The sequence below is a fragment of the Clostridium sp. D5 genome (assembly GCF_000190355.1).
GTDB lineage: Bacteria > Bacillota > Clostridia > Lachnospirales > Lachnospiraceae > Faecalicatena > Faecalicatena fissicatena_A.
Map to the genome: position 1 here is coordinate 1 of NZ_GL870809.1, position 47,205 is coordinate 47,205.

Annotated in this window: 45 protein-coding genes and 1 pseudogene; 41 read left to right on the top strand and 5 right to left on the bottom strand. The window is 45.3% G+C overall.

Annotated features, from left to right (window positions below):
- The 15 genes and pseudogenes from HMPREF0240_RS00005 to HMPREF0240_RS00075 all read left to right on the top strand — a co-directional run.
- A pseudogene (locus HMPREF0240_RS00005) lies at nucleotides 1-292 on the top strand (sodium:proton antiporter); the annotation flags it as partial.
- A gap of 524 nt (nucleotides 293-816) precedes the next feature.
- The gene (locus HMPREF0240_RS00010) at nucleotides 817-1,635 is read left to right on the top strand and encodes an arylamine N-acetyltransferase (RefSeq protein WP_009001403.1); all 819 of its coding nucleotides are present in this window, start codon (nucleotides 817-819) and stop codon (nucleotides 1,633-1,635) included.
- A 550-nt stretch (nucleotides 1,636-2,185) separates the two neighbouring features.
- The gene (locus HMPREF0240_RS00015; protein WP_009001405.1) at nucleotides 2,186-2,578 is read left to right on the top strand and encodes a hypothetical protein; all 393 of its coding nucleotides are present in this window, start codon (nucleotides 2,186-2,188) and stop codon (nucleotides 2,576-2,578) included.
- Nucleotides 2,579-2,584: 6 nt separating this feature from the next.
- Nucleotides 2,585-3,097 (top strand): hypothetical protein, encoded by a 513-nt coding sequence (locus HMPREF0240_RS00020; RefSeq protein WP_035312141.1) that lies wholly within the window; start codon nucleotides 2,585-2,587, stop codon nucleotides 3,095-3,097.
- Nucleotides 3,098-3,112: 15 nt separating this feature from the next.
- Nucleotides 3,113-5,527 (top strand): ATP-dependent Clp protease ATP-binding subunit, encoded by a 2,415-nt coding sequence (locus tag HMPREF0240_RS00025; protein ID WP_035312143.1) that lies wholly within the window; start codon nucleotides 3,113-3,115, stop codon nucleotides 5,525-5,527.
- A gap of 296 nt (nucleotides 5,528-5,823) precedes the next feature.
- The gene (hpdB, locus tag HMPREF0240_RS00030; protein ID WP_009001408.1) at nucleotides 5,824-8,520 is read left to right on the top strand and encodes a 4-hydroxyphenylacetate decarboxylase large subunit; all 2,697 of its coding nucleotides are present in this window, start codon (nucleotides 5,824-5,826) and stop codon (nucleotides 8,518-8,520) included.
- Between the two features lie 27 nt (nucleotides 8,521-8,547).
- Nucleotides 8,548-8,805, top strand: coding sequence for a 4-hydroxyphenylacetate decarboxylase small subunit (gene hpdC, locus HMPREF0240_RS00035; protein WP_009001409.1), 258 nt, complete (start codon nucleotides 8,548-8,550; stop codon nucleotides 8,803-8,805).
- 24 nt (nucleotides 8,806-8,829) lie between these two features.
- Nucleotides 8,830-9,768 (top strand): 4-hydroxyphenylacetate decarboxylase activase, encoded by a 939-nt coding sequence (hpdA, locus tag HMPREF0240_RS00040; protein ID WP_009001410.1) that lies wholly within the window; start codon nucleotides 8,830-8,832, stop codon nucleotides 9,766-9,768.
- A gap of 38 nt (nucleotides 9,769-9,806) precedes the next feature.
- Nucleotides 9,807-10,535 (top strand): DUF6198 family protein, encoded by a 729-nt coding sequence (locus HMPREF0240_RS00045; RefSeq protein ID WP_009001411.1) that lies wholly within the window; start codon nucleotides 9,807-9,809, stop codon nucleotides 10,533-10,535.
- Between the two features lie 50 nt (nucleotides 10,536-10,585).
- Nucleotides 10,586-11,008 carry a hemerythrin family protein gene (locus tag HMPREF0240_RS00050; protein WP_009001412.1) on the top strand — a complete coding sequence of 141 codons (423 nt, stop codon included), beginning with the start codon at nucleotides 10,586-10,588 and terminating at the stop codon, nucleotides 11,006-11,008.
- A gap of 87 nt (nucleotides 11,009-11,095) precedes the next feature.
- Nucleotides 11,096-11,908, top strand: a complete 813-nt coding sequence (locus HMPREF0240_RS00055) for a tetratricopeptide repeat protein (protein ID WP_035312148.1) — start codon at nucleotides 11,096-11,098, stop codon at nucleotides 11,906-11,908.
- Nucleotides 11,895-12,905, top strand: a complete 1,011-nt coding sequence (locus HMPREF0240_RS00060; protein ID WP_035312149.1) for a DUF4037 domain-containing protein — start codon at nucleotides 11,895-11,897, stop codon at nucleotides 12,903-12,905. The genes HMPREF0240_RS00055 and HMPREF0240_RS00060 overlap by 14 nt, the downstream gene beginning before the upstream one ends.
- Before the next feature lie 14 nt (nucleotides 12,906-12,919).
- Nucleotides 12,920-13,537, top strand: coding sequence for a DUF4125 family protein (locus HMPREF0240_RS00065; protein ID WP_009001413.1), 618 nt, complete (start codon nucleotides 12,920-12,922; stop codon nucleotides 13,535-13,537).
- Nucleotides 13,538-13,660: 123 nt separating this feature from the next.
- Nucleotides 13,661-14,311 carry a Crp/Fnr family transcriptional regulator gene (locus HMPREF0240_RS00070; protein WP_009001414.1) on the top strand — a complete coding sequence of 217 codons (651 nt, stop codon included), beginning with the start codon at nucleotides 13,661-13,663 and terminating at the stop codon, nucleotides 14,309-14,311.
- Nucleotides 14,312-14,326: 15 nt separating this feature from the next.
- Complete coding sequence (locus HMPREF0240_RS00075) at nucleotides 14,327-15,001, top strand: Crp/Fnr family transcriptional regulator (protein WP_035312150.1); 675 nt, start codon at nucleotides 14,327-14,329, stop codon at nucleotides 14,999-15,001.
- Between the two features lie 89 nt (nucleotides 15,002-15,090).
- Here the strand turns inward: HMPREF0240_RS00075 and HMPREF0240_RS00080 are convergent, their stop codons facing one another.
- Together HMPREF0240_RS00080 and HMPREF0240_RS00085 are read right to left on the bottom strand one after the other, a co-directional pair.
- Complete coding sequence (locus HMPREF0240_RS00080; RefSeq protein WP_009001416.1) at nucleotides 15,091-15,447, bottom strand: hypothetical protein; 357 nt, start codon at nucleotides 15,445-15,447, stop codon at nucleotides 15,091-15,093.
- A 37-nt stretch (nucleotides 15,448-15,484) separates the two neighbouring features.
- The gene (locus tag HMPREF0240_RS00085) at nucleotides 15,485-16,183 is read right to left on the bottom strand and encodes an FCD domain-containing protein (protein ID WP_009001417.1); all 699 of its coding nucleotides are present in this window, start codon (nucleotides 16,181-16,183) and stop codon (nucleotides 15,485-15,487) included.
- Between the two features lie 458 nt (nucleotides 16,184-16,641).
- On the opposite strand from HMPREF0240_RS00085, the gene HMPREF0240_RS00090 reads away from it, so the two are divergent.
- The 9 genes from HMPREF0240_RS00090 (at nucleotide 16,642) to HMPREF0240_RS00130 (ending at nucleotide 25,998) form a co-directional block, all read left to right on the top strand.
- On the top strand, nucleotides 16,642-17,721 hold the full coding sequence (locus HMPREF0240_RS00090) for a substrate-binding domain-containing protein (RefSeq protein ID WP_009001418.1): 1,080 nt from the start codon (nucleotides 16,642-16,644) through the stop codon (nucleotides 17,719-17,721).
- 73 nt (nucleotides 17,722-17,794) lie between these two features.
- Nucleotides 17,795-19,336, top strand: a complete 1,542-nt coding sequence (locus tag HMPREF0240_RS00095; RefSeq protein WP_009001419.1) for a xylose ABC transporter ATP-binding protein — start codon at nucleotides 17,795-17,797, stop codon at nucleotides 19,334-19,336.
- Nucleotides 19,326-20,525, top strand: coding sequence for a sugar ABC transporter permease (locus HMPREF0240_RS00100; RefSeq protein ID WP_009001420.1), 1,200 nt, complete (start codon nucleotides 19,326-19,328; stop codon nucleotides 20,523-20,525). The genes HMPREF0240_RS00095 and HMPREF0240_RS00100 overlap by 11 nt, the downstream gene beginning before the upstream one ends.
- 37 nt (nucleotides 20,526-20,562) lie before the next feature.
- On the top strand, nucleotides 20,563-21,429 hold the full coding sequence (locus HMPREF0240_RS00105) for a sugar phosphate isomerase/epimerase family protein (protein ID WP_009001421.1): 867 nt from the start codon (nucleotides 20,563-20,565) through the stop codon (nucleotides 21,427-21,429).
- Between the two features lie 22 nt (nucleotides 21,430-21,451).
- Nucleotides 21,452-22,660, top strand: a complete 1,209-nt coding sequence (locus HMPREF0240_RS00110) for a Tm-1-like ATP-binding domain-containing protein (protein ID WP_009001422.1) — start codon at nucleotides 21,452-21,454, stop codon at nucleotides 22,658-22,660.
- Nucleotides 22,657-23,505, top strand: a complete 849-nt coding sequence (locus tag HMPREF0240_RS00115) for a phosphoenolpyruvate hydrolase family protein (RefSeq protein ID WP_009001423.1) — start codon at nucleotides 22,657-22,659, stop codon at nucleotides 23,503-23,505. The genes HMPREF0240_RS00110 and HMPREF0240_RS00115 overlap by 4 nt, the downstream gene beginning before the upstream one ends.
- Before the next feature lie 30 nt (nucleotides 23,506-23,535).
- Nucleotides 23,536-24,054, top strand: a complete 519-nt coding sequence (locus tag HMPREF0240_RS00120; RefSeq protein ID WP_009001424.1) for a VOC family protein — start codon at nucleotides 23,536-23,538, stop codon at nucleotides 24,052-24,054.
- Between the two features lie 15 nt (nucleotides 24,055-24,069).
- Nucleotides 24,070-24,882, top strand: coding sequence for an SDR family oxidoreductase (locus tag HMPREF0240_RS00125; RefSeq protein WP_009001425.1), 813 nt, complete (start codon nucleotides 24,070-24,072; stop codon nucleotides 24,880-24,882).
- Between the two features lie 96 nt (nucleotides 24,883-24,978).
- Nucleotides 24,979-25,998: an aldo/keto reductase gene (locus HMPREF0240_RS00130; protein ID WP_009001426.1), complete on the top strand. Its 1,020-nt coding sequence runs from the start codon at nucleotides 24,979-24,981 to the stop codon at nucleotides 25,996-25,998.
- Between the two features lie 58 nt (nucleotides 25,999-26,056).
- Here the strand turns inward: HMPREF0240_RS00130 and HMPREF0240_RS00135 are convergent, their stop codons facing one another.
- A complete protein-coding gene (locus tag HMPREF0240_RS00135; RefSeq protein ID WP_009001427.1) occupies nucleotides 26,057-26,992 on the bottom strand; it encodes an aldo/keto reductase in 936 nt (311 codons plus the stop codon).
- 20 nt (nucleotides 26,993-27,012) lie between these two features.
- Nucleotides 27,013-28,023, bottom strand: coding sequence for a zinc-binding alcohol dehydrogenase (locus HMPREF0240_RS00140; RefSeq protein ID WP_009001428.1), 1,011 nt, complete (start codon nucleotides 28,021-28,023; stop codon nucleotides 27,013-27,015).
- Nucleotides 28,024-28,253: 230 nt separating this feature from the next.
- On the opposite strand from HMPREF0240_RS00140, the gene HMPREF0240_RS00145 reads away from it, so the two are divergent.
- The 11 genes from HMPREF0240_RS00145 to HMPREF0240_RS00195 all read left to right on the top strand — a co-directional run bounded on the left by HMPREF0240_RS00145 (nucleotide 28,254) and on the right by HMPREF0240_RS00195 (nucleotide 39,496).
- A complete protein-coding gene (locus HMPREF0240_RS00145; RefSeq protein WP_009001429.1) occupies nucleotides 28,254-29,528 on the top strand; it encodes a class II aldolase/adducin family protein in 1,275 nt (424 codons plus the stop codon).
- Between the two features lie 14 nt (nucleotides 29,529-29,542).
- Nucleotides 29,543-29,998, top strand: a complete 456-nt coding sequence (locus HMPREF0240_RS00150) for an RpiB/LacA/LacB family sugar-phosphate isomerase (protein WP_009001430.1) — start codon at nucleotides 29,543-29,545, stop codon at nucleotides 29,996-29,998.
- A 9-nt stretch (nucleotides 29,999-30,007) separates the two neighbouring features.
- Nucleotides 30,008-30,469 (top strand): RpiB/LacA/LacB family sugar-phosphate isomerase, encoded by a 462-nt coding sequence (locus HMPREF0240_RS00155; RefSeq protein ID WP_083806085.1) that lies wholly within the window; start codon nucleotides 30,008-30,010, stop codon nucleotides 30,467-30,469.
- A 15-nt stretch (nucleotides 30,470-30,484) separates the two neighbouring features.
- A complete protein-coding gene (locus HMPREF0240_RS00160; RefSeq protein ID WP_009001432.1) occupies nucleotides 30,485-31,966 on the top strand; it encodes a rhamnulokinase family protein in 1,482 nt (493 codons plus the stop codon).
- An 86-nt stretch (nucleotides 31,967-32,052) separates the two neighbouring features.
- On the top strand, nucleotides 32,053-33,264 hold the full coding sequence (locus HMPREF0240_RS00165; RefSeq protein ID WP_035312151.1) for an MFS transporter: 1,212 nt from the start codon (nucleotides 32,053-32,055) through the stop codon (nucleotides 33,262-33,264).
- Nucleotides 33,254-34,351, top strand: coding sequence for a mandelate racemase/muconate lactonizing enzyme family protein (locus tag HMPREF0240_RS00170; protein WP_009001434.1), 1,098 nt, complete (start codon nucleotides 33,254-33,256; stop codon nucleotides 34,349-34,351). The genes HMPREF0240_RS00165 and HMPREF0240_RS00170 overlap by 11 nt, the downstream gene beginning before the upstream one ends.
- A 22-nt stretch (nucleotides 34,352-34,373) precedes the next feature.
- Nucleotides 34,374-35,816: an aldehyde dehydrogenase family protein gene (locus HMPREF0240_RS00175; RefSeq protein WP_009001435.1), complete on the top strand. Its 1,443-nt coding sequence runs from the start codon at nucleotides 34,374-34,376 to the stop codon at nucleotides 35,814-35,816.
- A gap of 121 nt (nucleotides 35,817-35,937) precedes the next feature.
- A complete protein-coding gene (locus HMPREF0240_RS00180) occupies nucleotides 35,938-37,392 on the top strand; it encodes an aldehyde dehydrogenase family protein (RefSeq protein ID WP_009001436.1) in 1,455 nt (484 codons plus the stop codon).
- 25 nt (nucleotides 37,393-37,417) lie between these two features.
- The gene (locus HMPREF0240_RS00185; protein ID WP_009001437.1) at nucleotides 37,418-38,296 is read left to right on the top strand and encodes an N-acetylneuraminate lyase; all 879 of its coding nucleotides are present in this window, start codon (nucleotides 37,418-37,420) and stop codon (nucleotides 38,294-38,296) included.
- 28 nt (nucleotides 38,297-38,324) lie between these two features.
- A complete protein-coding gene (locus HMPREF0240_RS00190; protein ID WP_009001438.1) occupies nucleotides 38,325-38,969 on the top strand; it encodes a transaldolase family protein in 645 nt (214 codons plus the stop codon).
- A 17-nt stretch (nucleotides 38,970-38,986) separates the two neighbouring features.
- Entirely contained in the window at nucleotides 38,987-39,496 is a 510-nt protein-coding gene (locus tag HMPREF0240_RS00195) for a VOC family protein (protein ID WP_035312152.1), read from the top strand.
- Nucleotides 39,497-39,558: 62 nt separating this feature from the next.
- Here the strand turns inward: HMPREF0240_RS00195 and HMPREF0240_RS00200 are convergent, their stop codons facing one another.
- A complete protein-coding gene (locus HMPREF0240_RS00200; RefSeq protein ID WP_009001440.1) occupies nucleotides 39,559-40,365 on the bottom strand; it encodes a helix-turn-helix transcriptional regulator in 807 nt (268 codons plus the stop codon).
- A gap of 344 nt (nucleotides 40,366-40,709) precedes the next feature.
- Here HMPREF0240_RS00200 and HMPREF0240_RS00205 point away from each other — a divergent pair, with 344 nt between their 5' ends.
- The 6 genes from HMPREF0240_RS00205 (at nucleotide 40,710) to HMPREF0240_RS24770 (ending at nucleotide 47,192) form a co-directional block, all read left to right on the top strand.
- Nucleotides 40,710-42,725, top strand: a complete 2,016-nt coding sequence (locus HMPREF0240_RS00205) for a beta-galactosidase (RefSeq protein WP_035312153.1) — start codon at nucleotides 40,710-40,712, stop codon at nucleotides 42,723-42,725.
- Nucleotides 42,726-42,988: 263 nt separating this feature from the next.
- The gene (locus HMPREF0240_RS00215) at nucleotides 42,989-45,133 is read left to right on the top strand and encodes an NlpC/P60 family protein (RefSeq protein WP_009001442.1); all 2,145 of its coding nucleotides are present in this window, start codon (nucleotides 42,989-42,991) and stop codon (nucleotides 45,131-45,133) included.
- A 203-nt stretch (nucleotides 45,134-45,336) separates the two neighbouring features.
- Nucleotides 45,337-45,486 carry a hypothetical protein gene (locus tag HMPREF0240_RS24210; RefSeq protein ID WP_009001443.1) on the top strand — a complete coding sequence of 50 codons (150 nt, stop codon included), beginning with the start codon at nucleotides 45,337-45,339 and terminating at the stop codon, nucleotides 45,484-45,486.
- 139 nt (nucleotides 45,487-45,625) lie between these two features.
- Complete coding sequence (locus HMPREF0240_RS00220) at nucleotides 45,626-46,234, top strand: ECF transporter S component (RefSeq protein ID WP_009001444.1); 609 nt, start codon at nucleotides 45,626-45,628, stop codon at nucleotides 46,232-46,234.
- A 272-nt stretch (nucleotides 46,235-46,506) separates the two neighbouring features.
- The gene (locus HMPREF0240_RS00225; protein ID WP_009001445.1) at nucleotides 46,507-46,896 is read left to right on the top strand and encodes a hypothetical protein; all 390 of its coding nucleotides are present in this window, start codon (nucleotides 46,507-46,509) and stop codon (nucleotides 46,894-46,896) included.
- Between the two features lie 155 nt (nucleotides 46,897-47,051).
- Nucleotides 47,052-47,192: an HTH domain-containing protein gene (locus HMPREF0240_RS24770; protein ID WP_207636754.1), complete on the top strand. Its 141-nt coding sequence runs from the start codon at nucleotides 47,052-47,054 to the stop codon at nucleotides 47,190-47,192.
- Nucleotides 47,193-47,205 lie beyond the last annotated feature (13 nt).

Sequence of the window (47,205 nt, forward strand, 5' to 3'; positions counted from 1 at the left end):
TTCCCTGGTGGACGGTATCATTGTCCTGCTGAGAAAGACCCTGTATAAGGACCGGAAGATTCCGTACCGAACCGGTTCACTGCCAAAGCTGGATGCCATTCTAGGGAAGGTGCTGGATAAAGGGGCAGGGTACCTCAAAAGGCAGGAGGAATCCGTATCCTATCGGTGGAAGCTGGGGACGCGGGCGCTGGAGAGAAGGGAAAGCCGGGATATGATCCGGTTCAGCCTGTCTTATGGGCTGCAGCTGGCGGGGATCGGGATGATCTTTATATTGGTGTACCTGCTGCTGTAGTAACAGTGTGAACATATCAGCAAATATCATTAGGCATTCGAGAAATTGAGTGCCTTTTTTATGGAAGAATACGAAAAATGCCTTCCATATGACACAGGAGTATTGTTTTACGTATTGACAAATATAAAACGGAGACATATTTTTTCGTACATCTCCCGCTCTGCAGCGCTCCTCATTTTTACCCGTTCCCTCTCAAATGTGCAATGTTCACTAGGTATTTTGGGCATATATGCTTACACTAAAACCAGGTAATATCCTGGTGTGGAAAGAGAGTCTGGATGATTCGTAACAACCTGTTCCAGGGGCGGCAGCTAACGGGTATTGCGCTGGTATTTATAGGGGTGTACCTGATGCTCAAAAGCAGGGGGAAGAAATAAATGGGAACGGCCATTTATTATAAAGAGGATCAATAAAATAAGATTAGAGCGTGCTTGATAATTCATAGCACCCGCTTGACCGTCCTGTTCATTTGGGCACATGAATTATCAAACATACTCTGGCAGAGAAAGGGATGGTAGCAGAAGATGAGAGAAGTAAAAGAAGATGTTAAGAAGTTTACCCCGGAAGAAATCAAAGAATATCTGGATCGCATAGGTATGTCTCCGGTGGAACAACCTGCCAAAGAAGCGTTGGATGAGATAATCTATCGTCAACAATGTTCACTTCCATTTGAGAATTTAGACAGTTTTGATTTACATAAGGAAGTGTGCCTTGACCCTGATTATGTATTTCAAAAAATTATTCGGGGAAAAAGAGGCGGATACTGCCTGGAATTGAATGGGTTATTACATCGTCTGCTCATCAGTCTAGGATATGATGCAAGACTATGCTTTGTAAGGGTTTTATTGGGATCAGATGACTTTACGACATGGGCGGATCACAGAGCAATAATTGTAACTCTTGATGGTGAAGAATATTTCTGCGACGGCGGCCTCGGAGGTCCAATGCCTGCAGGTGCTTTAAAGATTCACACCGACGAGTGGCAGACCTATAAAAAAGAGTCATTCCGAGTTCTGCCCAGTATAAAGGGGTGGTATGAAGTTCATCGAAAAACCCGCATCAGCCAGCAAGTGGGAAAGGAAGATGCAACGCACAGAATAGAAATACTGTTTTCCGATGTAGCATGTTTTAGTTCTGATTTTGTCTTTTTGAACTATTTTCAGTCGACCTGTAAAGATGCGCGTTTCTGTACACTAAGAGTTATAAACATACGTACCGAGGATGGGTACCGCACACTTATCAATGATGAGTATAAAGAAGTGTCAGAAGATAACGTAGTAATAGAGCCGGTTGGCGGACGCTTGAAAGAACTCCTAAAAGAAAAATTCAATATAGAGATTTAGGAGTGAGGCGCTTTTGCGGCGAATGAGGGACGACCTGGAAAACGGACATAGGGGTGTACGGATACGGGTTTTGACTGTAAGGCAGAGTAAAGGAAAAAAGGAAGGAAAAACGCGGCAACCATGGACACATCACGCAAAGCCCTGATGGCTTTGCGCGCTGGGTCCAGGAAAATCGGTGATTTGAAATCACCGATTTTGCCGCGTTTTTCCTTCCTTTTTCCTTAACTCTGCCTAACAGCCAAAAGACGCATCCGTACACCCCTATGTCCGTTTTCCAGGTCTGGCGCATCAAGGCGGTAGGATGGCATCACTTGAGGGGAATCTGGGCGGGTGCAGCGGATGGTTATTCTATAGAAGGAACAGCTCAACTACAAGGACGAACCAGACAACCTGCCGGAGCAATAACAGCACCTCGCAGCCATTCCCATCTGCCCCCGTCTCCCTCTCTGGCAGGCGACCCATCTCCCCTTTCAAGTGTGCAATATTCACTAGGCTTTTTTTCATCTTATGGTTACACTAATCGTAATTATAGAAAGGAGCGGAGAATACCATGTTATTAAATCAAAAGAAGTTTTATCAGGACATTGCTAACTATTATGAACTTGACAACTACGACGGTTTACGGGTATATTTAGAAAATAAGGAGAAGGAAGTGAAGCAGTCAGTTATGCCGGATCCGGGATGTGTTATGTGCGGCGGCGCGGATGTGGATCAGGATGGGATTGCGGCGGTTACAAAAAGTTGGATTCAGGAGCGGAACAATGCAATCGCAGTCATCATTTACGAGCAGGCGAGACTTTTCGAACAGTGGGAAAAATGGGAGGAAAGTGAGAGTAAATACAGAGAAGCCATTCAGCTGATGGAGCGGAGCGGGATGACGAACCTGAGTATTTACGAAGCATCTATTGACAGTATCAAGTCGATTGAGGAAGAGAAGGAGTAGTTGCATATGAAAGATATAGTTCTTGGTCAGTATAAGGGAGTGGAGACTCCTGCTCAGATGGATAAGAAAGAGAAGGAAGATTACCTTATCAATACATTGGTTGACAGCTCGAAGGTAAAGGTATCTGAAACAAGCGTGAATGACAGAGCGAAAAGAATGGCCGAGGAGTATGCGCTTCGTCTGAACCAGCAGGGCCTGTCTATTGAACAGTATTATCAGGCTTCCAATACAGATGAGAAAGCACTGGTAAAGAAGATGCAGGAAATAGCCGAGAGACAGCTGAAAGGCAGAAAGATCCTGGAGGCGATAGCAGAAGCGGAGAGCATTACCGTGACGGAGCAGGAGGTGGACCAAGAGATTAAAAAGCTGACCATAAGATATCCTGTTGATGAAAAGAAGATCAAAGAAATCATGCGGGGAGCAGAAGAACAGCGTCTGAGAAATGACATTTTAGTAAGAAAAGCAATGGACTATGTTTCAGAACATGCCGTGGAGGCTGCACCTGTTTGTGAAAAGTAAAGCGAGGTGATAGAGATGCGTCCCTATTATGATAATACTGCCAGAGAGGTACTTGCAACAGCGGCAGAAGCAGCAAAAAATATGGGTCAGGTCACCGTGGGGACAGAACATATTTTGCTGGCATTAACAAAGGTAAAAACTGGGATCACTCAGTTTGTATTAAAGAGAAGCGGATTAGATGAGCAGCTGGTGACAGCAATGATTGAGGAATGGGTACCCTCGACCGGGCTTACGATCCTTCAGACGGCATGGAGCTATTCTCCAGAGTGCACAAAGATTCTGGACAGGAGCCATAAGCAGGCAGCGTGGTTCCAGGCGGAACTGACCGGGGCAGAGCATATATTACTGGCAATGCTGCAGGACGAGACACTTTCTGTTATGCGGTTTTTTAAAGCCGCACAGGTGAACCCTTCTTCCATATATGTGGATACGATCGTAGAGATGAAGAGGAAGAAAATAGGACTGGCAAAAACAGAGGAGGCCAAGACAAACGGCATCCATAAACGCACAGAGCTTCTGGATCAATTCGGCCGCGATCTGACCGAGATGGCAAGAGAAGGAAAGTTAAGCCCTCTGATTGGCAGGGAAAATGAGAGCCGGAGGCTTCTACAGTCGCTCTGTCGCTGGGGAAAGAACAACCCCTGTCTAATTGGTGCTCCGGGAGTCGGGAAAACAGCAATCGTAGAGGGATTTGCCCTTGCAATCGCAGAGGGAAAAGTTCCGGGAATCATGAAGGACAAAAGAGTTGTTGCTGTTGATCTGGCAAGCGTTGTTGCCGGAAGCAAGTACAGAGGCGATTTTGAAGAGCGGTTAAAACATATTATTCAGGAAATCACAGATGCCGGGAACGTGATTCTGTTCATTGATGAGATCCATACCATTGTAGGTGCCGGAGGAACAGAGGGCGGAATTGATGCAGCCAATATTCTGAAGCCTTGTCTGGCACGCGGGGAGATACAGGTTATCGGTGCAACGACCACAGAAGAATACCGCAGATATATCGAGAAGGATGCAGCTCTTGAACGGCGCTTCCAGCCGATTCAGGTAGAAGAACCGACCGAGGAAGAAAGTCTGGAAATACTGAACGGCGTAATCGACAGATACGAGAAGCATCATTCGGTTAAATTTATGCCGGAGGCGATGGAAGCCGCTGTAGAATTATCCAAACGATATATTAATGACCGTTATCTTCCAGATAAGGCACTTGATTTAATTGACGAAACAGCCGCGGCCGTCTGCCTGGACAGATCCGACAGTACGGAACTGGCAGCCCCGGAGGACGATTCATCACAAGTACAATTTATTGAAATTGGAAGTAATGAAATTGCACGAACAGTTGCACAGTGGACCGGAATTCCCATTATGCAGGTGAATGCCGATGAAGGCACACGTCTGCTGAAGCTGGAAGAGATGATCGGAGAGCGGATTGTAGGACAGCAGCAGGCTGTAAAGGCAATTGCGAAAGCAATGCGCAGAGGGCGCGCCGGAATTCAGAATCCCAACAGACCAATTGGTTCTTTCCTGTTCTTAGGTCCCACAGGTGTGGGCAAGACAGAGCTGAGCAAGGTACTGGCAGAGTTCATGTTTGATAAGCCGGATGCATTTATCCGTCTTGACATGTCCGAGTATATGGAACCACACTCTGTAGCCAAGATGATTGGTTCCCCACCGGGATATGTAGGCTTTGAAGACGGCGGGCAGCTGAGCGAGAAGGTGCGGAGAAATCCGTATTCAGTCGTATTATTTGATGAGATTGAAAAGGCTCATCCGGATGTGTTCAATATGCTCCTTCAGGTGTTGGAAGACGGTCATATGACGGATGCCAAAGGCAGAAGAGTAAGCTTTAAGAATACGGTTTTAATTATGACCTCCAATGCGGGAGTCCAGAATCATGACATACACCGTAAACTTGGTTTTTCTGCGGGGAAAGAAAGTGACCAGGGCAGCAATGAAGAGATTAAGAATGAGATTCTGTCCGAGATCAAACATGTATTCCGGCCTGAGTTCCTGAACCGTATTGATGACATTATCGTATTCAGAAAGCTGAACCATGAGGACATGAGCGCGATTATCGGCCTGCTGATCCAGGATCTGTCTGTGCGGTGTGAAGGAATGGGAATTACGGTTCATGTTGGCGAGGATGTAAATGAATATCTGATAGAGAAGTATGTAAATCTGCAGTATGGTGCAAGGCCTTTGAAGAGAGCAGTGCAGTCAGAGCTGGAAGATGTGGTGGCTGAAAAAATGCTTTCGGGAGATATCCTTCCTGGGGATGATGTGTATATTTGTATGGAAGAAGGAAAAGTCAAGCTGAACGTGAACCCTAATATTGAAGAAGGAACACAGGACACAAATCAGAATCCAAAAGAGGAAGTTGTTAAATCAAACATGGATTCTGCAGCAGAGTCGGAAATGGCAAAAGAAAAATAGTATTATTATTAAGTAGTTCAAGGTACGCCGAGGGTTAAAACTTAAAGAAATTCAGGTCCCCGTTTCGGCATCGAATAAAAGGATTAAGAAGGAATTTCGCTTAAAATGCGGGATTCCTTTTTGTTTTGAGTATATTGTATGAAGCTTTGAGGTATGGATTTGGTTATATATTAAGTATCACTATAAAATTAAAATTAGAATTTTTCAAAGGTGTGCAATGTGCACTAACGATAAAACCTTAAAGAGGGTTAAGATGGCTATAACAACGAATTCAAGAATGAAAAGGAGGAAAAAAAATGAATTCAAACGAAAGTAAAGTACAGGAAATTTTGAAACAGCGGGGTATTGATACGGCGGTAGTTGATGATGTTACAGAAGCTGATATTCCGGAAGCTTGTGACCGTTTTAAGAAGTTAATGGATGTCTATTACACCTTGAAAGTTTCAGCTGATATGGAGACTCCATACTGGTACAACAGAATCTGGTGGGAGAATGATGGTGATCTGATCGAAGTTAGAAGAGCAAGAGCTGTTGCCGGCGGATATGCTCATACAACCCCTACTATCCTTCCTTGGGAAAAACTTGTTATGAACAAAACGAAAAATGTTCGTGGCGCATTCCCATTCCCATGGGTTACTGCAAGCTTCTTCAATGCTCAGGCAGAAGCTCTTATGAATGAAGTTGATGCTCCGGCTGAGAGCTCAGCTGATGCTGTTTCACAGGTTGGTGCCGGCGGTGGTAACGTAACAGAAAGTTACGGAGAAATCGTTTCTCTCGCTAAGAAGTTTGGTATGAGAAAAGAAGATATTCCTGTACTTGTAAAAGTATCCAAATACTGGGATGGAATCTCAGTAGAAGATGTCAGCACAAAATATGGCAAGATGCTTCCTGGATATGACCAGTTCGAAAAAGTTATGGACTCTGTAGTTGTTATGTTTGATTCCTTTGCGATTCCTCAGGGACGTGAAGTAATGAACTATTACCTGCCGTTACAGTACGGTTTTGATGGAATTTGTGATCTGTGTGATGAGAAGATCGCAGAGTTCATGGGTGAAGCAGGCGATGATGGTATTCTTGGAATGAGCCGCGGATACTATTATGCAGCAATGAAAGAAGTATGTAAAGGTTTAGGCCAGTGGTGCCAGAACTACGCTGACAGAGCAAAAGACCTTGCAGCACGTGAGTCGGATCCGGAATTTAAAAAGAATTACGAAGAAATCGCAGAGGTTATGGGAAATATCGCTCATAAGGCTCCTGCTACATTCCGTGAAGCACTGCAGCTTACACTTTGCTTACACTATGGCGTTGTAAACGAAGATCCTCAGTCAGGACAGTCTATTGGACGTCTCGGACAGGTTCTGCAGCCATTCTATGAGAAAGACATTCAGGATGGTGTTACAACAGACGAAGAAGTTATCGAACTTCTTGAATTATACAGAATTAAGATCACATGTATCGAATGTTTCGCATCAGCTGGTGTATCCGGTGGTGTTCTTTCCGGAAATACATTCAACAACCTGTCAATGGGCGGTCTGGGATATGATGGTCTGACAGCAGTTACTCCGTTAGAGTACCTGATCGTTGAAGCTGGTATGAGAGCTCAGACTCCGCAGCCTACATTAAGTGTACTGTATGATGAGAAAACACCAGAGGACTTCCTGATGAAGTGTGCTCGTTGTACAAAACTTGGAATGGGCTATCCTGCATGGATGAACAATCAGACTGGTATGAACTTCATGCTGAGACAGTATGGAGAAGAGGGAATGGACGTTATCGATGCTAGAGCATGGTGCCTTGGCGGATGTCTTGAGTCTTCACCTGGACAGTTCTCACCGCTGAACTACAACGGTAAGATTACAATGGTTCCTGGAGGAGCTTCACCGACATGTGGTACAGGTATCCACTTTACAGCACTTCCTAAGATTCTTGAGCTCGTGCTGACAAACGGTGTTGATGCAAGAACAGGCAAAGAGGTATTCCCGCCTCACAACGAAAAGATTGATACCTATGAGAAGATGGTTGAACTCTGGTACAAATATCTGGATCTCAGCAATCAGATCGTTAACAAGGTAAACAACCTGCAGATGGATATCTGGAGAAAATACAATATGCCGGCAGTAGCTTCTCTGCTTAAGGGCGGCTTCTTCACAAACGGACAGCATATTGGAAACTGCGGAGCAAAATACAACGCAACAATTAACTTTGAGTCATGTGGTACAGTTACATACATCAACGCTCTTGCTTCTATTAAGAAAAATGTATTTGATGACAAGACATTTACACTGGAAGAGATGACAGATGCAATGATCAACAACTTCGGATTCAAAACTGCTTATGAAACAGGCGTATTCTCACCTGACTTCAGAGAAAGCACAGATGCATCTGAGAAATATGAGAAGATCTTTGCAGCATGTATCAACGCACCGAAGTACGGCAATGCAGACAGATATGTAGATGATCTCCTTGTTGAGTATGAAGTTGGTATGAAGAAATATATCCCAACTATCAGATCTTACTATGGAAAACCGTTGTATATGTGCCAGATCTCTGTATCTACACACGGCCCACAGGGATTCGTAACACTGGCATCAGCAGACGGAAGACTTGCAGGAACTACATATGCAGATGGTTCTGCATCCGCAGCAGCTGGTACAGACAAGAACGGTATCTACGCAATCTTCGAATCAGCTACAGTATATGATCACTCTATGTGCCAGAATGCTCAGATGAACTTAAAGATTCATCCGACAGCTGTTAAGGGACTGACAGGAACCAGAAAACTTCTGGATGTTGTTCGTGCTTACATGCGTAAGGGAGGATTCCACGTACAGTTTAACGTAGTAGGTTCCGATACACTGAGAGATGCTCAGAAGAAACCAGAAGCATACCGTGACCTGATGGTTCGTGTTGCCGGATTTACACAGTACTGGTGTGAAATCGGTAAGCCGATCCAGGATGAGGTTATCTACAGAACAGAATATGACGAAGCATAAAAAGAAGAGAGAGACGGAGGTAGAATCATGAAACATAATGAATGTGTAAATTATATTAATCTTGACTGTGAAAAAGGTATGTGTGCGCTTTCAAAAGTAATCGTTCCTATTGATGGTGAAGGAAGCGATGCCTGCCCACAATATGAAGCAGCTCCTCTTTGCGGAAACTGCAAGAATTTTGAGAAACCGGACAAATACGGAATCGGAACATGTACAGGATTCTGCAAAGAAAACTGGGCTTATTCAACATGCGGAGCTTTCAGTTGCGAAAACTACAAAAAATAAAATAATTAATTAAGGAAGTCATATATGGAAAAGAAAGGATTATTATTCGATATTCAAAGCTATTCCGTGCATGATGGACCGGGCTGCAGGACAAATGTATTTTTCATAGGCTGTCCGCTTGAGTGCAGGTGGTGCGCCAATCCGGAGAGCTGGAAAAGAAAGAAACACATAATGTTTGCAGAAAAAGTATGTAAGTATGATAAGGGCTGCAGGGCATGTAGAGATACATGCCCCAAGGGCTCTATCAAATTTGACGAGAATGGGAAACCATCTCTCACCTGGTCAATCTGCGAAGACTGCGAGAGTTTTGAATGCATTAGCCTGTGTCCGAACAATGCCTTAAAGCAATGTGTGAAAGAGTACACAGTGGACGGCCTGATGAAAATACTAAAGAGGGACTTTAATAACTGGGGTTCCGAAGGCGGCGTTACCTTTTCAGGCGGGGATCCGCTTATGCATCACGATTTCCTATACGATGTGCTGATGGAATGTAAGAAGGCACATATACATACGGCTATCGAGACAAGTGGTTTTGCAACTGAAGAAAACTTTTTAAAGATTTTAACAAATATTAATTTCGCATTTATCGATGTGAAAAATATGGATACAGAGGCTCATAAGTGGGGTACGGGCGTCGGAAATGAATTAATTCTTTCTAATATAGAGGCTTTGGTAAAATCCCCATGGAGAGGGCGACTGGTTCTTCGCCAGCCAACGATCCATGATTATAACGACAGTGATGAAAATGCAATGAAATTGATCGAGTTTATGAAGAGACTGGATCTTTTTGAAATCAATCTTCTGAAATTCCATCGTATGGGAACTTCAAAGTGGGAACAGCTGGGTAAACAGTATGAATACACAGACCACGGCGATATGACAGATGAACGAATGATAGAGCTGCAGAATTTATATCTGGAGAATGGAATTGCATGTTATATCGGTGACGACACACCTTTCTAAAGGACACGAATTCACATAAGGGAAATGGAGGGGCAGGAATGTCTAATTCTAAACCAGGAAATATCGTAAAACAAATTATATGTTATATAGGTGGATTATTTATCATTACGATCGGTATCAATATATCCAAGATGTCTAATCTGGGTATCTCTCCGGTAAGTTCTATTCCAAGGGCAACGGAGCAGATCTGGGGCTTCACTCTGGGCGTAACAACATTTATTATTTACATCTTTTTAGTAGTAGCACAGCTTGTTATTCTAAGGAAGAATTTCAAACTTAGAAATGCTCTGGGAATACTGCTGACGTTTGTATTCAGCTGGATGATCGACTTAACTGGTACAGATCCAAAGGCGCTGGGACATCTTATGCTTAACTTCCCAAGACCGCAGAATTATATTATGCAGTTTATCTATATGGTTGTCAGCGTAGTAATTATAGGTATTGGTGTATTCCTCTATCTGCGTCCGAACTGGGTTCCGATGCCGGCAGAAGGCCTGGCAGGTGCCATTGCGCAGGTTACAGGAAAGACATTTGGAGATTGTAAAACAATTGTTGATACAAGTATGATCGTTATTGCATTAATTCTTCAGTTAATATTCCTTGGAGGACTGCAGTCTTTCGTGGGGGAAGGTGTTGTAGTACGAGAAGGAACAATCATTGCAGCAATTTGTGTAGGGCAGGTAGTAAAATTCCTGTCAAAACGTTTTGCGAAGTCTATTGAGGGATGGCTTCATGCAGGAGAAGAAAGGGCAGCAGCAAAGGCGTAAAATTATATACTCATATTGCAGTAAGGAATAATATTTAGGAGGAAATGCGAATGAAAGCATTATTTACCCCGAGTCTTTTGACCGGAGATGAGATGATAGACACTCATCATAAAGAATTATTTAAACGTGCCAATGATTTGTTTGAAAGTATTGAAAATAAAGAAAGTGCAGAGAAAGTCCAGGAGACTCTGGGATTTTTGGCGGATTATACAACCTACCATTTCAGCGAAGAAGAAAAACTGATGGAAGAAGTACAGTATCCAAAGACTGAAGATCACAAAAAAATGCATGCAGCGCTGGTTGAAGATGTAAAAAATCTTGCACTGAAGCTGGCGGCAGAAGGCCCTACAAAGGATTTTGAGGACCAGGTGAATCAGAAGGTTGTCGAATGGTTATATACTCATATTAAAGTAAATGACCAGGAACTGGCTGAATATAAAAATGTAAGAAGCCAGATGGATAATCTGCAGTAATTTCTAAATATTCTGTTTAAAGACAGCTGAAGCGGTGAGATTGGGGGGAACCCGAATTTCATCGCTTTTTGGGAAGGAAGGGAAAATATGGAGATAAGAGAAATACTTGAAAAATCAGATGCTCTTTTTGCAAAGGGTGAAGCCAAAGAGGCGTGCGCTTATCTGGAAAACTGTCTGCAGGGTGCCTGTGCGGAGAGTGACTGGCAATCGCAGCTTACAATAGAAAATGAGCTGATGGGATACTATAGAAGCATCAGCCATCTGGATCGGGCATGGGAATATGCTCATAAGGCAATTGAGATTGTAGGACAGCATAATCTGGATGAAACACTGGCCGGAATGACGACTTATCTGAATATAGCAAATATCTACCGTGCGTCAGGACAGGTGGATAAAGCCATGGAACTTTATCTCCAGGTGGAGAAAGTTTATAAACGGGAAAATTTAGAAGTTGACTATCGTCTGGGTGGACTTTATAATAATATGTCTGTCGCATCACTGGAAGCAGGTAAACTTTCTGATGCTGTGGAGTACGGTGAAAAAGCTGTCAAAGTGCTGGAGCAGGTCCCTGATTCGGCGGATGAACGGGCTACGGTGTATGGAAACCTGGCAGGAGCGTTCCTCCATTCCGAACAGCCGGATTTTGAGCGTGTACAGTCCTATCTGGACAGGGCAGCCGGCATTTTTGAGAAAGAATGCAGGAACAGCCCCCATTACTGCGGTGTGCTGGCTATGAAGGCATATACGGCTTATTTAAGCAAAGATCTGGAAGGCTCTCTTGCATTGTATGAGAAAGCAATGGAAGAGACGAAAAGGCACTATGGGGAAAACGCGGATTACAAACGTCTTGTGGAAAATTACAACGCAATCAGGAGGAAAATGGCTAATGGTACAAAGTAATGGTCTGCAGCTGGAGCATAAGGGACTTGAGCTCTCACAGGAATATTATGAAAGGATCGGAAGACCCGTACTGGAAGAATTATTTCCGGCTTATTTGGACAGGATCGCTGTGGGCCTGGTGGGGGAAGGCTCCGAGTGCTTTGGATATGACGACATGATCTCCATGGATCATGACTATGGACCGGGCTTCTGTATATGGCTTACAAAAGAAGATTATGAAGAAATTGGGGAAGAGATGAGCGGGATATATGATGCTCTTCCCAAGGAATATAGAGGGATCTCTGCAAAGACTCACAGGACCGAATCGGAAGGCCGCAGGGGAGTCCTGGAAATTGATAAATTCTACCAGAAATTTCTGGGAGCAGGAGGGGTTCCCAGGAAACTGTCAGATTGGATGATGATACCGGAGCATTATCTGTCAGTGGCCACGAATGGAAGGGTGTTTGAGGACAATCTGGGGGTATTTACGGGGATACGGGAGCAATTGCTGGAATATTACCCGGAGGATATCCGATTGAAAAAAATAGCCGCACGTGCTATTACAATGGCCCATTCGGGGCAGTGCAACTACAGCCGGATGATGAGAAGGCATGATACCGTAGCAGGAGTTCTGGCTCTTTCTGAATTTATCCGTGCATCCATTTCCATGGTATATATACTGAACAAAAAATATACTCCCTATTATAAATGGATGTGGGCAGGAATGAAAGAGCTGGAACGGCTTTCGGAGGTAGGCACAATCCTGAAAAATCTTGTGGATTTGGGGCCGAACAAAGGCAGCTGGTATACAAATGAATGGAATACCTATCAGATTGAGCTGAACAGGAACGATAAAGTGATTGTTATGATAGAAGAGATTTGTGCTCTTATTATCAAGGAACTTAAGGTTCAGGGAATCAGCAGCAGCTCGTCCGATTACCTGGAAGAACATGCCTATGCAGCAAGGCATCGTATTAAGGACGAGACAATACGCTCCCTTCCTGTAATGGCATCATAAGAGAGGAAAAGATTATGGTTAGCATAGACGATATTATCAAAGAAGAATGGCGTCAGTTTCAGCTTGTAAAAAATGAGGGAGGCCGTGCGGAGTGTCAGGATAACTGGCCCGAGTTTTATATTATGCGTAAGAGCCAGTTTATGGCCTGGCCAAAAAAAATCACGGACAGCTATTATATGGACCTGATGCAGGCAAAAGTTCAGGGGCGTAATCTGCTGTTTGAAAAATATGCGTTTATGATGATCGATACTATGCCGCAGCAATATGAAGCCCTGAAAAAGGTTCTGCCGAAGATATCTGAGAAGAAAAAGCGGCTGATTAATTATATTGCAGATATACAAATAAGATGGGCAGAAGATTTTAAGCGCAGATATCCATTATATGCAGAGAACGGACGTCCTACATATGCATCTGAAGAAAATGGGTATACGACTTCTATCGAGACTTATGTCAAGGGAGAATTATTTTCTTATGGAGATAATACCATCATACTTTATGCTGCATATGTGGAGGAGTGCGTGCAAAATGGACAGAATCTGACAGATGTTGTCAGAAAAAACATGGCAATGCTTAATGGATACAGTTCTTTGGACGAAGTAGAAAAGGAATTGTCAATTAAGAGAAAATTGTGAAAAGTGATGAAAATTATATAGTTAATAAGTTAAAAATATACAAATTGATAAAAAGTGTGAAATGTTTACTACCCATAATTGTGGAAAAAGTTGTAAAAATAACAGTGAAAGGAGAGTGAGCTTATGAAGTTGGAACAAATCGCCATTTATGATTCGATTGAAGGTTACATGGAGCAGATTCCGGTTATTAAGGTAAAAAAAGGTGAATTTATACCCACGAGATATTCTTCCCGGGAGGGAATACCAAACAAATATTACATAATTAACGGTCAAATAAGAGTCTGGAACAATGTAGGCTGCAGAAAAATCTGGGTGGATGAAATCGGTGAGGACTGGTTTGCCGGCGATTTGAGCGACGTATATGAACAATTTTTGAATTGTGAATCATGGGCTGTAGAAGATACGCTTTTGCTGGAATTTAACGATGAGGTATTCCAAGAATTGTTAAATGACGTCAGGTTTGCCAAGGCATTCTATCACAAAATGAGCCAGAGGGTATATCAAATGTATAAGCGCATGCTTATGAACAGTATGTATAGCCAGAAGGAAATACTGTCAAGCTATATCATTTCAAAAGTGAAGAAAGACCGGATGGTCTGTCCGAACATGAATGCGCTGTGTGAATTTTTGGGATTTAGCAGGAGGAGTCTTTATAATACATTAAATGATCTGATAAAAGATGGAATTTTAGAGAAGGATGATAATTATATCTATATTAAGGACAGGGAGGCCCTTGAGGATCAGGGAAAACATGTCCAAGAGTACATGCTTTAAAGAGGGGACAAAGACTTGGATAATTACAGCATCATCAAGAATACCATGATCTATGAGCATATTAAAGATTATTTACCAGTCATTCCTATATTAGAGTTAAAAAAAGGTGAATATTTATTCAGGGCAGATCGCGCAAGTGACACTTTGTTCTATATATTCGAAGGCGTGATCAAGGTTGAAAACATCTCCTACAATGGTAAAAAGCTGATTGTAGATATTATAGACGCGGACAACTTTGCGGGACCTATCAGCAGTATTCATAATGCGGATTTTCAGTGTTCCGGGGTAGCGGAGACGAAATCGAAGGTGCTTGTATTAAAAAAGTCTCTTATGGATGAGCTGATGCAGAACGATGAGTTTTTAGTGCTGTTTTATCAGAAAACAAGTAAGCGTGTCTATATGATGTATAAAAATATTCTCGCGCGAAGCCTGTTCGGCGAGAATGAAATTATGGCACATTACATTTTGAGGCATTCAAGCGGCGGAGTCTTTAAATATAAAAGTATTTATAATATTTGTGAAAACCTTGGGATCAGCAGAAGGGGAATCTATAATATCTTATACCGTTTTGAAGAGGCCAGTTGTATAGAAAAACTTGATTCGGGATATCGGATCCTGGACAGGGGCTATCTGGAGAGAGTAGCCGAACAGATGATAAAGTTTATGAAAAACAGTGAAGACGAGTTATAGCTGGAAGAAAATATTTCCAGATAATAAAAACGCCGGATGGGCAGATACCCATTCAGGCGTTTTTTGCTGTCTCTGTGCAATATCTGATACTACCAGAACAATTCTACGGATTTCTTAATGACATACCATAACCAGAAGATACAGACCAGTAAAGGCAGGATTGCCAGTACAGTAATCTTGTCAGATATAGCCGATGTGAAGTTGCTGATCAGATTCAGACCGCCCAGCAGGAAACAGGCACACGAAAATATGATGAGCCGAGGGAAAATGAACTTAATATAGCCTTCCGAATCTTTACAATTGTCTATATTAATATTTCCTGGTATCAGCAGAATGTTTTTATGCAGCCTCTTCTGTGTGCGCATAAAATAACAGGAATAAAAGCAGTATATACTGCCTCCCCAGATCAGAGCATCAAAGATTACTAGAATATCGATATTCTCCATAAATTACGGTCCTTTCTTTTTGAAGCAGGTCTGCCGATCAGTCTCTGTCCAGCAAAGAGATCTTAATCTGCTGTTTCGCATCATCAAATTGCTGTTTCATCAAATTAGTAGCCATATCTAAATCTTCCTGTGTAAAAGCCGTTAAGATGTCTCCATGCTGCTGAGCCAGCTGAGGCAGCTCTTCGTGATAATTCTCCACCTTTGCAAGTGCATACAGATCCCAGAATGCGGTGAGGAGCTGTTCAAGCAGAATGTTTTTGGTGCTTGAAAACAAAATTCTATGGAATTCCCTGTCATTGGAAGCGAAGGTTTTTCCTGCCGCAGACTTTTCTTTCATGGCGTTTACCTCCACCTGGAGGAGTTGAAGTTGTTTGATATCGATGTAACGCATTGCGGTTTCCAGGGAATTGATCTCCAGCATGCTTCTGATCTCTAACAGGTTTAATAATAGAGTTGGTTTTGCCTCTATCAGAATGGACCAGGTATCCATAAGAGGAGCACTGAAATTCGGCGGGTTAATGTAACGTCCGCTTCCCTGGACAGTCGAGATGATTCCGTTTGACTCGTATATACTCAATACTTCTCTAAGAGAGGAACGGCTGACATTAAACTGTGTCATCATCTCTTTCTCTGTAGGAAGCTTCTGGTCTATCTCCATTCTCTCGGCGATCAGAACCCCTACCTTTTCTTTTAAAGTCTTTTCCTTCTTGTCATTCGCCTTAATAAGCTCTGGCATTTTTATAATTCTCCTTTTTAGTTAATATGTTTTTTCTATCGGACTCATTTGCGTTAAGTAATAGTAGAAAGTTAATGAATAAATTTAATTAAATGCAAAGTTCATACAAATAGAACGAGTAACACCTTAAATAATAATATATGTCCGACAAATTGTCAACCTGAAAACAGGAATATATGAAATAAATATCGCCTTCCCAATATGATTTCTTTTATAAAATTATAGCCTTCAAAAGCAAAATGTCCATATAAAAAGTGACGAAAATAATAATTTCGTTAAAAACTACCAAAAGCGGGAACGAAAATATGTGAAATAATTCGCCTCAGAAAGAATTGACAAATATGTATGACATATAGTAGGATTAAATAAAATAAATCAGAACAATATTAAAAATTGGTTGACAACGTGGGATCTGATTTAAGAAGAAGTATAACAACACAATTAAAGGAGGAAACAAAATGAAAGGTGAGGTCGTAAAAAGAGTGGCAGGTATTCTCTTAAGTGTATGCATGGTTGTTTCAATGGCAGGATGCGGACAGGGAGGAAAGGATACCAAAACAGAGACGGAAAAGACAGGCAGTACAAGTTCTGCAGATGATGACAAGATTAAAATTGGATTTTCCATGAAAACGGTACAGGAAGAAAGATGGCAGAGAGAGCTGGAGAATGCTGAAAAATGGGCGGATGAAGCAGGTGTTGAGCTGATCGTACAGGTTGCAAACAATGATTCCAACACACAGATCTCTCAGATTGAAAACCTTACAACTCAGGGGATCGATGTTCTGATGGTTGTTCCGGTTGATGGAAATGCCCTGAAAAATACACTGGACTCCGTACATAACCAGGGAATCAAAATCATGGGTTATGACCAGGAAGTGCAGGCATGGAACGATGCAATGGTTGGCTACGATTCCTACGAAGTAGGAAGACAGATCGCAAGTTATGTAGCTTCATTAAAGGAACCAGGCAACTATGTATTTCTCTATGGTGATGCGGCAGCAGGCGAAGCGGTAGAAAATCAGATAAAAGGATTCCATGATGAATTCGGCGATTTTTTTGAGAAAGACGGAAACAAGCTTGTGATGGAACAGTACTGTAAAGAGTGGGCGGCTTCAGAAGCGATGGCATGTGTGGAAAATGCACTTTCCATTACAGGAAATAAAATTACCGGGGTCATCTGTATGAATGATGGAATCGCTTCAGGAGCGATCCAGGCGCTTGAGGCGCAGGGCCTGTCCGCATATGTTACAGGTCAGGATGCAGAACTGACAGCTGTTAAGAGAATTATGGAAGGAAAACAGACGTCTACATTATATAAAGATACTGTTGTGCTTTCTAAAGCAGCCATTGATACAGCTGTTAAACTGGCAAAAGGCGAAACAATCGAAGCGGACAAAACAGTTACATGGGGAGACAATACAGATGCTCCATGGGTTACAGTTGAGGCAACGGTCGTTACCAAAGATAATATCCAGGAGATAATTATAGACGGCGGCGTATATACAGAAGAAGAAATTAATGCTGCGGAAACAGAATAAGAGGTTATTTGAGTTTCAGTGGGCGAAAGCCCGCTGAAACACTTTAAGACAATATTTTAAAGGAGGGATGATGATGGAAGATTACATTTTACAAATGGAACACATTACAAAAACATTCCCAGGTGTAAAAGCTCTTGACGATGTCAATTTTAATGTAAAGCGAGGGGAGATACACTCACTGGTCGGGGAAAACGGGGCAGGTAAATCTACCTTGATGAAAGTACTGAGTGGTGTTTACCCAAAAGGTTCCTATACCGGGAAATTGCTGATAAATGGAGAAGAACAGTCATTTTCAGGGATCAAAGACAGTGAAAAGGCGGGAGTCGCAATTATTTATCAGGAATTAGGTTTGGTACGTTCTTTAAATGTTTGTGAAAATGTATTTCTGGGCAGTGAAAAGAAAAAAGGCGGATTTATCGATTGGGATTTTGAATATAAGAGAACCAAAGAACTAATGCAGGAAGTCCAGCTGGATGTAAAAGCGGACGAAAAAGTAGGAACCCTGGGAACAGGAAAACAGCAGTTAATAGAAATTGCAAAAGCATTGAGCAAAGACGTGAAACTTCTTATTTTGGATGAACCGACTTCTTCGCTTACTGAAAAGGATACGGATAATCTGCTGGAGCTTCTTTTAACACTGAAAGACAGAGGGATTACCTGTATATATATTTCTCATAAGCTGAATGAGGTCTTTAGAATATCGGACTCTATCACAATTCTCCGCGACGGGAAAACAATTGCTACAAAACCTGCAGCAAATATGAATGTACAGGAAATTATCTCAAGCATGGTAGGCCGGGAACTGACGAACCGTTTTCCGAAACAGGAGCACAAAGCGGGGGAAGTTGTATTAGAGGTAAAGAACTGGACGGTTGAAAATCCGGAGAATCCGGAAAAACCATTATTGGATGATGTGTGTTTTCAGGTGCGGAAAGGAGAGATCCTTGGGGTTGCAGGCCTGATGGGGGCAGGAAGAACAGAACTTGCCATGAGTATTTTCGGTGCACTGCAGCAGCATGCGACAGGCCAGCTGTTTCTGGAAGGGAAAGAAATTAAAAAGATGAAGCACCCCAGAGAAGCAATTAAGGCAGGGATCGGGTATCTTTCGGAGGACCGGAAGCGCTACGGTCTGATCCTCGACTCGGATATCCGCACCAATACGACCCTGGCAAGCCTGGATAAGCTGCTGAGGGGCGGCGTTATTGATACAAACCTGGAGACAAGAAAAACAAAAGAATATATTGAAAAGCTGGGTACCAAAACTCCATCCATGTTCCAGCTTGTACGGAACTTGAGCGGTGGAAACCAGCAGAAAGTTGTAATAGCAAAAGCTCTTCTGGCAGAACCGAAAGTATTGATTCTGGACGAGCCGACCAGAGGAATTGATGTCGGAGCAAAATATGAGATTTATCAACTGATGAATGAGCTGATTGATCAGGGAATCAGCATTGTTATGATTTCTTCAGAACTCCCGGAAATTATCGGTATGAGTGACCGGATCTACATCATGTATGAAGGCAAGATCAGGGGAGAACTGAACAGCGGAGTAGATGAAATCACACAGGAGAATATTCTGTATTATGCAGCAGGAGGGAAGAAAGAAGATGACAAATAATAAAAGTGATAGTAATGCGGCCAAAAAGATAGGCCTGATGTTGACGAATAATTTTGATAAGGTTTCATTGTTTGCAGAAATGCTGATCATATTTGTTACGTTCCAGATTGTAACAGACGGTCTGTTTATGACCTCCAGAAACTTATCGAATCTTTTAATGCAGGGAGCAACCTGTTCTATTATTGCAGTTACGATGATGCTTGTCATTGTATCCCAGAACGCGGACCTGTCAGCAGGTAGTGCACTTGGATTTATCGGATGTTTTGCGGCAGCTATGCAGGTACAGCAAAATGTGAATACGCCTCTTACCATTGTTTCCGTTCTTGTTGTCGGTGTTCTAATCGGACTGTGGCATGGATTCTGGATCGGCTATAAGAAACTGCCCGCGTTTATTGTTACATATGCCAGCCAGCTGATTTTCAAGGGCGGCACATTGTTAATCGGTGACGGTATGTCAATCGGACCGGTATCAAAGAGTTTTTCAACGTTTGGAAACGGCTACCTGCCAAAGGTTATTTTGAAAGATGCTTCTTTTAATGACATCAGTCTTTTCATAACGATCATTGCAATGGTGATCTATGTTGTTATTGCTTTCAGAAGCAGAATGAAGAGTAAGAAGACGGGGACTGCTTCCGGGTCAGATGCATTGTTTGCCCTGAAGACGATTTTCATCACAGCGGTGATCTTTATTGTATGCTCTATCATGGTGTTCCAGCAGGGATTCTCCTATGCAATTATTATACTTGCAGTTTTAGGACTCCTGTTTGCATTCATTGTGAAGTACACCCCGTTCGGACGGTATGTATTTGCAATCGGGGGAAATGCAGAGGCGGCGAAGCTGTCTGGTATCAGCGTTGAGAAAACGGTTATGATGATTTATATCTTCCACAGTGTTGTTACTGCGATTGCGGCCATTGTATTTTTAGGGCGTGTCGGCCAGGCAACCGCTTCAGCGGGTACTTCTTTCGAGTTCATTGCAATCACCGGATGTGTGGTCGGCGGAACGAGTATCCTTGGCGGACGCGGTAATGTTCTGGGTGCCATTGTAGGTACTATGATTATGACAGGACTGGATAATGGTATGAGCCTGTTGAACCTGGGTGCAACCTGGCAGTATATCGTAAAAGGCCTCGTGCTGATGCTTGCCATTGCCCTGGATGTAATGAGTAAAAAAGGAAAAGCAAATTAAAAAAGGGATTGCAGCCTGGATAAATGGAGGGACAACTGTGAAATACGGATTGCATTATATTTACTGGCAGAAGGATCTGCAGTGTAAAAGCTATGTGCCATACGTGGAGAAGGTAAAAAATCTGGGGTTTGATGTACTGGAGCTCGGAGATTACCTGGTTTTGAATATGCCGGAAAGCCAAGTGGAGGCTCTGGCGGCGGCATCGAAAGAATGCGGGGTAGAACTGTCTGTGGGGCTTGATCCGCCGGCAGACAGCAGCCTTACAGGCGAAGATAAAGACTGCCGTGAGAAAGGGATAGAGTTTTATAAGCGTGCTTTTGCAAGGCTTGAGAAATTAGGGATACGTACGATGGGCGGAAACCTTCTGAATGCACCCGCTCGGGTCCCGTTAAAGGAGTATATCGAAAAAGAATGGGAATACGGCGTAGATTCTCTGGTGAAGATTGGGCGCAGTGCGGCGGAATATGGGATTGACCTGAACATAGAAATATGCAACCGGTTCGAAAACCATATATTAAACACCGCAGAGCAGGGCGTGCGTTTCGCGAAAGCGGTTGGCCTTCCCAATGTTAAGATTTTGCTCGATACCTTCCATATGAATATAGAGGAAGACAGCTTTTTCGAGGCATTCTTAACGGCAGGGGAATATCTGGGCCATGTGCATCTGGGAGAAAATCACAGAAGGCTGCCCGGCAAAGGGCATCTTCCGTGGAATGAAATCAGAGACGCGATCAAAGCGGTCAACTTCCAGGGAATTATGACTATGGAGCCGCTTGTAAATGCTGGAGACGAACTGGGAGACTGCTGCAGAATCTGGCGCGATATGACGGACGGTGCGGATGCAGCAAGGATGGACGCTGATGCAGGCCAAGCGCTGCAGTTTATGCATTATCTGTTTTCCTGAGATTTGAAAAGAGGAGTAAGTTATGGGAAAAACGGTAGCTGTAATAGGAACCTTTGATACGAAAGCAAAAGAATTCCTGTATTTGATCAGGTGCCTGAACGAGTTCGGGCTGTCGGTCATTGCCATAGATGTGGGGACGGATTCACAGAGTGAGGTGCAGCCGGATTACCGCGCGGCAGAAGCTCTCGATCCCGGAATGAGAGACAGAATTTCCAAGGATAAATGGATGGAAGCAGTGGCCGGTCAGGCGGTTCTTATAGTGAAGCCGCTGTTGGACAAAGATAAAATACAGGGTGTGATTTCCATGGGAGGCGGTCAGGGGACCTTTCTGGCAAACCGGATTTTCCGTGAGCTTCCCATAGGAATGCCCAAGCTTTTGATGTCCACACTGGCTTTACTTGAGGACTCGGCACAGCAGTTTTTAGGACTGAATGATACTCTCGTGATGAATTCGCTGGTGGATATAGCGGGACTGAATTCTGTGCTGGAGGAGAATATCCAAAAAGCGGCGGGTGCGATGGCCGGAATGATTTCTTTTGGGATGCCGCAGAAACAGCGGGAAAAAAAGCGGGCCATAGGAATTTCCTGCTGGGGGGTTACGACCCCCTGTGTAGATACCGTAAGGGAGATTCTGACAGAGAAGGGGTACGAGGTCTATGTTTTTCACGCCAACAGAGAGGGCGGGATGATGCTGGAGAGATTCGTCCGGGAGGGACTTCTGGATGGTGTGGCAGATATCACCCTTTCGGAGGTGAGCATGCCGCTTGCTGACTCCTACCAGAAGCCGCTTCCTGACAGGCTGGAAAGTGCGGGAGAAAAAGGGATTCCCCAGGTGGTGGTTCCGGGCGGGCTGGATATGGTTCTGAAGCATAAAGAAGAAGCGAAGGCAGACACGGGACGCAAGGTATATTACCATACACCGGACGTTGTATTTGTCAGAAGCAATCAGGAGGAAAATAAAAGGTTTGCCGAAACGATCAGCCGTAAACTGAATGGAGCAAAGGGCCCCACGGTATTGATGCTTCCGCTGGGCGGAATCTCAAAAGTGGACGGCAAAGGCGGAATATTCCATGAGCCGGAGACAAATGCTGTATTGTTTGACACATTAAAAGCCGGGATAGAAGACAATGTGGAATTAATAGAGATGGAGTGTGAGATCACCGATCCTGATTTTGGAAGAAAGATTGCGGAAGTGCTGATTGACAAGGTAGAAGGAGGAACAGAGAAATGATAGTAAGTCCCAAGCGTATGACAAGAAGTGAAATATTGAAGAAGTTCCATGATCAGGTGGAACAGGGAATTCCAATCATCGGAGGCGGAGCAGGGATCGGACTCAGCGCAAAATGCGAGGAACTGGGCGGAATCGACCTGATTATTACATACAATTCAGGACGATTCAGGATGGATGGAAGACCATCCATCAGCGGGCTGCTTCCATTTGGCAGTGCTAACGATATTGTAAAAGAACTGGCGGCGCAGGTTATGCCCATGGCGCGCCATACCCCGGTTCTGGCCGGCGTATTTGCCCAGGACAATTACCGCTTTATGGATAAATATCTGGAGGAGTTAAAAGATCTCGGATTTGCCGGAATCCAGAACTTCCCGTCCTTCGCAGACTTTTCGGGTGCTCAGAAAGTGGAGCTGGAGGAAGTCGGATATGGAGTGGAGAACGAGATTGAGATGATGAGGCTGGCTCATCAGATGGATATGCTGACGGCTCCTTACATATTTAATGAAGACCAGTGTGCGGCAATGACGGAAGCGGGTGCAGATATCATCGTGGTGCACTGCGGATGTACCAAAGGTGGCCTGAGCGGCCTCAAAACGGATGTTGCTTACGGGCTGGCCGAAGCCGCAGAATATGCGGATAAGATGGCGAAGATCGCGCAGGACATCAATCCGGATGTATTTGTAATCTGTCATGGGGGTCCCATCGCAGAGCCCGATGATGTGAAGTATATCCTGGCACACACAGAACATATCTGCGGGTTCTTCGGGGCTTCCAGTATGGAGAGGCTTCCGGCAGAACGGGCAATTACACAGCAGGTAAGAGATTTCAAAGCATTAAGATTATAAGACAGCACATTAAGAAAGGAAAGATGAATCATGGAAATGGAAAAGATGAAACAGGAACTGGAAAAAAGCGGGGCTATCCTCGCACACGTGGGTTTTTTAACCTATGACAATGACAAGGCAATGGAAAGACTGAATCAGGTTCCCGGATTCGGCGAGTGGGTATCGGACGCAACGGACTGGAGCGAGGAAAACATGATCGTAGGACCGCCGAACTCTATCAGATGCAGCAACGGTACGGTATGGGGCAGTGTGAATGTGGAGCTCGTACAGCCGCTGGAAGGAAAATCCAAAGGAACTCATTTTGCAGAATATCTGGAAAAATCAGGGGAAGGCCTGCATCATTTCTGCTATAAGTTTCCGGAGTATGATGATTTTAAGAACGCCCTTTCGTATATGCTTGACCTGGGATGCAAGGATGTCCATCATGGAAAATTGATTTTCGGCGCCGATTCGGAATACGCGGGGGAACTTCTGGTAGAGTTCTGCTACATCGCAGTAGAGCCCAGCGGATTATATATTGAGCTGAACTGGACACATCCAAACGCATAAGAGTGGAGGAAGGACATGGATAATATTGTTGAATTGAGCCAGCTGGCCTCCGTGAAAGAACGGTTCAGTATGGCCGGTAAAAAGGCAATCGTTACGGGGGCAGCAGGCGGGATCGGCAGAAGTACGGCGGCCGCACTGGCGGATCTGGGCGCGGATGTTGCGCTGGTAGATATCCGCACTGACCTGGCGGCGGAATATGCTGAGCATATCAGTAAAAAGTATGGCGTTCAGGCATTTGCTGCTTCCTGTGATGTTACGAAGGAAGAGGATGTTGACGCCCTGATTGAGACGGTTGTGCAGAAATTCGGGACAATCGACGTTGTCCACAGCAACGCGGGGGCAATCGGTGCGGGATATGACGACGGGGATATTGACTTTGCCTCATGGAAACGGCTGATGGCAATTAACCTGGACGGCATGTTTCTGGTGAATCAGAAAGTATGCCAGTATTTGAGAAAAGAGGAAAAGGGCGGCGCAATCGTGAATACTGCCTCTATATCCGGACATGTGATCAACCGTACGGAGGGACGACATTCTGTTTGTTACCCTGCGGCAAAGGCGGGAGTCCTGCATCTGACCAAAGGCATGGCGGCCGATTTCTGCAAATACGGGATCAGGATTAACAGCGTCAGCCCGGGGAATATGGTTTCGGGGATTCACGCAGGAATTCCGGAGGAAGCCATGGATGGAATGGCCGGGGACTGCGTTATGAAACGGCTTGGAAATATGAATGAGATTGGAGGCGCGGTGGCGTTTCTCCTCTCTGATCTGGCAACGTATATTACGGGGGCAGATCTGCTGGTAGACGGCGGCTATTGCATCTGGTAGGTGCAAATCATAAATAATAGCCGGGGGCAGACACAGGCTTTGGCCCCTGGTGGATTTGCTGCAAAGTTTAAGAATAATGAATACAGGAGGAACACAATGATTACAAGAAGACTTGGAAGAACCGGGTTTGAAGTATCCGCATTGGGACTTGGGTGTTTCCAGTTCACGGGCGAATACGACATTGATCCGGATGCTTCAGAAAAACTGATGGATTTCGCCATGGAATCCCCAATTAATGTTTTCGACACAGCAGAAATGTATGGCTTTGGAGAGAGCGAAGAAATCGTGGCGAGAGGGGACTTTAAGCATCCCGAGAAGAGGAACTATGTGTCAACAAAAATCGGATATCTCCATGACAGGACCGTAACAAGAGCGAAGGGCTACGATGCATATCAGGACCCCAAAGAGATCAGAAGAGCGATCAAACACAGCCTGTGGATCTCCAGAAAAGAGCAGCTTGATATGTGCATGATCCACGAGCCGGACTGGGACTGCTGGGGATTTGACTATGAAACAGGTGACAGTGTGATTCTTTCTACACTGGAGGAGCTGAAAAAGGAAGGCTATATTGCCAATATCGGACTTGGCTCGACCGAATACGTAAAGAGTGCGAAACTGATCGACACAGGACGGATTGACTGTGCACTGGTGGCCGGAGGAATCAGCCTCATTGCAAAACCGATCTTTGATTATCTGATACCGGCTGCAAAACGCCATGACTGCGGGATTATCGCAGGGGCAGGCTTTGGCATGGGCAACAAATTCCTGGTGTCAAAACGCAGGGGTGAACTGCCGGAACTGCTGGATTCTGACGATGAAGTATTAGTGAATACCGGTAAGAAGCTGGAAAAGATATATGATTTGTCTGATGAATTAGGAATGGATATGTTTGAACTGGCACTGCGCTATATACTTGCTTTTGAAGACATACATACACATTGCGCAGGTGCGAGAGAAATTGCACATATTAAAACAAATTTGGCTTATGCGGAGAAAGGCCCGCTGGATCCGTCAATTGTGGACAGGATCAATGCAATCCAGGATGAATTTATTATCCGACAGGATTACAACATGATGGGACTGTTCGGGAAGCCGCCGGGATTCTTGAGCGACTAACAGAAAATACCAGTCAGACTGCTGTCTGGCTGGTATTTTTGGTTATAAGATATTGAACTTAAGGAAGTGGATTACCGGCGGCTTTATATAGTTCGAACCATTCCACCTTGGAGATCTCAATGCCGGAAGCTTTACATGCATCCTTCAGATGGGACGGCGTCATGCTTCCCACCAGAACCTGGAAATGCGCCGGATGACGCAGGATCCATGCTGCAGCGATGGCAGAAACGGGAACTTTGTATTTATCGGACAGCTCGTCCAGTTTTTGGTTCAGCTCCGGGTACATTTCGTAATTCCCAAGGTAGTTGCCTCTCAGCAGTCCGTACTGGAACGGTGCCCATGCCTGGAGTGAGATGTGATGCAGCCTGCAGTACTCAATGGTTCCTGCATCTCTCATCACGGATTCATCGGTAACCATATTGACGTTCATCCCGGCTGTGATCATCGGTGTATGAGTCAGATTAAACTGCATCTGATTGACTGCCAGAGGTTCGGAAAGATAACTGTTTAATAGCTGCATCTGATAACGGTTGTGATTGCTGACGCCGAAATAACGAACCTTACCACTGCGTTTTAAGAGATCAAACGCCTCTGCAACCTCTTCTGGCTCAGTCAGCGGATCCGGACGGTGCAGCAGAAGGATGTCCAGGTAATCGGTCTTGAGACGTTGAAGACTTTCATTGACTGAGTTGATGATATGGTTCTTGCTGTGGTCGTAATACTGTGTAGGCAGATCCAGATTGCGTATTGTGCATTTTGACTGCAGAACCACTTTATCTCTGGAATAACCGAGTTTCTTGTATGCAGCGGCAAAGGTCTCTTCAGAGAGGCCGTTTCCGTAGGCATCGGCGTGGTCAAAAAGATTGATCCCCTCATCGAGCGCACAGGAAATAATATTTACAGCGCCCTGGATGTCCAGAGTTGACATTCTGGCACATCCAAGCGCTATTTCCGATGCAGAGAGGATGTCAGAACCTAGTGGAATATATTTCATGACAGTCTCCTTTCTGCGGCTTATTTTGTCCAGTCGAAAACGACACCGAGATAAGTGTCCTTATCGGTTCTGAGTGAATGGTAAACTTCGGTGCAGTCCTCGGGGCGTACGGTATGTGTAAGCAAAGGCTTGTAGCTGAGGCGTCCGCTGGCCATGTAATCAATGACTGCTTGGGTGTTACTTATAATGGAGTGTTTTACGAAGTTGTCCGGTTCATAGGGATCTTTCCATTCGTGAGCGCCTTTGAAGCGGAGGTTGTAGTCGGAATGGAACACTTTGAAGAAGGCGTCCGCGCAGTTATGTACATAGGAAGTTCGCGGTGTACCGAGGAAGATCATTTCTCCGTTCTTTGCCATGTACTCCATGCTGTTCATGATGACTTCCGTGTTGCCGATTGCTTCGATTAAAGTGTTCAGCATGCGGCCTTTTGTGATCTCTCTGATCTGAACCAGGGCATCACTGCTCTTAGGATTGATGGTGTAATCAACGTTGCATTCGCTGGCTGTTTTAAGGCGGGAGTCGTGACGGTCGATCCCGATAGATACGGCACCCTGAAGGTGGGCCAGCTGGGCAGCCATGATACCGATGGTGCCTTGTCCGGTAACGGCAACATAATCGCCGAACTCGATCCCGGATGCACGGACAGCTGTCAGCGCAATCGTAGCCATGCGGATCAGAGGGATATATTTTTCCTCGATGACATCCGGCACTTTACAAAAACAGCCGGTTACAGGCATGATGTTATATTCCTGGTGGCCGCCGTAGTTGTAGATGATATCGCCGACCTGATATCCGGTTACATCATCGGCCATTTTGACGATCTCACCAACGCAGACATATCCGGGAACTCCGGGCATGGCGAACCAGTCTTCCAGGCCGTCCAGGCAGGCTAATTCTGTTCCGGTACTGATCAGGCTGTAGTGATTTTTGAGAAGCACATGCCCTGAGGGGATGTTGGAGTCGTCGAAGTCCTCAATACGAAGCTCCACTTTGCCGGGTTCGGCAAATATTACATTTCTAGATTTGATCATTTGGTGTTTCCTCCTATTTTAAATATATTTGATTTGTAATTAGTTTGATTATATAGTGGGGAAATAAAAAAGTCAATATAGATACGACAAATAATGAAATATACACAAAATAGATATGACTATTTAGTGTAAAAAGTATATTGACAGAATTAAAACGTTAATATATAGTATGAAATATAAACAAAATAATCAAATTTGTCATACCAATATGAAAAAAAGGGGGTAAGAATATGCAAGAAATGATTCATCCGGCAGATCAGCTCTGTATGATTATGGAACGGATCTACGATGTTGACATGACATCACTGACTGGAGGGAACGCATCCATGATGGATGATGAGGGCGTTATGTGGGTTACGCCTACGTCTATAGACAAGAAGTCCCTTACCCGGGACGATATTGTTAAGATTCTGCCGGACGGAACAATCGAAGGGAAACATAAGCCTACATCAGAATACTATATCCACCGGAGTATACTTTTAAAACGCCCGGATATCAAGGCTGTGATACACGCACATGCACCGGCGACAGTTACTATCAGCGTACTTAACCAGGTACCGGAGACGAGGATCTGTGGAAAGACATACGAGGTGGCCGGTCTTCCGGGACTGACCCCTTATGCACTTCCAGGATCTATGGAATTAGTGGACCGGGTAATGGAAGCGTTTGAGAATGGTTATGATTCAGCTATGCTGGAAAAGCACAGTGCGTTTGTAGGAAGTAAGATTGGCCTGCTGGATGCGTTCCAGAAGTTCGAGGCACTGGATATTGCATCCAGAATCCAGATCAACAGCTATACCATTGGAGAACCAAAGAAAATCGAAGATTCACAGCTTGAGAACCGGCTGGAATCCCCGGAGAAACTTTTTGCAGAAAAGGAAATAAGTCATACCTGCAGGGAACTGGACGCAAGAAGAAAGCTGGCTGACATCGTGCAGAGAGGGTATACAAAGAAATTATTTGCCAGTGCAATCGGTGTGATGTCTGTCCGGACGGGCGGCAACAGCTTTGTGATTACTCCAATGGGAGGTGACAACGGATACATGACGGTCAGCGACCTGGTCTTTGTGGAGGGAGACTGCCGGGAAAAAGGAAAGATCCCTCATGAGACGGCCCTGCTGCATAAGATGATTTACGACCGGCATCCGGAAGTGAACTCGGTGATATTGGCATCCCCGGTTTATACAATGGGATTTGCAGTGACCGGCACTGTTTACGATACGACTCTTTACCCGGAAAGCTACGGCGTACTGCAGCACTGTAATTTCTATACATATGAGCAGTTTTTCAGTGAACAGGAAAAGATAGCGGAGGGACTGGACCTGGAGCATCCGATGGCAATGATTGACAACTGTGGTGTAGTGCTGGCCGGGCCGACGCCGATTCTGGCGTTTGACAAGCTGGAGGTATGCGAGTCCAGCGCGCAGTCTATGCATGAGAGCAGGAGAATGGGATTTGAACCGCCGCTTATGACACAGCAGCAAATAGACGAGATGAATGAATAAAGGAGGAACGAGCAATGAGATTAGGTTATAAGATCATTATGGGAGCGGATATTGCTTCACATGACATGAAGGAAGAAGTAATTGAGCTTCTCAGAAAGAAAGGATATGATGTGACCGACACAGGGACATCAGGACCGGAACACGGGGATTTCAGTGATGCGGCAGAGATTGTTGCAAAAGGAGTTCAGAACGGGGAATATCAGAAGGGACTTCTGATGTGCGGTTCAGGAATCGGAATGGCGATGGCAGCAAATAAGTTTGAGGGTGTCCGTGCGGGACTGGCCTGGGATCTGGAGAGGGCAGTGCTTGCAGCTGCAGATAATAATACAAATGTACTCTGCACAGGCGGATGGCTGATGCCGAATGCAGCATACGCGGTAAAAATGATTGAGGCCTGGCTGCTGGTGAAATATACAGGACGTGACACAGAAGGTATGGAGCGTGCCGCTGTAATCGAGAAAAAATACTAGGAGGGTAAGATGATGGGAAAAGAAAAAATTATAATCGGATGTGACACAAGCGGATTCCCACTGAAAGAGGCAGTATTAAAGGCTCTGAAAGAGGATGGATACGAAGTGAAAGATGTGGGATGTTACAGCACGGATGAGGGCTATTATCTGGATGCGGTAGAACCTCTCTGCAAGGCAGTCCAGAGCGGCGAGTACGGCAAGGGAATCTTAATATGCGGAACCGGTCAGGGAATGAACATATCCGCTAACAAATTCCGGGGAATCCGTTCAACGATCTGCTACAATCTGTTCACCGCAAAAATGTCCAGAGCAGACAGCGATGCAAACGTGCTCTGCATGGGTGCTTGGTGCGTAAAAGAAGACGAGGGCGCAGACATTGCAAAAGTGTGGCTCAGCTCAGACTACTATGATCCGAACAACCAGTATGGAATCAACCGGATGAAAGAATTTGAGGACGCGATGAAACAATAATCCCGGGAGGACGTTATGAAGACAGCAAATTATTTTGCGATGGATTTCGGGGCGAGTACGGGAAGAGGGATCACGGGGCGCTTTGACGGAAAGAAACTGGAATTGGAAGAAGTTCATCGTTTCAGTAATTATTTTGTGGATTTGAATGGAACTTTTTACTGGGATATTCTCCGGATGTTCCATGAAACAAAAAAAGCAGTCCGGCTTGCGGGAAAAACAACCGGGAATGACGGGATTTCCAGTATCGGTATTGATACATGGGGAACGGACTATGCATTTCTGGACAGGAACGGACAGATGCTTGGCAATGCCCGCTGCATGCGCAATGCAGATGGGCTGGGGGTGAGAGCGGTGTATAAGGCCATCACTCCCTGGGAGCTGTTTCAAAGAACCGGTATTCAGACGATTTACGGCAATACCATATTCCAGCTGTATGAAAGGCTTCTGAACCGGGATACAGCACTGGAGAATGCGGACAAAATGCTGATGCTTCCGGATATGCTTGCTTATTTCTTTACGGGCAATGCGGAAGAAGAGTATACAATGGCGACCACGTCCATGATGTACAATCCGTATAAAAAGGACTGGGATAAAGAGCTGATGAAGAAGCTTGGGCTTCCGGAGCATATTTTGGCCAATATTATAAATTCCGCTCAGAAGCAGGTTCCAGTACTGCGCACGGTCAAAGAGGAACTGGGAATGCCGGGACTCCAGTATGTGCCTGTGGGGACTCATGATACGGCTTCCGCGGTTGCCGCGATTCCTCTTCGGCAGGATGAGGCGTTTTGTTCCAGCGGAACCTGGTCTTTATTCGGGGTAGAATCCAAAGAGCCGGTGATAACGGAGGAATCCTACCGCCTGAAGTTCTCCAATGAAGGAACGGTTGACGGGCACGTGAGACTCCTGAAGAATATTATGGGCATGTGGGTGATTCAGCAGTGTATGGAGCAATGGCAGGAAGAAGGCCGTTCGCTGACCTGGGATGCGGTGGTCGGTGAGGCAAAAAAAGCAGTGCCGTTTCGCAGCATTGTGGATCTGGATGAGCCGATGTTCTATAATGCCGGAAAGATGATTCCAAAGATTGCTGATTACTGCAGGGATACAGAACAGCCTGTCCCGGAAACCGTGGGAGAAATTGCAAGATGTGTCTACGAAAGCGTGGCACTGAAATACCGGAAAACATTTTTGGAATTAGAAGAAATAACGGGAAGAAAGCTGAAAGCGCTCAGAATTGTGGGTGGTGGAAGCAATAACCGTATGCTGAACCAGATGGCCGCAGATGCAATCTGCCGGCCGGTATATGCGGGACCGGCGGAGGGCGCCTGCATCGGCAATATCCTGGTGCAGAGTATGGCTCACGGAGAGTTGAAAAATCTTCAGGAAATCAGGCAGGTTGTGGAAAACTCATTTGAAACCCGGATGTATGAACCGGAGAATCCGGATGTATGGGAAAATGCATATGGCATTTATTGTGCCATTTTAGATAGAAGAAACTAGTGTACTGACACATTGAGATTTAGGCAGGCTATAAGGCCGAATATCAATAAGTGCACTGGATTAAAAAAGATTCAGGCGGAATCAGAATGAAAGCTGGAAAAAACATGAAGCAGTCGGTTAGGAACATTGAGATCCGTTATGCCGCCGTGCACAGTTTCTTTTGTATGGCATATTGTTCTATTTGTGGTTTTGCCACGGTGTACCTGGCAGCCAGGCAGTTTTCTGCCAGTGAGATCGGGGTATTACTGGCAATTGCTAATGTACTGACTATTATTTTACAGCCCGTTTTGGCGGCATATATAGACGGCGCCGGGAAGATTTCATTAAAGACTGCTATCCTTTTTCTATGCCTGGTGACAATCGCTTTACTGTCATATTTGTATACGGTGAATGAGAATAAAACGAAGATCGCGGTTGTGATGCTTCTGGCGACAATCAGTATATTGTTGATGCAGCCACTTCTAAATTCTATATACACATATTATATGGAAAAAGGAATTGAACTTAATTTTGGAGCGGCCAGAGGGACTGGCTCGGTTACATATGCAGTGATTTCCATTCTATTAGGAAGAATCATTGAACACCGCGGGGAAAACAGCATCGTAGTCACGGGGATTCTGTTGTATGCGGGGCTGCTGGTATTTACTCTAACGTTTCATATTGAAAAAACCCCTCCCCGGGAAAGAAACGGGGAGAGGAATTTCTGGAACAGCATGAAGCTGTTCGTGAAGAAATATAAAGTGTTTTTGCTTACACTGTCAGGGTTTGTACTTATATTTACGGAACATTATATCGTGAACACATTTTTGCTTCAGATCATGGAAAATGTGGGAGGCGGCGCGGGAGATGTGGGTACTTCACTGGGAATTGCAGCGGTCTGTGAGCTTCCGGTCATGTTTGGATTTTCCTGGATTGTGCGCAGGAGCGGGGGAAGCCAGCTGCTTAAAGTTACGGCGGTCGCATTTACCGTAAAGGCAGTTTTTTTCCTGGCGGCGCCGACGGTAGGAATGATTCACCTGGCGCAGTGCTTTCAAATGCTTGCCTATGGACTGTTTATGCCGGCCATCGTATGGTATACAAGCGAGGCCGTCGACATGGAGGACATGGTAAAGGGGCAGTCACTGGCGGTTATGTGTGCTCTTTCGGGAAATGTACTGGGAAATATATTAGGCGGATGGATTTATGACAGCCTTGGAGCAAAGGCAATGCTGCTGGCGGGAACCGTGATATCAGCGGCAGGCATGATAATAATACTTTTAATAAAAACTAAGAACGGGGGATACAAAAATGGAGCATAAAATAGCAAAAGTAGAAGTTTTTCTTGTTACATATCCGATCAAAGCAGGACTGTCGGATGCGACAAGGAAAGTGGAGAATATTGGATACACCATTGTACAGCTGACCACCGATCAGGGGCTGACCGGGTTTGGAGTTACTTATAACGAAGTGGGCGGCGAGGCTACGCAGGTGATGATTGAGAAGAATATAGCGCCCAGAATCATCGGAAGAAGTCCATTTGAAACAGAAGTGATCTGGCAGGACCTGTCCCAGTACCTCAGAGGCGTGGGCAGAAAAGGACTTACCTACTGTGCAGTCAGTGCGGTTGATATTGCGCTGTGGGATTTGAAGGGTAAGATCCTGAACCTTCCGTTATTCCGTCTGATGGGCGGAAATAAAACACGGATCCCGGTGTATGCGAGCGGCGGCTGGACTTCCTATGAGGACGGCCAGCTGGTGGAAGAGATGAAGGGATTCGTAAGCCAGGGCTACAAGATGATTAAGTTCAAAGTAGGCGTGGAAGGCGGAAACAATATCCAGAGAGATGTGAAGCGTGTGGCTATGGTAAGAGAAGCCGTCGGCGATGAGATCGGCATTATGCTGGATGCCAATAACTGTTGGGACAGCGCTACAGGTGTTCGTTTTGCCAATATGGTGAAAGATTATAATATCATGTTCCTGGAAGAACCGACTTTCGCGGATGACATTCCGGGGCTCAAGCGGTACAAAAAGGGGACGGACCTTCCGCTGGCTACGGGAGAACATGAATATACGAAGTACGGATGCCGTGATCTGATTCTTTCAGAGGCAGCAGATATCGTTCAGATGGACTTTACAAGAGCTGGCGGATTTACGGAGGCATTGAAGGTAGCGGCGCTGACACAGGCATGGAACCTGAAATTCGCACCTCACGCAATGGAAAATATACATATACATCTGCTGAGCGCTGTTCAGAATTCTCTGTTCCTTGAGAGACTGCTGTTATTCGAGGATCTGACCAGTATGACTTATAAAGATTGTCCGCTTCCAAAGGACGGCTATATGGAGATACCGGAATTACCGGGACTGGGATTGACACTGAATTGGGACTTTATTTTAAGCAAGTAAATCATACAGGAGGTGCTGTGATATGAAGATGTTAGTTGGTGAAAGCTTTACAGAAGCAAGCGATAAGGCAACTCAGGAGGTGATTAATCCTGCAAATGGGCAGGTAGTCGATACGGTTCCGTCTGCCACGCAGGAAGATGTAAAAAAGGCAATCGATACGGCGGTTGAGGGACAGAAAGAATGGGCAGCGCGCACGGTCAGAGAGAGAACTGCAGTCCTGAAAAAATTTGCGGCGGAGGTAATGGCAAGACGGCTGGAGCTGGGCAAGATCCTGGCGGTGGAATCCGGAAAGCCATATATGAAAGAAGCCGTGTGGGAACTGGATTCCGTAGCATATGTTTTTGAGGGTTCCTGTGAAGTTGCAAAGCACTATTACGGCAAAACCATGCCGCTCGGAACAGAACCGGGATATGACCATGACATTCAGTTTACAATTCATGAACCCCTGGGTGTGATCGCCTGCATCATTCCGTTCAACTTTCCGCCGGCAATCTGGTCCTTCAAGGTTGCAGCAGCCCTGGCAGCAGGCAATGCAGTGATTGTTAAGGCGCCGTCCTACAATCCGCTGACGATCCTGAAGCTCCATGAGATGCTGGTGGAGGCGGGGGTTCCTGCTTCGGTGGTACAGTGTCTGACAGGAAGCGGCTCCAAGGTGGGAAACTGGCTGGTAGATGACAGCAGAATCGCTTCCGTGAATTTCACAGGCAGCGCAGAAGTCGGCGTGAACATCGCAGAAAAGATTGCACCGCACCTTACCGCGTATCAGTTTGAACTGGGCGGAAATGACCCGTTTATCGTGTTTGAGGATGCAGACATGGATCTGGCTGTGAAAGAGGCGGGGGACCAGTGCAGAAACAACAGGCAGTGCTGTACAGGGTCCAAGCGCTTTATCATTCATAATTCTCTGAAGGAGGAATTCGCAAAACGCCTGGCAGAAGAATATCTGTCCAAAGAAGTACCAGGAGATCCGATGGATCCAAAGACAACACTGGGACCGATGATCAGTGAGCGGGCAGCAAAGGGCGTTGAGCAGCAGGTAGAACTTACCGTACAGCAGGGGGCACGCATTGTATACGGCGGGAAACGCAGCGGTGCATTTTTCGAACCGACGATCCTCATGGATGTTGCACCGGAGACGGATATTGCCAGAGACATGGAAGTATTCGGACCGGTATGGCCCGTGATTGGATTTGATACCTTTGAAGAGGCTATTGAGATTGCAAACAATTCCATCTTTGGATTGGGCGGCGGTGTCTTCTCCCGTGATATTAAGACCTGCATGAAGGCAGCAAAAGCACTGAAAACGGGGCATGTGGCTGTGAACGGGTCCGGTAATTTCCGGTCTGCAGAGCTGCCTTTCGGAGGCGGAAAACACATGAGCGGAAACAGCAGGGAAAGCCTGTCCGCAGTTATGGAAGAAGTAACACAGAGCAAGTCCATTGTACTTCGTTATGTACTGGAATAAGAGAAGTCTTGTGAAATAGATGGGATATGCGGATTTGGCCGAGGATTCTTCCGGAGGGGATGCACTGACGCTGCCCCTTCGGCCTGAGGAAGATATAGAATGAAAGGAGAGATATTGCGATATGGAGATGCTAATTAACGGACAGCAGGTGAAAGCAGCAGACGGAAAGGTAATTGAAATTGTGAATCCCTTTACCGGAGAATTACTGGACACGGTTCCGTCAGCCGGGAAAGAGGATATTGACAGGGCAATTCAGAGTGCGGCAGAGGGACAGAAGGACTGGGCCCGCATCAGAGTGAGAGACAGAGGTGCGGTCCTGATGAAGTTTGTAGAGCTTGTGAAGAGAGATAGGGACGATCTGGCAAAGACGCTGACATTGGAGACGGGGAAACCGGTTTTTGATTCCTATGGAGAGATCGATTCTGTGGTCAATACATTTACCGGCTCCGTGGAAATTGTAAAACACCATTATGGAAAGACGATGCCTATGGGCATTGAGGGCGGATACGACGATGACCTTCAGGTGACGGTCCACGATCCGCTGGGAGTCATTGCGTGTATCGTACCGTTTAATTTTCCGGCAGCGCTCTGGGCATTTAAGGCAGGTCCGGCACTGGCAGCGGGAAATGCCATTGTCGTAAAACCGGCATCCTATAACCCGCTGTGTGTACTGAAACTGATGAATCTGCTTGTCGAGGCCGGGGTGGATCCGAGAGTTGTTCAATGTATCACCGGTCCCGGATCTGTGATCGGCAATTGGATTGTGGACAATCCGCTGATTGCACAGGTGAACCTGACCGGCGGCGTGGAAGCAGGGAAAGAGATCGCGAGACGTGCAGCAGAGAATCTGACAGACTATAAATTCGAACTGGGAGGAAATGATCCTCTGATTATTATGCCGGACTGTGATATGGACCTTGCCGTGAATGAAGCGGGGGATAAGACGAGAAATGCCGGACAGTGCTGTTCCGGTGCCAAACGTTTTATCGTACATAACTCAATCAAAGAAGAGTTTGTTTCCCGGCTGATTGAAGAGCGCCTAAAAACAGTGATCACCGGAGATCTGATGGATATGAAGACTGATTTTGGAACACTGGTAAGCGAAAAGGCGGCAAAGGAAGTAGAAAAGCAGGTTCAGCACACGGTAGAGCAGGGGGCAAAAGTTGTGTACGGCGGCCGCAGAGACGGCGCATTTTACGAACCGACTGTGCTGGTGGATGTTACACCGGATATGGACATTGCCAAAGACATGGAAGTATTCGGACCAGTATTCCCAATTATCGGATTTGATACACTGGACGAGGCCATTGAGATTGCAGAAGGTTCCAGCTATGGACTGAGTGCCGGCATCATCACAAATGATTTCCAGGATGCCATGAAAACAGCGGCTACACTGCGTTCCGGTATGGTGGCAGTCAATGGCTCCGGCGGTTTCAGGGCGCAGGAACTTCCGTTTGGCGGCGGAAAGAAAATGAGTGGCAATAGCAGGGAATGCCTGTCATCCGTGCTGGAAGAAGTGACGCAGGAGAAGTCCATTATCTTCCGTTATGCGATGAAGAAATATAATAACAGGTAAGAGTCAGGAAGGACTGGTAGAAAGTATGGAAAAAATGAAAGGCATTTTTCCGGCGCTGGTGACACCGCTTCGGGAGGACGGAAGCATCGCACAGGATGCGCTGGAAAAGATAATTGAAGTGAATCTGCAGAAAGGCGTGACAGGATTTTATGTGGGAGGCAGCACCGGAGAATCCTATCTCCTTTCTATGGCAGAAAGAAAAGAACTGATTGAAAAGATTGTCGGGATTGTCAATGGACGGGGAAAAGTCATTGCCAACATCGGAGTCTTTGCCACCTGTCACGGAATCGAGATGGCGAAAACGGCCGAAAGCCTTGGCGTGGATGCGATATCCGCTGTGCCGCCATTCTATTTCAAGTTTTCAATGGATGAATTAATCCAGTATTATAATGATATCGCAGAGGCGGTATCCGTGCCGATGATCGTATACAATATTCCGGCAATGTCGGGAGTCAGCTTTTCTTCCGAACAGATTGAAAAACTGCTCTCCAATGACCGGATTGCGGGAATGAAACATACCAGCTTTGACCTGTTCCAGCTGCAGAGAGTGATCCGTGAGTATCCGGAAAAGTCCATTTTTATCGGGCACGATGAGATATTCCTGTCCGCATACAGTATCGGTGCAGAGGCGGCGATCGGCAGTACATTTAACTTTATGGCTGAAAAATTTGTGAAGATGGCAGCGCTGTTTAAAGAGAAAAAAATGGAAGAGGCTCTGGACATTCAGAATCAGGTAAACCAGGTTGTGGAAATACTGTCAGAGATCGGCGTTTTCAAGGGAATTAAAGCTGCCCTGGAGCTTCAGGGAATTGACTGCGGAGTATGCAGAAAACCGTTCCAGCCACTGAAGAAAGAACAGATTGAAAAACTGCGGACAGTTATGGAACTCACAGGCTGTCTGTAAATCCTTAAGATTCAGGAGGTGCGCAGAAATGCTTTTATATGCGGATAGTGCAGATGTTACAAAAATCAGAAAAATGGAAAAGCTCGGAATTTTGAGCGGAATTACTACAAATCCTGTTATTGCGGCCAGAGAGCTGAAGCCGCTACAGGAAGTGATTGCAGATCTCTGCTCCAACTTTCCGGGATACCCGGTTTTTGCCCAGGTGAACAGATCCTCTGTAGAAGAGATGATATCGCAGGCAGAAATGTTTAGCAAGATCAGCCCTGACGTGGTCGTGAAGGTACCGGCATGCGAGATGGGGCTGGAGGTTATCACAGAGTTAAAAAAGGATCCCCTGTTTACCGCCAAACTTTGTGCCACTACGATTCTTACGGCAGCCCAGGCGCTTCTGTGTTCGATGGCGGGAGCCGATTATGTGGCGCCTTATGTGGGGGATATAACTGCCTTGGGATATGACGGAATGACTACGGTCAAAGATATCATATGCGCCCTGGAAAAAACGGATACAAAGGTTCTCGCGGCTGCTGTGGAGCGGGCGCAGGACATGGTTGAAATTGCAAAGATGGGCGCGGATATCCTGACGGTAAGCCCGGATGCAGCCCTGAGTATATTGCAGAAGCCGCAGCCGGTTACCCAGTGGTATCTGGATCTGTTCTCAGGAAAACAGCCTTAGAGAAGGCGGGAGGGCATATGAAACAGGAAGAATTATTTTTAACGTCAAAAGATGTAAAATTTCGGCATACCGGTTATATAGTGAAAGATATACAAAAGGCAGCAGATGCTTTCCGGGCCTGCTTCCCCATGATGGATGAATGGAAATTCTGTACAGCGCGGATGAGCGAAGAGGAAGTTCTGGACGGGCGGGCATGCCATTTGATTATCGGACTGTCCCGGATAGGAACTCATGCAATTGAATTGATCCAGGCGCTGGATGACTGCCCGGACTGTTATCATATGCAGGCGCCGGACGGGATTAACCATATCGCTTTTATCTATCCGGATGAACTCTTTGACAGTGTGCGGGATATGCTGCTGGCAAATGGTTATGAAGCAGTGTTCGCTGCACACCAAAAAAAATCAGGTGAGAAATGCTATTATTTTCAGCATAAGACACAGCCTGTTTTAATAGAACTTAATAATATGGAACCCGATGATCCTGAATATGACTCGCTGGAAATGGCTATGAAGATGGATCGGTGAGGGAACGCGAATAATAAGATCCTCCTGCTGTTTTGGTGACGGCAGGAGGATCTTTTATTTGGTCAGCTCAGTTTCCGGAATTCCAGCGGCGTCATTCCCATCCGCTTTTTAAACATGGCAATAAAGTGGCTGGAATCCGGGAAGCCTACGCGGTGCGCAATCTCCTGAACCTCCATCTGTGGGTAAGTAAGCAGGAATTCTTTCGACTTATTCATCCTGTAGACTGTCAGATATTCGTAGACAGAACATCCGAGAAAACGTACGAATAACCGTGACAGGTACTGCGGGGTAATATAGACCAGCCCGCACAGGTGCTGCGCAGTGAGTTCCAGGGAATAGTCAGTTTCAATTACTTTTATTACAGGCTCTACGTATCTCTGGTATAAAGGATCGTTTAACAACTCACGGGTGGAAACACCATCTACAAAATTCATCAGCAGGCGGTAGCAGTCTACGGACAGCGACTCAGCGTCCGCGGGTGTCTGCTTAAATTTTTCAACTGAATCGGAGATCAGGGCGGCGATCCGCGCTCCCTGATCTTTTTCTGTAAAAATCACCTGCCGTTTTCCAAGAATCATGTCAAGGCTGCTCTCAAGCGTTCCGGTAAATGTGGCAAATAAAGTGATCCAATCCGGGCCCTGTGCATAATAGGAATGGCGGACACAAGGGGCGGTAAGGACACCCTCCCCCTCATTCAGGATATACTTCTTTCCCTGTATGATGATATTTCCGCATCCTTTTTCTGTCTGCAGATAGTGGTAGTGCGGATATCCGTGTGTGCGTGACGTGGGTTCCTGTGCCCAGTGATTGCCTATGGAATCAAAAGTGAAGGGTTCGCTCACCGGATGGCTTCTAAAATAGATTGGCATGTTCTCACCTGTTTCAAAATGTTATATTATTTAGCTTAACATGTTACACATTCATTTGTCTATCGGTATTATAATTACGGAATAAAAGGTAAAATAACTAGTACATCCAAAAATCAGGTCAGTAAAACAGTAAGCTAATTAGTATTCGATGTACTAGAGCGTGTTTGAAAATTGCTTGTTGCAAGATGTTGTCCCAGTTTGCGGGGTATTTACTGCCAAATTCAGGAGGCGTAGTGGGCTACGTTGACTGAATTTGGCAGTAAATAGACCGTGAAGTGGGGCGGCATATTGCAGCAATGAATTTTCAAACACGCTCTAGGATATAAAAGAAAGGAATAATGGCGATGGAAAGTAAATTTAAGAGAATTCTGTACGGCGGGGACTATAATCCGAATCAGTGGCCAAAGGAAATCTGGGATGAAGACATGAAATATTTTAAAGATGCCAGGATTAACAGTGCGACAATAAACGTATTTTCCTGGGCGAAGCTTCAGCCTTCAGAGGAGGTATATGATTTTCGCGAGCTGGATGATATCATTGAGATGCTGAGCAGAGAAAATTACGACATAGTGCTGGCAACTTCAACGGGAGCGCTGCCGGCCTGGTTGATGAGAAAATACCCGGAAGTGGCAAGAACGGATGAAAAAGGACGTCACCATAAGTTTGGGCTCAGGCATAATGCATGTCCGAACTCGCCGGTATATCAAAAATATGCGGCTGCCCTTGCGGCAAAGCTGGCCGAGAGATATGGCAGCAATGAACATATAGCCTGCTGGCATATCAATAATGAGTATGGCGGGGAGTGCTACTGTGAAAATTGCGAAAAAGAATTCCGCGTGTGGCTGAGGAAAAAATATGGGTCGCTGGAAGCTCTCAATAAAGCGTGGAATCTGGAATTCTGGGGGCATACGGTCTGGAGTTGGGATGACATTGTCCTTCCGAATGAGCTGAGTGAGGGGCTTGATGGAGACAAGACTGCGTTTGCGGGGATTTCTATTGATTACCGCAGATTCAATTCCGATAGCCTGCTGGGTAATTACGTGATGGAAAGAGACGCCATCAGGCGTTTTGATCAAAAGACGCCGATTACCACAAATCTGATGGGAACTTATAAAGGTCTGGATTACTTCAAATGGGCAAAAGAGATGGATATTGTATCCTGGGACAATTATCCGGCTTATGATACGCCGTGGAGCTATAGTGCAATGTGTCATGATCTGATGCGGGGGCTGAAAGGCGCTCCATTCATGCTGATGGAACAGACGCCGAGCCAGCAGAACTGGCAGAAATATAATTCACTCAAGCGACCAGGACAGATGAGGGCACAGAGCTACCAGACCATAGCACACGGCGCCGATACTATACAGTTCTTCCAACTGCGCAGAAGCGTGGGCGGCTGTGAGAAATTCCACGGGGCAGTCATTGAACACGCAGGGACCGAGGATACAAGGGTTTTCAGAGAAGTAAAACAGCTGGGCATGGAGCTGGAACATCTTGGAGCTGAAACGCTTGGTGCGGTAAATGAAGCAGAGGTTGGAATTGTATTTGACTGGGATAATTACTGGGCGCTGGAATATGCCAGCGGTCCGTCCGTTGATCTTACTTATGTTAAGCAGATACACGCATATTATAAATTTTTTTATGACAGAAATATTGCAGTGGATATGATTCCGTATGACGCTGATTTCAGTAAATATAAAATTGTGGCTGCCCCTGTACTCTATATGGTTAAGGAGGGGATGAAAGAAGCGCTTGAGGCGTTCGTCGGAAACGGAGGCCTTCTGGTCACGACCTATATGAGCGGAATTGTTGATCAGTCAGATAATGTGCATCTTGGCGGATACCCCGGACCACTCAGAACTCTTGCAGGAATATGGACAGAGGAGATAGATGCGCTTTCACCCGAGCAGTCAAACGAGGTCGTATTCCAGGACGGCACAAAGATCGCCTGCGGATTTCTCTGTGATCTGATGCATCTGGAGGGCGCCGAGTGTATTGCGGAATACGGGAAAGATTTTTATGCAGGTATGCCTGCTGTTACGAAACATACATATGGAAGCGGGATTACTTATTATATAGGGACTGAAATGGAAGAGAAAGGACTTGCCAGAGTTCTGGAGGCGGCTTTGGCGGATACCGGTGTTCATTCAGTCATAGGTGAAAAGACGGGGCTGGAGATTGTATGTAGAAAAGCAGAGGGATTCCGCTGCTACTTTGTTATGAATTTTACAGATGAAGCACTGGAAATTCCTGACTGTCTGGCCGGGTATAAAGATCTGCTGACAGGCGGGACTGTGGAGACAGGGGAGAGGTTATTAAAGTATGATGTGAAAATGATACGGGTTGACGGGGAAGGTTAAAAGCTTTGCAGACAGTAATAGAGGAGTTCCTTTATAATCGTGGCATATTTTGTGGAAATACTTAAAAAATTACAAGGAAATCAAGGGAAATTCCATTGCATTGACATCTTGCAAGTAGTACAATGTAACAATGATGATCTCATAAGTGATAAATGCAGGCGAGTGGCGTTAGAAGTTTTAGGGGGGCTGCTAAGGTCGAATAATGATAAAGCCAATGAGATGTAAAGATACTTGCAGGGAGTTTGCGGGAGGAATAATTCAGGATGAAAGCAAAAGAATACAAAAGAGTGCTGGCAATTGTACTGTCAGTCGGAATGCTGACTGCACAGCCAGTATCAGCTTTGGCAGCAGATACTGGTCTGGTTAATACGGGACGGCAGGAAGCCGGACAGGAGGCGGGCACTAAACCGGAAGATACAGAACAGCCGGAGGAGGTTCGCCAGGCGGCGGCAGTCGACGGAAGTGAAAAGATGGTCGATATTTCGGAAGAGGTTCTCAAGATGCTGGAAGACGGTACTGTTTACCAGGATGAAGAGACGAAGTTTTTATATGACAGTAAAACCGGACAGAAGGTAGATCCGGTTACTGGAGAGCGGGTGGATGAGGAGAAGCCAGAGGAAAAGCCGGGGGGTGACGAGACCGATAAGCCGGGGGATAATAAACCGGCCAAGCCTGGAGATAATACGCAGGACAAGCCGGGAGACGATGCTGAGGACGGCAAAGACGATGGTAATAAAGAAGAGAATGGCGGTACATCCGGCAATGAAAATATGGGAGACAATCAGTCCGGCGGCAGCCAGAACGGTTCAGATCAGGAGAATGGAGATACACAGAAACCATCAGATTCTGATGTGACTGGTGGTGAGGAAGGGGCAGAGGCCAGTAAGCCGGAAGATGCCCAGGAGGCACCAGCTGCGCAGGAGAATACCACCAATCAGGCTTTGATCGCAGGGCAGCAGATTATTAAGCTTCCCGAGATGGAGAAGGACTTCCGGTTCTGGACGGTAGCAAGGCGTTATGCATTTGCAAAAGCAAAGTTATCTGTCCGTGAAGAGATGAAAGATGATGCAAGAGCCGTGGGTTCGTTGAATACAAACGGTCTTCTGTATGTACTTCAGGAAGAAGACGATGGATGGCTGTATGTGGAATCAGGTACTGTCCGCGGTTTTGTGAAAGCAGACGAGGTTCACCGCGGAGATGATGCACAGAAGCTTTTGACAAAGTATCAGGACAGGGCCAAGAAAAAAGCCGAGAGAACCAAGACAGAGTATACTGGAATTGAAACCGTGGTTACAGTTGCAAAAGAGCTGGTCCCGCAGAGCGAAAATGCAGCGTTTTTACATACACATTCAACCGTGAACAGAACAGTTGTTGACAAAAAGTATGCACTAACATCCATCGGCCTGCTGAATGTAAGAGAAGGAAAGGATACGAACACCCGGATTGTAGGAACGTTGAAGGCGGAAAGCCTGTGCTACGTGCTTGCTGATGAGAATGAGGAGTGGGTTTATATTGAATCCGGCGATGTAAGAGGATTTGTAAATAAAAAGTATCTCAAGACTGGAAAAGAAGTCGATAAGACAGTGGAGGAAAAGGGAGAAGAGAGCTTTCCGACCGCCAGCGAGATTATTGAACCGGAGAAGAACAAAGCCTGCTATTATACACTGACTTCAGTGAAATCAGGCGTACCGGGAAGCAGCGTCAGAGAGTCTGTTATAGAGTTTGCCTCACAGTTTATCGGCAATCCTTATGTATGGGGCGGAACCAGCCTGACAGATGGTGCAGACTGCTCCGGTTTTGTACAGAGCATCTATAAGGAATATGGATATACTCTGCCGAGAGTGGCTGAGGATCAGGCGCAGTATGGAACCAAGATTGCTGTGGAGGATGCACAGCCGGGAGATCTGATCTTCTACGCGAAGAACGGGTATATTCACCACGTTGTGATCTATGCAGGGAACGGCAAGACCGTTGAGGCAATGGGGTCAGATTATGGAATTGTTCAGGGCAATCTGGATACATCCGAGGCAGTGTGGGCAGTAAAGGTTCTGGATGACAGTATCGGCGGCGGATATGCAGGCAGCCTCGGGGTAGTAAATGCAACAGACAATATGTATGGAGAGTATCTGGGAGATTACCAGCTGACTTATTACTGTTCCTGTGAGATATGCTGTGACGTGGAAACCGGAATTACTGCAACGGGAACTCCGGTAGTGGAAGGCCAGACTATTGCGGTTGATCCGAGCGTTATTCCTTATGGCACACAGGTTATTATTGGAGGCCATGTATTTACGGCGGAAGACTGTGGAGGAGCAGTGAAAGGAAATCATATCGATATCTATGTGAATGATCATGAAAGAGCCCTTAGTATGGGGGTGAATCAGGCAGATGTCTACCTGGTAAAATAAGAATAAGATTGACCGGCTGCATGGAATGCTGCCGGTCATAATTTTTTTGATACGTGACTTATATCTTATATAAAGAAGGCGGCCTGAAGAGAGCGTATGAAATTATATACCAGCTTTTTATATTTCTGTTTCAGACAGCTACATTTTATGTTAAGTTATAGATAGAAGAATTGATGAGGTAAACAGGTTATAAGGAGAGATATATGGATAAGAAATTAAAATGTTCGGGGACAGAGCTTGGGATTTGTGCAGGCTTTTTATCAGCATTGTTGTTTGAGAATACCTTGCTTATTTTACTGGGGGTCATTATTGGGTACGGATATGATCAATGGAAGAAAAATAGAAAAGATTAAGCGGATATACTCTCCAGCATAATTACTACGATCTGGAGTACAATAACTGGACTGGATAATTGTTTGATAACTGGACATTCTTGAATAGCCACTTTAATGGTAACATAGATGCAGTTATCAAAGAAGGGAAGCGTTTATCATGGAACAGAGAAACCAGACAGTTATGAAATTAGCGCAGACCGCTCTCTTAGCGGCACTGTGTTATGTATCTTTTACATTCTTACAGATTAAGATTCCGATGCCGGGAGGGGATGCGACATCAATTCACATCGGCAATGCATTTTGTGTTCTTGGGGCACTGCTGCTTGGAGGATGGTATGGAGGCCTGGCAGGTGCAGTGGGCATGACAATAGCGGATATCATGGATCCGATTTATATAGTAGGAGCTCCAAAGACCTTCGTGCTGAAACTGTGCATTGGTTTGATTGTTGGACTGGTAGCTCATAAAGTGGCCAGAATCAATGAGAGCAGCGATAAAAAATATGTGGTAAAATGGAGCGTTATTGCTTGTGTTGCGGGATTGGGATTCAATGTTGTGGCAGATCCGCTTGTCGGATATTTTTATAAGCAGTATATACTGGGACAGCCGCAGCAGATGGCGGAGGTGCTGGCAAAATGGAGCACTGCAACAACATTTGTGAATGCGGTTATATCTACCATACTTGTCGCATTCCTGTATAATGCAGTACGCCCCATACTTCTGCGTTCCGGGCTTCTCGTAAAACAAAAGCAGCAGAAGACGGCATAGGAAAATTTAATAGAAATTTTCTTGAATTAACAGACAGACCATGTTAAATTAAATGCACCCGGACGTTTTCCGTCCGGGTGCATTTCAAACATTCTTTATATCTGATCATAATGAAGAATCTCATTCTTTTGGACAAATTCGTCCGGTAATTCAATGTTTGAAAAAAGAATAAAGGCTTATAGATGCAGAAACAGGTGATGCTTATTGGCGGAGTGGATATTAGCAGTATGTAATTTTTAAACAGATTAAATTAAACCAGGAGAAAATAGAATATGGGAAAAAGTGATGTATATATGAAACGCTGGCTTTCCAATAAACAACGCTTTGCAAAAATTAATCTCATTGATCCAGGTAAGCTGGATGAACGAATGTGTTTTCAAACTGATTTACAGATTGTATTCGGGATGCTAAAATGTAGAAAAAGTAAGGAAGAACTGCTGGACTATGTGAATAAGAATCAGGAATATTTCAGCAATATAGATGAAGAAACTTATAATGCACTGCGGGTGATGCTTAGATCAGAGCTGAGTTTGAAAGAAGCAGAGAGTAAGACAGGAGGGATAGATATGTGTAAAGCACTGGATGATTTATACCAGGATGGTGTGAATAAAGGGATAGAACAGGGGATTGAGCAAGGGCGTAATCAGGGGATTAAAGTATAATGTACCCATAGATGTGGACACATTAAGAAGAAGGGTTCCCTAAAAATGGACACTAAAAAGAAGGCATAAAACCTTAAAAGTGGACAGTGTAAAGAAGGGGTTCTTTATCTCTGATAGATGTTGATATATAATAAACACATCTAAAGGAGAATGATATGCGAGAATACACCCCAAAAGAAATGAAAGAATTAATAAAAAATCCATATACACTGAAAGTAACGAAGTTTAAGCTGAGCCATACTGCAAAATTTAAGGAGGATTTTTGGATTAGCTATCAGGCTGGAAATACCCCCTAAAAAAATTATTGCT

Excerpts from the sequence above, each read along its gene's own strand:
- HMPREF0240_RS00010 (WP_009001403.1), top strand. The coding sequence starts at position 817 with ATGAGAGAAGTAAAAGAAGATGTTAAGAAGTTTACCCCGGAAGAAATC.
- HMPREF0240_RS00015 (WP_009001405.1), top strand. The coding sequence starts at position 2,186 with ATGTTATTAAATCAAAAGAAGTTTTATCAGGACATTGCTAACTATTAT.
- HMPREF0240_RS00020 (WP_035312141.1), top strand. The coding sequence starts at position 2,585 with ATGAAAGATATAGTTCTTGGTCAGTATAAGGGAGTGGAGACTCCTGCT.
- HMPREF0240_RS00025 (WP_035312143.1), top strand. The coding sequence starts at position 3,113 with ATGCGTCCCTATTATGATAATACTGCCAGAGAGGTACTTGCAACAGCG.
- hpdB (WP_009001408.1), top strand. The coding sequence starts at position 5,824 with ATGAATTCAAACGAAAGTAAAGTACAGGAAATTTTGAAACAGCGGGGT.
- hpdC (WP_009001409.1), top strand. The coding sequence starts at position 8,548 with ATGAAACATAATGAATGTGTAAATTATATTAATCTTGACTGTGAAAAA.
- hpdA (WP_009001410.1), top strand. The coding sequence starts at position 8,830 with ATGGAAAAGAAAGGATTATTATTCGATATTCAAAGCTATTCCGTGCAT.
- HMPREF0240_RS00045 (WP_009001411.1), top strand. The coding sequence starts at position 9,807 with ATGTCTAATTCTAAACCAGGAAATATCGTAAAACAAATTATATGTTAT.
- HMPREF0240_RS00050 (WP_009001412.1), top strand. The coding sequence starts at position 10,586 with ATGAAAGCATTATTTACCCCGAGTCTTTTGACCGGAGATGAGATGATA.
- HMPREF0240_RS00055 (WP_035312148.1), top strand. The coding sequence starts at position 11,096 with ATGGAGATAAGAGAAATACTTGAAAAATCAGATGCTCTTTTTGCAAAG.
- HMPREF0240_RS00060 (WP_035312149.1), top strand. The coding sequence starts at position 11,895 with ATGGTACAAAGTAATGGTCTGCAGCTGGAGCATAAGGGACTTGAGCTC.
- HMPREF0240_RS00065 (WP_009001413.1), top strand. The coding sequence starts at position 12,920 with ATGGTTAGCATAGACGATATTATCAAAGAAGAATGGCGTCAGTTTCAG.
- HMPREF0240_RS00070 (WP_009001414.1), top strand. The coding sequence starts at position 13,661 with ATGAAGTTGGAACAAATCGCCATTTATGATTCGATTGAAGGTTACATG.
- HMPREF0240_RS00080 (WP_009001416.1), bottom strand. The coding sequence starts at position 15,447 with ATGGAGAATATCGATATTCTAGTAATCTTTGATGCTCTGATCTGGGGA.
- HMPREF0240_RS00085 (WP_009001417.1), bottom strand. The coding sequence starts at position 16,183 with ATGCCAGAGCTTATTAAGGCGAATGACAAGAAGGAAAAGACTTTAAAA.
- HMPREF0240_RS00090 (WP_009001418.1), top strand. The coding sequence starts at position 16,642 with ATGAAAGGTGAGGTCGTAAAAAGAGTGGCAGGTATTCTCTTAAGTGTA.
- HMPREF0240_RS00095 (WP_009001419.1), top strand. The coding sequence starts at position 17,795 with ATGGAAGATTACATTTTACAAATGGAACACATTACAAAAACATTCCCA.
- HMPREF0240_RS00100 (WP_009001420.1), top strand. The coding sequence starts at position 19,326 with ATGACAAATAATAAAAGTGATAGTAATGCGGCCAAAAAGATAGGCCTG.
- HMPREF0240_RS00110 (WP_009001422.1), top strand. The coding sequence starts at position 21,452 with ATGGGAAAAACGGTAGCTGTAATAGGAACCTTTGATACGAAAGCAAAA.
- HMPREF0240_RS00115 (WP_009001423.1), top strand. The coding sequence starts at position 22,657 with ATGATAGTAAGTCCCAAGCGTATGACAAGAAGTGAAATATTGAAGAAG.
- HMPREF0240_RS00120 (WP_009001424.1), top strand. The coding sequence starts at position 23,536 with ATGGAAATGGAAAAGATGAAACAGGAACTGGAAAAAAGCGGGGCTATC.
- HMPREF0240_RS00125 (WP_009001425.1), top strand. The coding sequence starts at position 24,070 with ATGGATAATATTGTTGAATTGAGCCAGCTGGCCTCCGTGAAAGAACGG.
- HMPREF0240_RS00130 (WP_009001426.1), top strand. The coding sequence starts at position 24,979 with ATGATTACAAGAAGACTTGGAAGAACCGGGTTTGAAGTATCCGCATTG.
- HMPREF0240_RS00135 (WP_009001427.1), bottom strand. The coding sequence starts at position 26,992 with ATGAAATATATTCCACTAGGTTCTGACATCCTCTCTGCATCGGAAATA.
- HMPREF0240_RS00140 (WP_009001428.1), bottom strand. The coding sequence starts at position 28,023 with ATGATCAAATCTAGAAATGTAATATTTGCCGAACCCGGCAAAGTGGAG.
- HMPREF0240_RS00145 (WP_009001429.1), top strand. The coding sequence starts at position 28,254 with ATGCAAGAAATGATTCATCCGGCAGATCAGCTCTGTATGATTATGGAA.
- HMPREF0240_RS00150 (WP_009001430.1), top strand. The coding sequence starts at position 29,543 with ATGAGATTAGGTTATAAGATCATTATGGGAGCGGATATTGCTTCACAT.
- HMPREF0240_RS00155 (WP_083806085.1), top strand. The coding sequence starts at position 30,008 with ATGATGGGAAAAGAAAAAATTATAATCGGATGTGACACAAGCGGATTC.
- HMPREF0240_RS00160 (WP_009001432.1), top strand. The coding sequence starts at position 30,485 with ATGAAGACAGCAAATTATTTTGCGATGGATTTCGGGGCGAGTACGGGA.
- HMPREF0240_RS00165 (WP_035312151.1), top strand. The coding sequence starts at position 32,053 with ATGAAAGCTGGAAAAAACATGAAGCAGTCGGTTAGGAACATTGAGATC.
- HMPREF0240_RS00170 (WP_009001434.1), top strand. The coding sequence starts at position 33,254 with ATGGAGCATAAAATAGCAAAAGTAGAAGTTTTTCTTGTTACATATCCG.
- HMPREF0240_RS00175 (WP_009001435.1), top strand. The coding sequence starts at position 34,374 with ATGAAGATGTTAGTTGGTGAAAGCTTTACAGAAGCAAGCGATAAGGCA.
- HMPREF0240_RS00180 (WP_009001436.1), top strand. The coding sequence starts at position 35,938 with ATGGAGATGCTAATTAACGGACAGCAGGTGAAAGCAGCAGACGGAAAG.
- HMPREF0240_RS00185 (WP_009001437.1), top strand. The coding sequence starts at position 37,418 with ATGGAAAAAATGAAAGGCATTTTTCCGGCGCTGGTGACACCGCTTCGG.
- HMPREF0240_RS00190 (WP_009001438.1), top strand. The coding sequence starts at position 38,325 with ATGCTTTTATATGCGGATAGTGCAGATGTTACAAAAATCAGAAAAATG.
- HMPREF0240_RS00195 (WP_035312152.1), top strand. The coding sequence starts at position 38,987 with ATGAAACAGGAAGAATTATTTTTAACGTCAAAAGATGTAAAATTTCGG.
- HMPREF0240_RS00200 (WP_009001440.1), bottom strand. The coding sequence starts at position 40,365 with ATGCCAATCTATTTTAGAAGCCATCCGGTGAGCGAACCCTTCACTTTT.
- HMPREF0240_RS00205 (WP_035312153.1), top strand. The coding sequence starts at position 40,710 with ATGGAAAGTAAATTTAAGAGAATTCTGTACGGCGGGGACTATAATCCG.
- HMPREF0240_RS00215 (WP_009001442.1), top strand. The coding sequence starts at position 42,989 with ATGAAAGCAAAAGAATACAAAAGAGTGCTGGCAATTGTACTGTCAGTC.
- HMPREF0240_RS24210 (WP_009001443.1), top strand. The coding sequence starts at position 45,337 with ATGGATAAGAAATTAAAATGTTCGGGGACAGAGCTTGGGATTTGTGCA.
- HMPREF0240_RS00220 (WP_009001444.1), top strand. The coding sequence starts at position 45,626 with ATGGAACAGAGAAACCAGACAGTTATGAAATTAGCGCAGACCGCTCTC.
- HMPREF0240_RS00225 (WP_009001445.1), top strand. The coding sequence starts at position 46,507 with ATGGGAAAAAGTGATGTATATATGAAACGCTGGCTTTCCAATAAACAA.
- HMPREF0240_RS24770 (WP_207636754.1), top strand. The coding sequence starts at position 47,052 with ATGCGAGAATACACCCCAAAAGAAATGAAAGAATTAATAAAAAATCCA.